At 59.5% G+C, this 57,284-nt stretch carries 51 protein-coding genes (1 of these 51 running past the window's edge); 17 read left to right on the top strand and 34 right to left on the bottom strand.

What is annotated here, in order from left to right:
* Positions 1–981, top strand: partial view of a YHYH protein gene (locus AKU79_RS08365; RefSeq protein WP_197087256.1) — the 3' portion only. It extends 156 nt beyond the left edge of the window; 981 of the gene's 1,137 nt are visible here — the last part of the coding sequence; the start codon falls outside the window, past its left edge; the stop codon is at positions 979–981.
* 16 nt (positions 982–997) lie between these two features.
* Here the strand turns inward: AKU79_RS08365 and AKU79_RS08360 are convergent, their stop codons facing one another.
* Positions 998–4,201: a 4Fe-4S dicluster domain-containing protein gene (locus AKU79_RS08360; protein WP_050523144.1), complete on the bottom strand. Its 3,204-nt coding sequence runs from the start codon at positions 4,199–4,201 to the stop codon at positions 998–1,000.
* A gap of 140 nt (positions 4,202–4,341) precedes the next feature.
* Here AKU79_RS08360 and AKU79_RS08355 point away from each other — a divergent pair, with 140 nt between their 5' ends.
* Positions 4,342–4,794, top strand: coding sequence for a CreA family protein (locus AKU79_RS08355; protein ID WP_050523143.1), 453 nt, complete (start codon positions 4,342–4,344; stop codon positions 4,792–4,794).
* Here the strand turns inward: AKU79_RS08355 and AKU79_RS08350 are convergent, their stop codons facing one another.
* Together AKU79_RS08350 and AKU79_RS08345 are read right to left on the bottom strand one after the other, a co-directional pair.
* Positions 4,795–5,583, bottom strand: coding sequence for an exodeoxyribonuclease III (locus AKU79_RS08350; RefSeq protein WP_050523142.1), 789 nt, complete (start codon positions 5,581–5,583; stop codon positions 4,795–4,797).
* 291 nt (positions 5,584–5,874) lie between these two features.
* Positions 5,875–6,561, bottom strand: coding sequence for a response regulator transcription factor (locus AKU79_RS08345; RefSeq protein ID WP_050523141.1), 687 nt, complete (start codon positions 6,559–6,561; stop codon positions 5,875–5,877).
* 155 nt (positions 6,562–6,716) lie between these two features.
* On the opposite strand from AKU79_RS08345, the gene ribA reads away from it, so the two are divergent.
* Both ribA and AKU79_RS08335 read left to right on the top strand, forming a co-directional pair.
* The gene (ribA, locus tag AKU79_RS08340) at positions 6,717–7,799 is read left to right on the top strand and encodes a GTP cyclohydrolase II (protein ID WP_050523140.1); all 1,083 of its coding nucleotides are present in this window, start codon (positions 6,717–6,719) and stop codon (positions 7,797–7,799) included.
* On the top strand, positions 7,796–8,302 hold the full coding sequence (locus AKU79_RS08335) for a L,D-transpeptidase family protein (protein WP_050523139.1): 507 nt from the start codon (positions 7,796–7,798) through the stop codon (positions 8,300–8,302). Before ribA ends, AKU79_RS08335 begins: the two co-directional genes overlap by 4 nt.
* Here the strand turns inward: AKU79_RS08335 and AKU79_RS08330 are convergent.
* The 3 genes from AKU79_RS08330 to AKU79_RS08320 all read right to left on the bottom strand — a co-directional run bounded on the left by AKU79_RS08330 (position 8,299) and on the right by AKU79_RS08320 (position 10,588).
* The gene (locus AKU79_RS08330; RefSeq protein ID WP_050523138.1) at positions 8,299–8,952 is read right to left on the bottom strand and encodes a YggS family pyridoxal phosphate-dependent enzyme; all 654 of its coding nucleotides are present in this window, start codon (positions 8,950–8,952) and stop codon (positions 8,299–8,301) included. The two genes, AKU79_RS08335 and AKU79_RS08330, sit on opposite strands and share 4 nt — an antisense overlap.
* A gap of 175 nt (positions 8,953–9,127) precedes the next feature.
* Positions 9,128–9,460, bottom strand: a complete 333-nt coding sequence (locus tag AKU79_RS08325; RefSeq protein WP_050523137.1) for a porin — start codon at positions 9,458–9,460, stop codon at positions 9,128–9,130.
* Positions 9,461–9,604: 144 nt separating this feature from the next.
* Positions 9,605–10,588 carry a porin gene (locus tag AKU79_RS08320; RefSeq protein ID WP_050523136.1) on the bottom strand — a complete coding sequence of 328 codons (984 nt, stop codon included), beginning with the start codon at positions 10,586–10,588 and terminating at the stop codon, positions 9,605–9,607.
* A 494-nt stretch (positions 10,589–11,082) separates the two neighbouring features.
* Here AKU79_RS08320 and AKU79_RS08315 point away from each other — a divergent pair, with 494 nt between their 5' ends.
* From AKU79_RS08315 to AKU79_RS08290, 6 genes are all read left to right on the top strand, one after another.
* Entirely contained in the window at positions 11,083–11,631 is a 549-nt protein-coding gene (locus AKU79_RS08315) for a DUF3576 domain-containing protein (RefSeq protein WP_050523135.1), read from the top strand.
* A 108-nt stretch (positions 11,632–11,739) separates the two neighbouring features.
* Positions 11,740–14,292, top strand: a complete 2,553-nt coding sequence (gene leuS, locus AKU79_RS08310) for a leucine--tRNA ligase (RefSeq protein WP_050523134.1) — start codon at positions 11,740–11,742, stop codon at positions 14,290–14,292.
* Positions 14,279–14,767, top strand: a complete 489-nt coding sequence (gene lptE, locus AKU79_RS08305) for an LPS assembly lipoprotein LptE (RefSeq protein ID WP_050523133.1) — start codon at positions 14,279–14,281, stop codon at positions 14,765–14,767. Before leuS ends, lptE begins: the two co-directional genes overlap by 14 nt.
* The gene (holA, locus tag AKU79_RS08300; RefSeq protein WP_050523132.1) at positions 14,764–15,777 is read left to right on the top strand and encodes a DNA polymerase III subunit delta; all 1,014 of its coding nucleotides are present in this window, start codon (positions 14,764–14,766) and stop codon (positions 15,775–15,777) included. The genes lptE and holA overlap by 4 nt, the downstream gene beginning before the upstream one ends.
* Entirely contained in the window at positions 15,774–16,964 is a 1,191-nt protein-coding gene (locus tag AKU79_RS08295; protein ID WP_197087255.1) for an HPP family protein, read from the top strand. Before holA ends, AKU79_RS08295 begins: the two co-directional genes overlap by 4 nt.
* Positions 16,965–16,988: 24 nt before the next feature.
* A complete protein-coding gene (locus tag AKU79_RS08290) occupies positions 16,989–17,429 on the top strand; it encodes a GAF domain-containing protein (RefSeq protein WP_050523130.1) in 441 nt (146 codons plus the stop codon).
* Here the strand turns inward: AKU79_RS08290 and AKU79_RS19240 are convergent.
* Positions 17,426–17,572, bottom strand: coding sequence for a hypothetical protein (locus AKU79_RS19240; protein WP_156209594.1), 147 nt, complete (start codon positions 17,570–17,572; stop codon positions 17,426–17,428). The two genes, AKU79_RS08290 and AKU79_RS19240, sit on opposite strands and share 4 nt — an antisense overlap.
* Before the next feature lies 1 nt (position 17,573).
* On the opposite strand from AKU79_RS19240, the gene AKU79_RS08285 reads away from it, so the two are divergent.
* Together AKU79_RS08285 and AKU79_RS08280 are read left to right on the top strand one after the other, a co-directional pair.
* Complete coding sequence (locus AKU79_RS08285) at positions 17,574–18,890, top strand: mechanosensitive ion channel family protein (protein WP_050523129.1); 1,317 nt, start codon at positions 17,574–17,576, stop codon at positions 18,888–18,890.
* Entirely contained in the window at positions 18,887–20,050 is a 1,164-nt protein-coding gene (locus AKU79_RS08280; protein WP_050523128.1) for a TIGR03862 family flavoprotein, read from the top strand. Before AKU79_RS08285 ends, AKU79_RS08280 begins: the two co-directional genes overlap by 4 nt.
* Here AKU79_RS08280 and AKU79_RS08275 read toward each other — a convergent pair.
* From AKU79_RS08275 to AKU79_RS08235, 10 genes are all read right to left on the bottom strand, one after another.
* Complete coding sequence (locus AKU79_RS08275) at positions 20,036–21,973, bottom strand: sensor histidine kinase (RefSeq protein ID WP_050523127.1); 1,938 nt, start codon at positions 21,971–21,973, stop codon at positions 20,036–20,038. The genes AKU79_RS08280 and AKU79_RS08275 overlap by 15 nt on opposite strands.
* A complete protein-coding gene (locus AKU79_RS08270) occupies positions 21,966–23,327 on the bottom strand; it encodes a sigma-54-dependent transcriptional regulator (protein ID WP_050523126.1) in 1,362 nt (453 codons plus the stop codon). Before AKU79_RS08270 ends, AKU79_RS08275 begins: the two co-directional genes overlap by 8 nt.
* A 3-nt stretch (positions 23,328–23,330) precedes the next feature.
* Positions 23,331–23,459 carry a hypothetical protein gene (locus AKU79_RS19855; protein ID WP_269430760.1) on the bottom strand — a complete coding sequence of 43 codons (129 nt, stop codon included), beginning with the start codon at positions 23,457–23,459 and terminating at the stop codon, positions 23,331–23,333.
* A gap of 55 nt (positions 23,460–23,514) precedes the next feature.
* On the bottom strand, positions 23,515–24,732 hold the full coding sequence (locus AKU79_RS08265; RefSeq protein ID WP_231580127.1) for a formate dehydrogenase subunit gamma: 1,218 nt from the start codon (positions 24,730–24,732) through the stop codon (positions 23,515–23,517).
* Positions 24,733–24,825: 93 nt separating this feature from the next.
* Complete coding sequence (fdh3B, locus tag AKU79_RS08260; protein WP_050523124.1) at positions 24,826–25,425, bottom strand: formate dehydrogenase FDH3 subunit beta; 600 nt, start codon at positions 25,423–25,425, stop codon at positions 24,826–24,828.
* A gap of 12 nt (positions 25,426–25,437) precedes the next feature.
* Entirely contained in the window at positions 25,438–28,356 is a 2,919-nt protein-coding gene (locus AKU79_RS08255) for a formate dehydrogenase subunit alpha (protein ID WP_050523123.1), read from the bottom strand.
* Between the two features lie 60 nt (positions 28,357–28,416).
* Positions 28,417–28,614 carry a twin-arginine translocation signal domain-containing protein gene (locus AKU79_RS08250; protein WP_050523122.1) on the bottom strand — a complete coding sequence of 66 codons (198 nt, stop codon included), beginning with the start codon at positions 28,612–28,614 and terminating at the stop codon, positions 28,417–28,419.
* 57 nt (positions 28,615–28,671) lie between these two features.
* Complete coding sequence (locus AKU79_RS08245) at positions 28,672–29,295, bottom strand: TorD/DmsD family molecular chaperone (protein ID WP_050523121.1); 624 nt, start codon at positions 29,293–29,295, stop codon at positions 28,672–28,674.
* A 10-nt stretch (positions 29,296–29,305) separates the two neighbouring features.
* The gene (locus AKU79_RS08240; protein ID WP_050523120.1) at positions 29,306–29,905 is read right to left on the bottom strand and encodes a DUF3306 domain-containing protein; all 600 of its coding nucleotides are present in this window, start codon (positions 29,903–29,905) and stop codon (positions 29,306–29,308) included.
* On the bottom strand, positions 29,905–30,456 hold the full coding sequence (locus tag AKU79_RS08235) for a DUF3305 domain-containing protein (RefSeq protein ID WP_231580126.1): 552 nt from the start codon (positions 30,454–30,456) through the stop codon (positions 29,905–29,907). The genes AKU79_RS08240 and AKU79_RS08235 overlap by 1 nt, the downstream gene beginning before the upstream one ends.
* A gap of 355 nt (positions 30,457–30,811) precedes the next feature.
* Here AKU79_RS08235 and AKU79_RS08230 point away from each other — a divergent pair, with 355 nt between their 5' ends.
* The 5 genes from AKU79_RS08230 to AKU79_RS08210 are packed head-to-tail and all read left to right on the top strand — an operon-like array spanning position 30,812 to position 35,289.
* Positions 30,812–32,770, top strand: coding sequence for a 4Fe-4S binding protein (locus tag AKU79_RS08230; protein WP_050523119.1), 1,959 nt, complete (start codon positions 30,812–30,814; stop codon positions 32,768–32,770).
* Between the two features lie 30 nt (positions 32,771–32,800).
* The gene (locus AKU79_RS08225; protein WP_050523118.1) at positions 32,801–33,001 is read left to right on the top strand and encodes a DUF6494 family protein; all 201 of its coding nucleotides are present in this window, start codon (positions 32,801–32,803) and stop codon (positions 32,999–33,001) included.
* The gene (locus tag AKU79_RS08220) at positions 32,998–34,083 is read left to right on the top strand and encodes an Mrp/NBP35 family ATP-binding protein (protein WP_050523117.1); all 1,086 of its coding nucleotides are present in this window, start codon (positions 32,998–33,000) and stop codon (positions 34,081–34,083) included. Before AKU79_RS08225 ends, AKU79_RS08220 begins: the two co-directional genes overlap by 4 nt.
* Positions 34,080–34,802 carry a biotin/lipoate--protein ligase family protein gene (locus AKU79_RS08215; RefSeq protein WP_050523116.1) on the top strand — a complete coding sequence of 241 codons (723 nt, stop codon included), beginning with the start codon at positions 34,080–34,082 and terminating at the stop codon, positions 34,800–34,802. Before AKU79_RS08220 ends, AKU79_RS08215 begins: the two co-directional genes overlap by 4 nt.
* Position 34,803: 1 nt before the next feature.
* Positions 34,804–35,289 (top strand): DUF6505 family protein, encoded by a 486-nt coding sequence (locus AKU79_RS08210; protein ID WP_156209592.1) that lies wholly within the window; start codon positions 34,804–34,806, stop codon positions 35,287–35,289.
* Between the two features lie 30 nt (positions 35,290–35,319).
* On the opposite strand, the gene AKU79_RS08205 is transcribed toward AKU79_RS08210, so the two are convergent.
* From AKU79_RS08205 to istB, 17 genes are all read right to left on the bottom strand, one after another.
* Positions 35,320–36,117 (bottom strand): substrate-binding domain-containing protein, encoded by a 798-nt coding sequence (locus AKU79_RS08205; RefSeq protein ID WP_156209605.1) that lies wholly within the window; start codon positions 36,115–36,117, stop codon positions 35,320–35,322.
* Entirely contained in the window at positions 36,117–36,833 is a 717-nt protein-coding gene (locus tag AKU79_RS08200; RefSeq protein ID WP_050523113.1) for an ATP-binding cassette domain-containing protein, read from the bottom strand. Before AKU79_RS08200 ends, AKU79_RS08205 begins: the two co-directional genes overlap by 1 nt.
* Positions 36,827–37,531, bottom strand: coding sequence for an ABC transporter permease (locus AKU79_RS08195; protein WP_050523175.1), 705 nt, complete (start codon positions 37,529–37,531; stop codon positions 36,827–36,829). The genes AKU79_RS08200 and AKU79_RS08195 overlap by 7 nt, the downstream gene beginning before the upstream one ends.
* A 613-nt stretch (positions 37,532–38,144) precedes the next feature.
* Entirely contained in the window at positions 38,145–40,739 is a 2,595-nt protein-coding gene (locus AKU79_RS08190; protein WP_082223975.1) for a nitrate reductase, read from the bottom strand.
* The gene (gene nirD, locus AKU79_RS08185) at positions 40,736–41,071 is read right to left on the bottom strand and encodes a nitrite reductase small subunit NirD (RefSeq protein ID WP_050523112.1); all 336 of its coding nucleotides are present in this window, start codon (positions 41,069–41,071) and stop codon (positions 40,736–40,738) included. The genes AKU79_RS08190 and nirD overlap by 4 nt, the downstream gene beginning before the upstream one ends.
* Positions 41,068–43,500 carry a nitrite reductase large subunit NirB gene (nirB, locus tag AKU79_RS08180; protein ID WP_050523173.1) on the bottom strand — a complete coding sequence of 811 codons (2,433 nt, stop codon included), beginning with the start codon at positions 43,498–43,500 and terminating at the stop codon, positions 41,068–41,070. The genes nirD and nirB overlap by 4 nt, the downstream gene beginning before the upstream one ends.
* Before the next feature lie 5 nt (positions 43,501–43,505).
* Positions 43,506–45,203 (bottom strand): ABC transporter ATP-binding protein, encoded by a 1,698-nt coding sequence (locus AKU79_RS08175; RefSeq protein WP_050523111.1) that lies wholly within the window; start codon positions 45,201–45,203, stop codon positions 43,506–43,508.
* 5 nt (positions 45,204–45,208) lie between these two features.
* Positions 45,209–46,291, bottom strand: a complete 1,083-nt coding sequence (locus AKU79_RS08170) for an ABC transporter permease (protein ID WP_050523110.1) — start codon at positions 46,289–46,291, stop codon at positions 45,209–45,211.
* 72 nt (positions 46,292–46,363) lie between these two features.
* Complete coding sequence (locus tag AKU79_RS08165; protein WP_050523109.1) at positions 46,364–47,734, bottom strand: CmpA/NrtA family ABC transporter substrate-binding protein; 1,371 nt, start codon at positions 47,732–47,734, stop codon at positions 46,364–46,366.
* A 247-nt stretch (positions 47,735–47,981) separates the two neighbouring features.
* Positions 47,982–49,145 carry a CmpA/NrtA family ABC transporter substrate-binding protein gene (locus AKU79_RS08160; RefSeq protein ID WP_050523108.1) on the bottom strand — a complete coding sequence of 388 codons (1,164 nt, stop codon included), beginning with the start codon at positions 49,143–49,145 and terminating at the stop codon, positions 47,982–47,984.
* Positions 49,142–49,726: an ANTAR domain-containing response regulator gene (locus tag AKU79_RS08155; RefSeq protein ID WP_050523107.1), complete on the bottom strand. Its 585-nt coding sequence runs from the start codon at positions 49,724–49,726 to the stop codon at positions 49,142–49,144. Before AKU79_RS08155 ends, AKU79_RS08160 begins: the two co-directional genes overlap by 4 nt.
* A 234-nt stretch (positions 49,727–49,960) precedes the next feature.
* A complete protein-coding gene (locus AKU79_RS08150) occupies positions 49,961–50,698 on the bottom strand; it encodes an amino acid ABC transporter ATP-binding protein (RefSeq protein ID WP_050523172.1) in 738 nt (245 codons plus the stop codon).
* A 25-nt stretch (positions 50,699–50,723) separates the two neighbouring features.
* Positions 50,724–52,640 carry an AMP-binding protein gene (locus AKU79_RS08145; RefSeq protein WP_050523106.1) on the bottom strand — a complete coding sequence of 639 codons (1,917 nt, stop codon included), beginning with the start codon at positions 52,638–52,640 and terminating at the stop codon, positions 50,724–50,726.
* A gap of 8 nt (positions 52,641–52,648) precedes the next feature.
* Positions 52,649–53,401 carry an SDR family NAD(P)-dependent oxidoreductase gene (locus tag AKU79_RS08140; protein ID WP_050523171.1) on the bottom strand — a complete coding sequence of 251 codons (753 nt, stop codon included), beginning with the start codon at positions 53,399–53,401 and terminating at the stop codon, positions 52,649–52,651.
* 10 nt (positions 53,402–53,411) lie between these two features.
* Positions 53,412–55,070, bottom strand: coding sequence for a hydantoinase B/oxoprolinase family protein (locus AKU79_RS08135; RefSeq protein WP_050523105.1), 1,659 nt, complete (start codon positions 55,068–55,070; stop codon positions 53,412–53,414).
* Positions 55,067–56,413, bottom strand: coding sequence for a hydantoinase/oxoprolinase family protein (locus tag AKU79_RS08130; RefSeq protein WP_082223974.1), 1,347 nt, complete (start codon positions 56,411–56,413; stop codon positions 55,067–55,069). The genes AKU79_RS08135 and AKU79_RS08130 overlap by 4 nt, the downstream gene beginning before the upstream one ends.
* Positions 56,414–56,498: 85 nt before the next feature.
* Positions 56,499–57,263, bottom strand: coding sequence for an IS21-like element helper ATPase IstB (istB, locus tag AKU79_RS08125; protein ID WP_269430762.1), 765 nt, complete (start codon positions 57,261–57,263; stop codon positions 56,499–56,501).
* Positions 57,264–57,284: the final 21 nt, after the last annotated feature.

Below are 57,284 nucleotides of genomic sequence, written 5' to 3'. Positions count from 1 at the left end.
ACCAATACGGAATGCTATGAATTTACAGTCGATTACATGCCCAAAGGGCTGAAGATCGGGCCATTTTGCCCTGCGACCGTGAATGACAAAGGCGGGATCTGGAACTGGACGGGCGAGAATGGCAAGCTCTACCGCGTTGATGGTGATTTTCTGCGGATGCTTGACGGGCTTGGCTATCGGTTCTTTGACGACGATGGCACGGTGCATACGGTCGATAATGCGACCCAAAGGCCAGCGGTTGACCATGCCTGTATCAATGTCTCGGTGGATGAAAGCGTAAAGATCACGATGCGCCTGCCGGTTACACCGGTTATGGCGATAACCCCGACCAAGCTGGGTGTGGTGGGCAAGGTGGGCGTGGCGCTGGACGGGGTGCCGATTTTTTCAGACGCGCCGAGCATCCAGCAAACCGGCCATATGCCCGCGCTTGATACCTGCGGCGGGCATGTAGACCCCGGCGGTTGGTACCATTGGCACGCAACCGCGACCGATATCGACACGGTTTTTGCGACCGAGCATGTAGATGCCGGTTGTGCACTGGCCCAAAACAGCGGCGGGCAGTTTGGCTATGCCTTTGACGGGTTTCCGATGTTTGGCAGCACCGAGCCTGATGGCACCGCCCCGACCGAGCTGGACGCCTGCTACGGCCATGTTGGCGAAACGGCCTTGGGGCGGACCTATCATTACCATGCGTCTACGGATTTCCCGAACCTGCCGCCCTGTCTGGTTGGCGTGCAGGCGCAAGGTAACTTTACCACCACAGCCGCGGCGGGCATCGGGGCCAAGCGCGCAGGCCAAGCGGGCGGTTTGCCACCCGGTTTTGACGAGGCCGCAAAAAAGCTGGGCATCACGATCGAAGAGCTATCGCAAGCCTTGGGCACCCCACAAGGCGGCCCCCCCGATCTGGCCGCCGCTGCGGCAAAACTGGGCAAGACTGAAGCCGAGCTGAAAGCCATCTTGCCAGCCCCACCCGGCCAGTAAATCGCTGTGCTGCGGGCTAAAGATCAACCCGCAGCACGCCCCCCGCCGTTTTGGCGCGTGAACAGCACAGAATTACCCGCGTTTCACGCTCGGCGGCAGACAGCACGTAATCGCGATGCTCGATTTCCTCACCAGCGGGGTGGGCAACGGCACAGACGCCGCAGATACCGTCGGAACATTTTGTCGTGACGGGGATGCCCGCCTCGGCCAGCACATCGGTTGCGGATTTATCGGCGGGGATGTGCAGGGATTTGCCTGATTTGGTCAGTTCCAGCGTGAAATCATGGTTCACCCAATCAGGCGGTTCGGGCACGGTGAAATATTCGCGCAGCAAGGCGCTTTCTGGCCAGCCTTTGGCGGTGGCGGCGGCGAAAACCGCGTCCATATAGCGGTTTGACCCGCAGGTATACAGCCGGAACCCGTCGCGATAGGCGGGGATAATCGCCGCCAAATCGGCGCGTTGGCCGCCTTTGGACAGGTGTAAATGCGTGCGATTGCCCCAAGGTTGCGCCGAGAGTTCATCCGCAAATCCGGCGGCCTGTTGATCGGCAGCGGAATAGTGGAGCGCGAAGTCGCGGTTCAGGGTATGCAGGCGGTGGGCCATGGTGATCATCGGTGTCACACCGATGCCGCCAGCCATCAGCAGGCTGAAGGGTGCTGTTTCATCCAGCGGGAAATGGTTGCGCGGCGGGCTGATGAACAGCCGCCGCCCCTGCCGGAAGATGCGGTGCATGAGGGCCGAGCCGCCCCGCCCGTTCGGGTCACGCAGCAGGCCCAGCACATATTTGCTGCGGTCTGTGGGGTCGCCTGCCAGCGAATATTGCCGCTGATATTCAGGGGCAATCACCACATCAATATGCGCGCCTGCGGCAAATGCGGGCAGGTCAGAGCCATCGGCGCGGCGCAGCTCAAACCGTGCGACATCGGGGCCGAGGTCATCGCGTTTGGTGATGATGACGGGGAATACCGGCGGCTCGGTCAGCGCTTGGGGTGCTGGCGCAAGACCGTCGGTTTCGCCGCACGCCAGCCGCGCCTTATACTCCTCCGGCAGCAGCAGCTCGCGGTAGCGTTTGATGCCCTCTTCGCGGTTCAAGGGTTGGATAACCGGATAGGGCTGCGGCATCACATCGGCGGGGTAAACCGCAAGGGTTTGGTCTTTGTATTGCAGGTCAATCTCGGGGCTCAGTTCGCGCGTGTTGGTGGCAGCGGCGCGGATATAGCGGGCGGATTTCGGGTCCAGCTCAATATCCCACCACCATTTTTTCACGGGGTTGATGCGGCCACGGCCCAGTTTATCATCCAGCGCCGCCAGCGCCTTGGCCGTTTGCGGCGCCTTCATCGCGACCCAGCGAAAGGCGCTTTCAGAAAACAGGCCTTCAAGGTTCCACGGGCAGGTTTTCATACAGCGGCCGCACATGCCGCCCGCGCTATTGGTCAACCGGTAGCGCGTGCATTTTTCGGCGTCGGATTTCCAGATTTCATAGCCGTTATACATCAACTTGGGGCCAGCGGTGATCGCGCCTGACGGGCATTCACGTGCGCATTTGTTGCAGGAATTGCAGAATGTTTGCAGGCCAAAGTCGATGGGCAAGTCGTGATCCATCGGCATTGTCGTCGTTACCGTGCCCGATTTCAGGCGCGGACCAAGGTAGGGGTTCAGGATCACCTCGCCAATGCGCGACACCTCGCCAAGCCCCGACAGCAGCAACAAAGGCGGCTGCAGCACCTCGCCATCAATCACCGAATGCACGCGGGCGTCATAGCCCATGCGGCGGATTTGTTCACCGACCACACCGCCGAGCAGCGAAAACCGCAGATAGGCGCGCATGGACTGGGCGACCGAAATCCAGTCATCGCCAGACGCGCCCTCCATCGTGTCATAGCCTTGGTCAAGCAGCAGATTCACTGCATGGGGGTGGCGGGCGTCGATCACATCGCCGTTGGACCCGTGTGAATACCAAGCCCATTGCGGCACACGGCACAGGCCCACAGCATCGGCCGACAGGTAATAGCTGGCGGCTTTCAGGTTTTGGGCATTGCGCCGGGGGTTGGTGCTGCGCGGCGACGGGGCCACACGGGCATCGCCGAATTGCAACAACAACAGCGCCCCCAGCGCACGGCGGGCGCAGGCGCCGATGGGGCTTTTGACAACGTAATAGCCGCCCTTGGCCACCTCTTGCACCGATTTCCCCATATCGCCAAACAGCGCGCGGGCAAAAAATTCAGCCCGTTTTGGGAAACGCGGGATGCGGGGTTCATCCATAAAGGTGGTTGGTTTTTCAACGCGTTTCAGGGTTTCAAACGGGTATGGGCCAAGGTGGAACGGCCGCTTGGCAAAGGGTTGGGCGGTGGCGGCAGAACGGGGCGTGTGGCGGCCCATCTGCCAATCAGGGCCGTGGCTGTGCCAGCCGTTGCGCCCCGCATCGGGGCCAAGCGGTTCGTCCGGCACCAGCGCCATCGTCGTTGTCACCGCCGCCAACGCAAAGCGTTTGTCCACATAAGGCGCGGTGCCTGTGGCATCGACCAGCCCTGCGCTGGCCGCCAAGCGCAGCAAATCCACATCGGATGTACTGGCCGAATGGGCCCGCGCCTCATGCCCCAACAGGCGCAGATAGCTGGAAATCACCACGGCGGTATTATTGGCCAAAAGGGCCGCGCGATGCGCCTGCGACCCGTGCAGCCAATCTGTGCCGGGTTCATCTGTGGCGGGGTCGCGGGTGTATTCGACCAGAAAGACAAGCGCATGGCTGTGGTGCGGCACAGGGCCGTGGGTCAGGCGCGCGGCATCCAGCACATCGGCATAAATCTGGTCAATCCCTGCGGCATGGGTGGCGGGTTGACCCTGTTCCAGTTCCAGCCGCAGCGCATCAATATCGGGGTTGCGGTGTGGCGCGGCAAGGTGGTGATCGGGGCGCAAGGCGGCGATGCCCACCATCGAGGCATCGAAATAGTAGCTGGCGGCCTTGAGGTGTTCGGTCCGTGCCTCGGCGCTGGCGGGGATTTCGGCAGGGCCATGCGACAAGGCACCATCGCGCACGGTATCAAACATACCCATAAACCGCGCCATGGCATTGGTCAGGTTTTCGGGGTCGGGGTGCTGAAAGATCAAAGGCTGCGGCGTGGGCAGCCCTGTCAGATCAACCGAGGTTTGGCGTGCAAGCCTTTCAAGCGGAAACGGCCCGAGGTGGACAGGCCGATCTTTGATCGAAAACACGCGCATAGTTGGTCCTTGCAAGTTGGCTTGGCGCGAGGGTTGTTGAGAGCCGTTGCAATGTCAATTGCCGCAGGCCGCGTTTTTCGTAAAGATGGGAACCTAGACGGACGCCCTAGCGTTATACCTGAACCCAAAGGAATTTGCCCATGCTCCGTACCATCTGCCTACCATTTGCTTTGATGCTGGCCACCACCGCCCATGCCGAAAAGGTGGGTGAGGTGGGCGTCGATTGGTTTGGCAATGACATTATTATCGAAAGCATTAACGACCCGAAGGTGCAGGGCGTCACCTGCCATCTGGCCTATTTCGACCGCGGGATTATCGACCGGCTGCAACAGGGCAACTGGTTCGAAGACCCGTCGAATACCTCGATTTCCTGCACGCAAACCGGCCCGATCACGCTGGGTGATATTGCGCGGGGTAAAGGCGGCGAGCAGGTTTTCAAGGAAAGCCGCTCGATCATTTTCAAATCGATCCGCGTGACGCGGGTGTTTGATGAGGCGAACCAGACCTTGATCTACCTCGCGCATGGCAGCGAGGTTAGCCAAGGGTCGGCCAAAACCTCGATGTCTACGATCCCGCTGTATCAGGCCAAGTGATTACAGATCAAACGTCGCGAAAACCGGCGCGTGGTCGCTGGGCTGCTCCCACCCGCGCACATCGCGCAAGATGCGGCTGGAATGGGCGGATGCCTTTATGTCACCGGTGGCCCAGATATGGTCTAACCGGCGGCCTTTGTCGGCGGCATCCCAGTCTTTGGCGCGGTAAGACCACCAGCTGTACAGCAGCCCCTCGGGGATATCGGCGCGGGTGACATCATGCCAGTCGCCCTCCGCCATCACCTGATTAAAGTGTTCCACCTCAATCGGGGTGTGGCTGACGATTTTTAGCAAGGCCTTATGGCTCCACACGTCGTCTTCGCGCGGGGCGATGTTCAAGTCGCCGACCAAAATGGCGCTTGCGGGCTTTTCCCAGCGGAACCAGTCGCGCATCTCGGTCAGGTAATCCAGCTTTTGGCCGAATTTTTCGTTGACCGCGCGGTCGGGGATATCGCCGCCCGCAGGCACATAGCAGTTATGAATGGTCACGCCGTTTTCCAGCCGCGCCGCCACATGCCGCGCATGGCCGAGGTTGGCAAAATCGCGGTCGCCCACATCCATCAGCGGCAATTTCGACAGGATCGCTACGCCGTTATAGCCCTTTTGCCCGCGCGCGACCATGTGATGGTAGCCAAGCGCCTGAAACTGCTCTAACGGAATTTTATCAACCGGGCTTTTGCATTCCTGCAGGCACAGCACATCCGGCGCCTCATCGCCCAGCAACCGCGTCACCAACCCTTCGCGCAGACGGATCGAGTTGATATTCCAGGTGGCGAGGGTAAATGACATGGGTAGCTCCTGTTCAGGTTTCGCGCCAACCTAGGGCGGGGGCGGGGCAGGCTCAACCCCTTTGCGGCGATGCAGTTCGGGGATTGAAGCCGCTGGTCGCACCTTGCGAATGCTGCAGGTCAATCCCGTTGAGTGGCGGATAAAAAAGACCGGGCACAAAGGCCCGGCCAGGTCCAACAGGGAGGTGCGCGCCATAACCCCGACGCGACAAGGGGAACTCATGCATTCACTATACATCAAAAAACGGCAAATTGTTGACCTCAGATACCGATTTTGATGCCAGTATGGCGATCAGGCAACAAGTCTGTACCCACCGGATTCCGTTACCAACAGGGCCGCGTTCGATGGATCGGCCTCAATCTTCTGGCGCAAACGGTAGATATGGGTTTCCAACGTATGGGTCGTGACCCCTGCATTATAGCCCCACACCTCATGCAGCAACACGTCGCGGGCAACCACCTCGGATGACGCACGGTACAGATATTTAAGAATATTTGTCTCTTTCTCGGTCAGCCGGATCTTTTTATCCTTTTCGTCCACCAGCATTTTTTGCGCCGGCTTGAACGTGTATTGCCCAAGCTGGAAAGTCGCATCTTCGGACTGTTCATGCTGGCGCAACTGCGAGCGGATACGCGCCAGAAGCACCGGAAATTTGAACGGCTTGGTGATGTAATCATTTGCGCCGGCATCAAGGCCCAGAATCGTATCGGCATCTGTATCGTGGCCGGTCAGCATCAGAATCGGGCTTTTCACACCCGCTTTGCGCATACGACGGCAAAGCTCTCGGCCATCGGTGTCGGGCAAACCGACATCCAGAATCACTAGGTCGTACAAGGCCGCTTTGGCCTTTTCCATGCCTTCGACGCCCGTCCCGGCCTCGAACACGTCGAAATCCTCGGTCATAACCAGTTGTTCGCTGAGCGCTTCGCGCAAGTCTTCATCATCATCGACCAACAGGATTTTGCGTAACTGTGCCATTGCCAACTCCTTTTCGTTGATAAACAGATGCGCTTGCGTAACCGTTTCGGCAAGATATGCGTCAAACTTCTCACGCGGACGTGTGTGTTTGGGGCGGTATGTTTCAATTTCCCGGCACAGTGGTTACATGTGGATGGTGAAATAAGGGTGCATTTATGGGGCTGGGCCTTTCGATCGTTGAAAAATTGACCCGTGCGCGGGGCGATATGCGTATGGGCGTGCCGGTTTTGCTGACCGATGGCGCGGCAGCCCTGCTGGTTGTCGCCGTCGAGGCGCTGACTGCTGCGCGGCTGGCCGAGCTGCGCCACTTGGGTGCGCCCGTGCTGGCGCTGACCGTGCGGCGCGCCGAGACGCTGAAAGTGCCGGCCTATGATGGCGATCTTGTGCGGCTTGCCGTGGCTGAGGATGCCGATCTGGGCTGGCTGCGCGCAATGGCCGATCCGGCCGATGACCTGCGCTTTCCGATGAAAGGCCCGTTTCACAGCCTGCGCGATGGCCCTGCCGATTTGCACCGCGCGGCGATTCTGTTGGCAAAATCGGCGCCGCTGTTGCCTGCAGTCGTTGCCGTTTCTGTACCGGTTGATACGCAGGCTTTTGCGGCGCTGACCCGCCTGTCGCTGGCTGCCATTCTGCCCGAGCTGAACCGCAATTCGCCGTTGCACCCTGTGAGCGCCGCCCGCCTGCCGATGGCGGCGGCGGGGGTTGGACGCGTGCATGTGCTGCGCCCCGAAGATGGCGGCCCCGAGCATTATGCGATTGAAGTTGGTCGCCCCGACCGCACAAAGCCTGTCCTCGCCCGCCTGCATTCAGCCTGTTTTACCGGCGATGTCTTGGGCAGCCTGAAATGCGATTGCGGCCCGCAACTGCACGCCGCCCTTACCCAGATGGGGGCCGAAGGTGCGGGCATTCTGCTTTACCTGAATCAAGAGGGCCGCGGCATCGGGCTGGCGAATAAGATGCGGGCCTATTCCTTGCAGGATCAGGGGTTCGATACGGTTGAGGCCAATCATCGGCTGGGTTTTGAAGACGACGAGCGTGATTTCCGGCTTGGGGCTGATATGCTGCGCAGTCTCGGGTTTTCAGCGGTGCGGCTGCTGACCAATAACCCTGCCAAAATCAATATGATGCAGGCGATGGGGATTGACGTCACCGAGCGCGTGCCGCTGCGGGTGGGTAAAACCGATCAGAACGCGGGCTATCTGGCAACCAAAGCTGCAAAATCGGGCCATATTCTATGAGCGTGGATGACCTTGTGCTAACGCCCACTGGTCTGCGTTTTGCCGGCCGCCGTTTTCCCTGCACGATCGGGCGGGGCGGGATTACGGCAAATAAACGCGAAGGTGACGGCGCGACGCCAGTCGGTATTCACCGCATTGCAGGCATGTTTTACCGGCCTGATCGGCTGCGTGGGGCAGCCCTGCCCAACTGGGCGCGGCCTATACGGCTGGGCGATTTATGGTCGGATGATGTGGGCGACCCAATGTACAACCGTTTGGTCCGCGCGCCCCATCCGTTCAGCCATGAGACCATGCGCCGCGCCGACCCGTTGTATGATTTGGTTATGATGACTGATTGGAACTGGCCCGAGGCTGTGCCGGGGCGCGGCTCGGCGATTTTTCTGCATCAATGGCGGCGGATCGGCTATCCGACCGCAGGTTGCGTGGCGTTTGCCCCTGCCGATCTGATGTGGATCGCGGCGCGGGTTCAGTTTGGGGCGCGGCTGATTGTGCGCGACTCCTAGCTATAGCTGCGCTCGCCGAAAATGGCGGACCCAACGCGGATATGGGTGGCACCGGCTGTGATTGCGGCCTCGAAATCGCTGCTCATCCCCATCGAAAGGCCGGTCAGCCCGTTGTTGGCCGCGATTTTGGCAAGGGCTTGAAAATGCGGCGTGCTGTTTTCGGCTTCGGGGGGGATGCACATCAAGCCGGAAATCGGCAGATCGAGCGCGCGGGCCGAGGCGATGAAAGCGTCGGCATCGGCCGGCAAAACGCCTGCCTTTTGCGGCTCGGAGCCGATATTGATCTGGATGAAAAGGTCGGGGCTGATGCCGCGCGATTGGGCGAGGTTGGCAAGTTTGGTGGCCAGAGAAGGCCGGTCGAGGGTGTGGATCGCATCGAAAAGCTCGACCGCCGGCTTGGCTTTGTTGGTTTGGAGTGGGCCGATCATATGGACCTGAACGGGGCCGAATTCGGCGCGCAGGTCGGGCCATTTCGCCTGTGATTCCTGAACGTAATTTTCGCCAAAAACCCTGTGGCCGGCGGATAGAACAGCGCGGACGCGATCTAGGGGCTGAACTTTTGAGACGGCAATCAGGGTTACCGAGGAAGGGTCGCGGCCCGCAGAGTCGCAGGCGGAAATCACGCGGGATTGGATGGCTGAGAGGGTCATTTCGTGGCCTTTTTCGAGTCTTTGGCAGGTTAGACCGAAGGGTGGGCGAAGGGAAGGGGCCAGTGGGCGTGCAGGATGACCGCGCGCGGACAAAGCTGTAAGTCATTGTTTTTAAATGGTATCACAGTTTCTGGTAATCAAATATTAACCTTTGCCGCGGCAGGGCTGTGTGCGGTTAATCAAACAGGCCCTGCACGGCGTTTGGCGTGCCCTTGCCAAGGGTCAGGCTGTGATCGCCGCCGGAAATATAGACCTGCGCGCGGGGGTCATTGCTGTCAAAAACGCTGCCCATGCCGGTTGCGGTTTGATCGAGATCGATGATCGCCCCAAATTCCAAGCCGCCATCGGTGGTGCCGGAAAACTGCGTGGTGACGCGGGTGCCCGCAGCGTAGCTGGTTTTTCCGCTTTCATGGCGCAGGCCCATCTTGGCCTGACCGCTGAACAAAACCTCGGCCGGGGCAAGCGTGGGCAATAGGGCCAAAGCTGCGACGAGGGGGATGATTCTCATGGCATTCACCTGATTGGATGCGCCGGAGCGGGCGCCGCGATTGCGGTCAGGATGGGGTAGGTTGGCGCATTTGGCAAGCGGGGCGCATAAAAAGAAAAGAGCGGGCACAAGGCCCGCTCTTCCCTTCGATCAAATCCGGTTGGATTAGAACGAGAAGCTTACGCCGAAGTCAGCGCGAGTTTCGGTGTCGCTTGCACCAACAACGGTGCTCTGGTTTTCGTCGTTAACCGACTTAACGCGAGCAATACCGCCAGCGAGAGTAGCACCGCCACCCAGGTCGTACGAAGCGCCGATGCCGTATGCGGACTGGTCAGCAATACCGGTTGCAGCGTCAAAGTTTGCTTTCGAAGCGCCGAAGGACAAAGTCAGAGCGTCCATTGTGTACGAAGCGTTCAGGCCGTATGCGTTTGCACCGGTTTTTACGCCAGCAGCGTCTTTGAAGTTAGCATCGGAGTACAGAGCCGAAACTTTGATGTTGTTGACGTTTACGCCACCGAATACCGACAGAACGCGTGCTTTGTCGATTGCTGCAACAGTCGAAGTACCGTTCAAGTCGTGATCGCCATAGCCCAAGCCAACATAGCCAGTGCCGAACGAGTACTTAGCGCCAATTGCAGAGCTGTCTGCCACGGAGCCAGTACCGGAAGTGCCAAGACGAGTCGACAGCGAGAACGACACTGGGCCAGTTGCGTAGGTGTAGTTTACGTTGTGGCCCAACGAAGCGCCAGTCAAGTCGCCCAATTCGTCGCCAACTACAGCTTCTGCAACGTCATCAACGTCCAGACCGTCCCAGCCGATGTCGGACAGGCCAGCTTGCTCGTCAGCTTCTGCAACTGCACCGAAGGACAGCTTGCCGAAAGCGCCCGACATGTAAACAGTTGTGTCGTCGTTGCCAACGCCGCCGTTGTTTTCAACGATGTGGTTGGTGTTGAAACCAAACTGCAGGCCGCCATCGGTTTCACCCGAAGCGTCAAATGCAATGTTTACTTTCGAGAACAACCAAGCCTTTTCAGCTGTCTGGCTGTTGTACTTCAGACCAGCTGCTGCCGAACCAGAAACAGCTACTTCAGCGTGTGCGATGCCAGCGGTCGCTACCAGTGCGGTTGTGGCGATAAGAATGTTTTTCATCGTTTCCCTCGTGTGTTTTTCAAAGGTTCAAAAGTGCGGCCCAACTCAGGGAAATCCGAACTGGGTATGACGCTGTAATCCACCCTTCTGACCGTGATTGCAACGATTGCGACAGATTGGGAAAGGAATGGGGCGGTTTGTGGTGCGTCTTTGTCACAGTGTTGAGGGACGGGGGTGGTTTTACGGGGGTTTTCCGCGCCTTGCGCCATGATTCCTGCAACTGCCGCCCTGCGTGGCCAGCCGGATAACACAGTGGGTTCTGTTGATTTCAGGCAATCACCGCATGACCCGAGGGCCAGCGAATCCATATTGAGTCTATAGGAGGGGCCGGGCGGTGATTGCGCCGGGCCTGCACCAAAGGCAGCGCAAAGCGGGCTGAGTCGCCATGAAAAACCGCGCTATATAGAGAGACTGTCGGTTTAAGGGCATTGAAAGGCCTTGTTCCAAGGGGGGCGCTAAGTTAGACACGGGTTGATAAGAGCTGGGAGACCCCTATGAGCCTGCATCCTGTAATTCGCGCTGCCATGTTTGGGACTGCGATTTTTTCACTGGCCGCCTGTGGTGGCGGAATCGGTCGCATGTTTGGCGGGCCAAGCGATGTCGAGTCGGTGCGCGCAGCTGCGCAGCTGAACAATGACACCGAGGCGCAGATGCGGGCCGATCAGGATGGCAAGGTGTTTTACCGGGCCAAAGAGCGCAAATCGATTTGGGATTTGTTCAAGAACTCGGCCGATCCGAACACCACTGTAGAGGTTAACAAGTATATCTGGGCCGCGAGTCTCGATATTCTTAGCTTTTTGCCGGTGCAATCGGTCGATCCGTTCACAGGGGTTATCGTAACGGGTTACGGCACACCGCCCGGTGGTGGACGTGCGTATCGTGCGACCGTGCTGATTCAGGACCCGGCGCTGGACGCGCGTAGCCTGAAGCTGTCGTTGCAGACACGCGGCGGTGCGTCGGTAAGCCGTGACACGCAGCGCGCCGTTGAAGACGCGATTTTGACGCGGGCACGGCAGTTGCGGATTCAGGACAGCAAGCTTTAAGGCTGTTTTAGGTATTTTTGCCAAGATGAAATGGCGGGCGCTCTGGACCTTCGGGGGGCTTGTGGGTTAACTGCGCAGGTGATTTGACCCCTGCCGGAGAGCCTTGCAATGCCATACGAACCCGCTGTAATTGAGAAGCATTGGCAAGAGGCCTGGAGCGAGGCCGGTGTGTTTACTGCCGTGCGCGATGAGGCCAAGCCCAAGTATTATGTGCTGGAGATGTTTCCCTATCCGTCGGGGCGCATTCATATGGGGCATGTGCGCAACTATACCATGGGCGATGTGGTCGCGCGGTATAAGTTGGCAAGCGGGTTTGCGGTGCTGCATCCGATGGGTTGGGATGCCTTTGGGATGCCTGCCGAAAACGCCGCGATGGACAGCAATGGCCACCCCAAAGACTGGACCTATGGCAATATTGCCGACATGCGCGGGCAGATGCTGCCGTTGGGGTTGAGCATTGACTGGAGCCGCGAGTTTGCGACCTGTGACCCCGAGTATTACGCCCAGCAGCAGGCGATGTTTATCGATATGATGGAAAAGGGTTTGGTTTACCGCAAGAATGCTGTGGTGAACTGGGACCCTGTGGATATGACCGTTCTGGCCAATGAGCAGGTTGAGGATGGCAAGGGCTGGCGGTCTGGTGCTGTGGTGGAACGGCGCGAACTGACGCAGTGGTTTTTCAAGATTTCCGACTATTCAGCCGAATTGCTGGAGGCGCTGGACGGGTTGAAGGATTGGCCGGAAAAGGTGCGCTTGATGCAGGCGAACTGGATCGGCAAATCGCGCGGCTTGCAATTTGCGTTTTCACTGGCCGATGCGCCGGACGGGTTTGACCGGCTAGAGGTGTATACAACGCGGCCCGATACGCTGATGGGGGCCTCTTTTGCCGCCATTTCGCCGGATCATCCGCTGGCCAAGCATCTGGAACGCCATGACCCCGAGGTTGCCGCCTTTGTGGCCGAGTGCCGCAAGATTGGCACATCTGAAGAGGCCTTGGAAAAGGCCGAAAAGCGCGGGATGGATACGGGTGTACGTGTGCGCCATCCGTTTGATACATCTTGGGAATTGCCGGTCTACATCGCCAACTTTGTGCTGATGGAATACGGCACCGGCGCGATTTTCGGCTGCCCGGCGCATGACCAGCGCGATTTTGAATTTGCGACCAAGTATGAATTGCCGATTCCGGCAGTGTTTGTGCCCGAGGGCAGCGAGGAAACCGAACTGACCGAGGCCTTTGTGCCGCTGAAATCCGAAGCTGTCCGCTATATTCGCGGGTTTGCGGGGCCCGAGGTGCAGACCGGTGCGGATGCGGTGGATGCGGCGATTGCCTTTTGCGAATCAAAGGGCGTGGGGCGTGGTGTCACCAACTTCCGCCTGCGTGACTGGGGCGTTTCGCGCCAGCGCTATTGGGGTTGCCCGATTCCGGTTATTCATTGCGAGGCGTGTGGCGTGGTGCCAGAGGCCAAGGAAAACCTGCCGGTTGAGCTGCCCTATGACGTGACATTCGACATTCCCGGCAACCCGCTGGACCGTCATCCGACATGGCGCAACTGTACCTGCCCGAAATGTGGGGCAGCGGCGCGACGTGAAACCGATACGATGGACACGTTTGTTGACAGCTCTTGGTACTATGCCCGCTTTACCGCGCCGCATGCCGATACGCCGACCAATATGGCCGATGCCGACTATTGGATGAATGTTGACCAATATATCGGCGGGGTGGAACATGCGATTCTGCACCTGCTCTACAGCCGTTTCTTTGCCCGTGCGATGCATAAAACCGGCCACCTGCCCGCCAAGGCGATTGAGCCGTTCAACGCGCTGTTCACCCAAGGCATGGTGACGCATGAAACCTATGCCACCAAAGGCGCCGATGGCCGGCCGGTTTGGCAATTGCCCGAAAACGTCGTGAAATCAGAAGGCGGCGCGACCCTGCGCGATGGCACACCGGTAGAGGTGGGGCCGATCATCAAGATGTCGAAGTCCAAGAAAAACGTCGTGGACCCGATGAGCATTATCGCCACTTATGGCGCCGATACTGCGCGTTGGTTCGTGATGTCGGACAGCCCGCCCGAGCGGGACGTGGAATGGACAGCAAGCGGTGCCGAGGCGACTGCGAAATTCCTTGGCCGCGTTTGCACGCTGAGCGAGCGGATTTCCGGCATGGCCGAGGGTGAAGGGATCGGCGACACCGATTTGCTGCGCGCCATGCACCGCGCGATTGAGGATGTGACCCGCGGGATTGAAGGCTTTGCCTTTAACAAGGCGATTGCCAAGCTGTATGAATTCACCAATCTTTTGTCGAAATCCAAAGCAGGGAAACCCGCGATGAATGAGGCAACGCGCACGCTGGCCCAGTTGATGAGCCCGATGGTGCCGCATTTGGCCGAAGAGATTTGGGCGCAGCAAGGTGGCGCAGGCTTGGTTGCTGTGGCGCCTTGGCCCAAGGCCGATCCGGCAATGCTGGTGCAAGATACCATCACCTTGCCGATCCAGATTAACGGCAAGCGGCGCGGAGAAATCAGCGTTCCGGCAGATATGCCCGCATCTGAGGTTGAAAAAATTGTGCTGGCGGATGATGCTGTGGTCAAATTCCTTGCGGGGCAACCTGTCAAGAAACTGATCGTTGTACCGGGGCGGATTGTGAATGTGGTTATCTAAAGCTTTACTGATCTGCACGATGACGCTGGCCGCCTGCGGCTTTACCCCGGCCTATGCGCCGGGGGGCAGTGGTGTGGCGTTGCAAAACACCGTTTTGGCCGCCGAACCGCGCAACAAGCCGGCGTTTGATTTGGTCGAACGGCTAGAGGAGCGCTTGGGGCCATCAGATGCGCCGAAATATGCGTTGGCCTATATGATCTCGCAAAGCCTTGCGAGCATTGGCGTCACCACTGCGAATGCGATCACCCGCTATGAGCTGATCGGGGCGGTGGACTGGACGCTGACAGATGTTGCCACCGGTGCGCAGTTGACGGCGGGCCGGTCCGAGAATTTCACCTCGTATTCTGCGACGGGTTCGACCGTGGCCAGTTTGTCGGCGCGTGAAGATGCCTCGCAGCGGCTGATGCGGATTCTTGCCGACCAGATTGTGACACAGCTTTTGGCAACCTCTGACCAGTGGGCCACGCCGAAATGAACCTGAAAGGGCAGCAGGCGGCCAAATATTGCGCCGCACCTGACCCGAAGAAGGCAGGCTTGTTGATTTTTGGCGCTGATGCGATGCGCGTGGCGCTGAAACGGCAAGAGGCGATTTTGGCGCTGGTTGGCCCGCAAGGCGAGGCCGAGATGCGGCTGACACGCCTGCCCGCTAGTGATTTACGCAAGGACGGTGCGGCGCTGTCGGATGCGATTCGCAGTCAGGGGTTTTTTCCCGGCCCGCGCGTGGCCTTTGTCGAAGAGGCGACCGATGGCATGGCGCCGATGTTGGCCGATGCCCTGCGCGAGTGGCGGCCCGGCGATGCTGTGATCGTGGTAACGGCCGGAAATTTGACTGCGAAATCGGCGCTGAAAAAGGTGTTTGACGATTCAGGGGATGCTGTCTGCATCGGTCTGTATGATGAGCCGCCAAGCCGCGAAGAGATTGAAGCCGAGTTGAAGCGTGCGGGGCTGGCGGCGATTTCGCCCGAGGCGATGACAGATCTGGGTGTGCTGGCGCGGGCTTTGGACCCGGGGGACTTTCGGCAAACGCTGGAAAAGATTGCGCTTTATCACTGGGGGGAATCGGCGCCGCTGTCTTCGGCCGATGTGGCGGCCTGTGCACCCGGTACGATAGAGGCCGAGGTGGATGATGTGATCCATGCCGTGGCTGAACGTGACCAGCGGCAGGTTGGTGCCTTGATGCGGCGGCTTGAGGGGCAAGGCGTGGCCCCTGTGACGCTGTGCATCGGCGCGTTGCGGCATTTCAAGGCGCTGCATGGGGCGGCTACCGATTCTGGCGGGGCGGCGAATGGCATGGTGCGGATGCGTGTGTTCGGGCCGCGCCGCGACCGGATGTTGCGCCAGTTGCAAGGTTGGCGTGTTCCCGTACTGGAATGGGCGCTGGCCGAGCTGTTAGAGACAGACCTGACCTTACGATCAACCAGCCGTGCACCCGCTATGGCGGTGATGGAGCGCACGCTGATCCGGCTGGCGATGGCGCCGACGTGACGCGATTTCGCGCAATCTTGCGGGCGCTTGGCCCTGCTGTTGGCCCCCCGCGCCTGCGAGAAATGCTGCGCGCCTGTATCGGGTCGGGTGTGGGGCTGACGCTTTGCGTCTTTTTGGTGCGGCTGACACAGTTGCCTTTGGCCGCCGAGGGGCCAGACCCGACTTTGTTGCTGATAGCACCTTTGGGGGCGACGACGATGCTGGCTTTTGCTGTGCCGTCCAGCCCTTTGGCGCAGCCGTGGTCGGCGCTTGTGGGCAATACGGTTTCGGCGCTGGTCGGCGTGGCGGTCATCATGACAGTGCATGAGCCGTGGTTGGCGATGGGTCTGTCGGTGACCTGTGCGATGCTGGCCATGATGCTGCTGCGGGCCACGCATCCGCCTGCGGCAGGGGTGTCGCTGGGTGTGGTTTTGACGGCCGAAACGGTGCGGCCCATGGGGTTTTCCTATGCGTTCAGCCCGGTGATGCTGGATACAGCGCTGCTGTTGCTGGTTGCTGTCGGGTATAACCGCTTGACGGGGCGCGTTTATCCCTTCCGCCAACCGATTGAGCATGGCCCCCGCGATGTGGGTGAGGCCGGCTTGCGGCCGATCATGGAAGGCCCGGACCTGACCGAGATTTTGCAGCGCTTGCGGCTGGATGCCAACATTGGTGCGGGCGATCTGGCGCGGTTGATCGAAGCCGCGCATCAACAAGCGGCCGAGCATTTGTTTGACGGGGTGGAAAGCGCGCAGATTATGTCGCGCGATTTGGTAATTGTGCATCCGGCGATGCCGCTTAGCCAGATCGCCGCGCTGTTTCAGCTGCACAAGGTGCGCACGCTTCCCGTTGTCGGGCCTGATGGTATGTTCGAAGGGCTGGTAAGCGAGACAGACTTGGTGCGGACCTTGCAAAAGCCGGATGACAAACCCAATGGCGTGGTTTCGCGTCTGATCCGCGCGGGGCGCGATGTGGCCGAACCCGTGGCCGCCGATGTGATGGCGCGCACAGTGGGCACGGCCAGCGCGGTGACACCGTTGGGCGTGCTGATTGATCTGCTGGCCGAAGGCGGGCAGATGGCGGTGCCGGTACTGGATGAAGGGCGGCTGGTTGGCATTGTCAGCCGCGCCGATCTGATCGCCGCCCTTGCCAAGGCCCACCATTCAGCCATTGAAGCGCCGGCGAACGCCCAAACGGCAAATGACTGATATGGCGCAGCACGGGGGGACGCTATGACAGGCATTTACAACAAGCTTTGGGCAGAGTGTCAGGCGCAAGGCATACGGCTGTTTACGGTGACGCTGCACGACCCAGATGCCGCGCTGGTGCGCCGCGCCTTTAGTTCGGACCCTGATGCCTATCCGGTTTCGGGCACCAAGCCTTTGTCAGATGACGCGTGGTCGCAGCAAGTGATCGGGCGGGGCGAGGCCTTTGTGGCCAATCACGACCGAGACTTTGCAGAGCTGTTTCCCGATCATGCGCAGATCGTGGCGCTTGGATGCCGCTCTTGTGCCAATTTGCCCATTTTGCGCGAGGGGCAAGTTATAGGGACCGCCAATTTGCTGGCCGAGGAAGCCCATTTTACGCCAGAGCGTCTGGCAATTTATCAGGCCATGATGGAACGCTATCACGCGCCCTTGCTTGCGGAAATTGCGCTGCGGCCATTGGGTTAGCCGCGCGCCTGCAATTTTTCGGCAGAAAGTCGTGGCAACGGGTCTTTAACTGCGACTGGGGCTTTCTGCTGATCTGGCTTGCCCTTGAAGAGGGTATGTTTTCTTGGCAAGAACAACGTTAATTCCATAAAAGGGTTATTCACGATGCAAGAACTGCCAGACTTTGCAAAAACCCTGCTGGAAATGATGCGGCCTTTTGCCGAGACTGCGATGCAATGGCTGGCCAGTCCGGCGGCCTGGTCGCAATTTGCCTTGCTTGCGGCGGCGTTTGTTTTGGCGGTTATTCTGACACGGCGCTTGCGACCCGGAATCGCCAAGCTGCTGACCCCGCCGCAGGGCAATGAGGGTATCATCGCCCAAGCGCGGCTGTTTGCCCTTGGCCTGTTACCTTTGCTGATGCCTTTGGTTGCTTATGGGCTAACGGCGATTGGCGAGGAATTTACACGGTCGCTGTTTGGTTCGGGCGCGGTGATTGCCTTTGGCAAACGGGTGTTTTTGTTTATCGCCGTGCGCGCCTTGGCCCGTGATACGCTGACCGACCCGTTCTTGCGCCTGCTGGGCCGCTATGTGCTTATTCCCGTGGCGGCGCTGTACACGATCGGCGCGCTGGACCCGATTATGTTGCGGCTGTCGGAAACGATGATCGAGCTGGGCAACATCCGGTTTTCGGTGTTGTCGCTTATACGCGGGTTGATTGCAGGCAGTTTGCTGTTTTGGCTGGGTGGTTGGTCGAACCGTCAGAGTGCCGAATATATCAAAAAGCAAGAGGTTCTGCGCCCCGCCACGCGGCAACTGGCCGTAAAAGCCGCCGAGATTTTGATCTTTGGCGCGGCGTTTTTGCTGCTGATGTCGATCATGGGGATTGATCTGACGGCGATTGCCGTTTTGGGCGGTGCCTTGGGTGTTGGTATCGGGCTGGGGCTGCAACAGATTGCGGCCAATTTCGTGTCGGGTGTGATCTTGTTGATCGAGGGGCAGACCACGGTTGGCGATTATGTTGAACTGGACGGCGGTGAAACGGGAACGATTGTAAAGATGACCGCCCGCGCCTGCGTTCTGGAAACCTTTGACGGCAAGTGGATTGTCGTGCCGAACGACCATTTCATCACGACGCGGGTTGTAAACTATTCCGATCAGGGCAGCGCCAATCGCTATGATGCCTGCTTTTCGGTCAGCTATGATACCGACATCAACCGCGTGCCTGCGATTATTGAAGCGGCGGTTGCGGCCCTGCCCTTTGTGCTGACCAAACCCGATGCCCCTGATTGCGAGTTGCGCGGGTTTGGCGATAGCGGCATTGATTTTGCGGTTGAATATTGGGTTTCGGGCATCGATGACGGCAAGAACAAGTACCAAAGCAAGGTGCTGTTTGCGATTTGGAATGCGTTGAAAGATGCTGGAATAGAGATACCTTATCCGCATCGCGTGGTGGAAATTAAAGGTGCTGTGCCAAGCCTATGACTGATGCATTGGTCATAGGGGCCGGCCCTGCGGGGTTGATGGCGGCCGAGGCGCTGGCAGCGGCGGGGCGGCGCGTTACTGTGGTTGAGGCCAAGCCGAGCCCTGCGCGCAAGTTTCTGATGGCGGGAAAATCGGGGTTGAACATTACCAATGCGGGGGCGGATTTTATGACCGCCTTTCCCGATTGGATGGCCCCTATCGTGGCGCAGTTTGGCCCCGATGCGGTGCAAGACTGGTGCCGGGGCCTGGGGCAAGAGGTGTTTACCGGCAGCTCGGGGCGGGTGTTTCCGGTGGCGATGAAAGCGTCACCTTTGCTGCGGGCGTGGTTGCGGCGGCTGAAGGATGCGGGCGTAGAGCTGCGGATGCGCTGGCGCTGGCTTGGATTTGAGGCGGAGGGTTTCGCCTTTGACACGCCCGACGGGCGGCAGGTGTTGCGGCCTGCGGTGACGGTTCTGGCACTGGGTGGGGCAAGTTGGGCGCGGCTGGGGTCGGATGCGGCATGGGTGCCTTGGCTGGCGGCACATGGCGTAGAAATCGCGCCGTTTCAGCCAGCGAATATGGGGTTTTGCATCGGTTGGTCGGCATATATGGCCAAGCATTTCGGCCAACCGGTCAAAGGGGCGGCGCTGTGCCTGCCCGATGGTCGGCGCGAACGGGGCGAGTTTATCGTTTCCTCCAAAGGGTTGGAGGGCGGCGGGATTTATGCGGTGAGCCGTGCCTTGCGCGACGGGGCAGCGCTGCATCTGGACCTGTTGCCCGACCTGACTGTTGAAGCCATTGCCGCGCGGCTGTCCAAGGCGCGGCGCGGCGATACGGTCGCGGCACGGCTGCGCAAACTGGGGCTTTCGCCTGTGGCGATTGCGCTGGTGCAGGAATGGGGCCGCCCTTTGCCCGATGATTTGTCACCGCGGCTAAAGGCTTTGCCTGTGCCGCTGCTGGGTCCGCGCCCGATGGATGAGGCGATCTCAACCGCCGGCGGGATTGCGCACGGGGCCCTGACAGGGGGGTTGGCGCTGCGCGGGCTGCCACCTGCGTTCGGGCCGGTTTTTGCCTGCGGCGAAATGCTGGATTGGGAGGCCCCGACGGGCGGCTATTTGCTGACGGGCTGCCTTGCGACAGGGCTGGTTGCGGGGCGGGCGGCGGGCCTAGCCCGAGGTTGAACTGAGCGGCAGGTCGATCACGAATTGGCTGCCCTGACCGGGTTGGCTGGTGGCGCTGATCGTGCCACCCGCGCGCGAAATCAACGTGCGGGTGATTGACAGGCCCAGCCCCGTACCGAGAGAGCGTTTCGTGGTAAAGAACGGGTCAAATACGCGGGACAAGACCTCGGGTGGCATGCCCTGCCCTGTATCGGCTGCTGTGATGCGGATTTTGGTGGGCAGGGTTTCACTGCGCAGACTGAGCGTGCCGCCATCGGGCATTGCCTGAATTGCATTTATCATCAGGTTTACAAGCACTTGCTGCAGCTCGGCTGTACTGATCTGAACCGCGCCCACAGCTTGCAGATCGAGCTGAATGTCGATTTTCGCCTCGCCCAACAGATGTTGGACCAAGGGCAGCGTGTCGCGGATCACGCTGTTGGGGTCTTGGCCCGCGCCGGTTTCGGCGTATTCCTCGGGGCGGGCAAAACCCAAAAGTTTGCTGACAAGGATTAGAATCGCCTGAATTTGATCCTGGATCAGCGAGAATTCAGTACGCAGACTGTCGGCGCGGGGGCCGAGATCATCGCGGATGACATCAATATTGCCTTGGATCACGCCCAGCGGGTTGTTGATTTCATGCGCAACACCGGCGGTGATTTCGCCAATTGCGGCCAGTTTTTCCGATACGATCAACTGCCGCGTGGTCATATCAAGCTGGCGGTTTGCGGCCTCGAGGTCGGCGGTGCGGGCGGCGACGCGTTGTTCCAAAGCATCATTCCAATCGCGCAGACGCTTTTCACGTTCTTGCAACTGATCAAGCAAGGTATCAAGGTCGGTGGCGACGCGGCTGATTTCATCCTCGGGGGCGTCTAGATTGACGCGGGCATCAGGGTTGCCCTGCCCGACTGCGCGCATCACATTGTCCATCCGCTCTAACGGTTTGAAAATCGCCTGTGCCCAGCGCAGTAGAATCGGCGTGGTCAGCAGTACGACGACCAGAAAGGTGATCGCGATCTGATAGAGGGTGTGGCGCTTGGCGGCGCTGTAGTCCGCCTCAAGAAAGCCAACATACAGCATGCCGACGCGGGTGCCGAAACTGTCGAGGATCGGCTCATAGGCCGATACATACCAGTCATTCACCACAAAGGCACTGTCGAGCCAGACCAAGCCCTGATCCAGCACGCTGCGGCGCACCACTGCGGAAACGCGGGTGCCAAGGGCGCGGACATCGGCAAACAGGCGGACATTGGTGCTGATGCGCACATCCTCGAGAAACAGCGTAGCGGTGCCGCCGCTGCCTTTGGTCGCACTGCCGCTGGGGTAAACGAGGTCGTTCATCTCATCAATAAAGCCAAGATTCCGGTTCAGCAGGATGCCCCCGACCAAGGCGCCGCCGGGGGCTGGCGCTGCGGCATGCACCAACATCCCGCGAGTTTCGCGCAAACGGTCACTGGGCAAGGCGGCCGTTGTCGGCACCAGCGAAATCTGCGCGCGGGCGGCCAAAATCGGGGAAATCGCGGTCAGATCTTCGGCCGAGAAAATATCAATCGCGGTGCGGGTCTGACCGGCAAGCGCCGCCTGGACGACCGGCCATTTTTCAGCAGCACTGGTGAAATACAGAAAGTCGAGGCCAAGGGCTTTGCGCTGGCTTTCCAGATAGGCGCTGCGTTGTGCCGCAGGCGTGGCCTGAAACGTGGCCGAGTTGGCAAGCGAGGCGATTGAGGCGCCGCGACTTTGCAACAGCCCATCAAGGTGCTGATGGGCAATGGTAAGTTCGGAATGGACCTTGCTGATCAGCACCTCGTCAAATCGCTTTGACCAACTGCTGACAGCGGTAAGCAGCAGTAGTGGCAGCACGATCAGCAATGGCAAAAGCGCGATCAACAATATCCGCGCACGGACGGACCGGCGTAAAATATTGCGAAACGGCTGGTCAGTCATTCCACTGCGCGCATTTGCGATCAATGGTTTTGCGCGAGATGCCCAGACGGCGGGCGGCCTCGGCGCGGTTGCCGCCGCAAGCCTCAAGTATCGAGAGAATATGCCGACGCTCTACAGCATGAAGCGAGTCTGCGGGCTCGGCCTCGGGGCTGTCGGGGTTGCCGGCAAATTCGGGGGGGAACTCACCCAAAATCAGCGACCGTTCGATCAGATTGCGCAGCTCGCGCACGTTGCCGGGCCAGTCATAGCGCGCGAGGTTCAGCACCACGGATTCAGGGATAGGCAAAGGTTTGCGGCCTTGCTGGCGGGCAAACTTGCCCATGAAATGCTCGGCCAGTTCGGCGATGTCGCCGATGCGTTCGGTCAGTTTCGGCATTTTGACAGCAAGCACATTGATGCGGTGAAACAGATCCTTGCGAAATTTGCCCTGCGTCACAGCCGCGGACAGATCGGCGTTCGACGCAAAGACAAAGCGCAGGTTCAACGGCACCTCGCGCTCGGACCCGCCGGGGCGGATGCGGTTGTCATCAATCACCCGCAGCAAGGTGGCCTGCACGGGCAACGGCAGCTCGCCCACCTCATCCAGAAACAGCGTGCCGCCCGAGGCGTGCAGCAGCAGACCTTCGCGGCCGGTTGACAGATCGCCGAACAGTTCGGCCGTCAGCCGGTCAGGCGAAATGGCGGCGCAGTTGACGGGCACAAAGGGTTTGGCCGCGCGGTCAGACATGGCATGCAGCGCGCGGGCGGCAACCTCTTTGCCGGTACCGCTGTCACCGGTGAACAAAACGGTTGTCGGGGTGCGGGCAACCATTGCCAGCGTTTTGCGCACGGCGGCCATGGCTGGCGCATTGCCAATAAGCCGGCCACGCGCGCCGGGGTTATCAGTGCCAAGCTCATATTTCAGCAAGAAATTTTCGCGGCGCAGGTAGCGTTGGTCGACACAGCGGCTGACGGCATTCAGGATTTGATTTGACCGAAAGGGTTTCAGCACAAAGTCGGCGGCACCGACGCGCAGGGCGTGAATGGCTGTATCAAGATCGGCATAGGCGGTCATCAAAATGGCATCGGCAAACAGGCCAACGCGGCGCTGATCGGACAGCCAGTCAAGGCCGGATTGGCCGGGCATCACGTTATCAAGGATGACCAGATCAAAGTGATAGGCATCGAGCATTTTCGACGCGGCCTCGGCGCTTTCGGCCTCTTCGACGCGTTTGCAGCGCGGCCCCAAGGTGCGCAGCAGAAAGTTGCGCATGCCCGGTTCATCATCGACCACAAGGATAGAGACATTCGCCAGAATGCTGTCGATTTCACTGCTTTTGGCACTGTTTTGGGCTGGCTGATCGGGGTGGAGCATCGGTTATTGGCTTAGGCGCACATTGGAGCTGCTGGTCATGTCTTGCGCGGAAAAGCCGACATAGCCCAGCCCGACACTTGCCAGAACGGCCACAACCCCAATGGCCAGAAAAGCCAGATACATGCTTTTCATCGCTGCATTCCTTTTATTGCGAGGGCCCCCCTTTGGTTTGGTTGGGCCTTTTGGTTTATTCCGTTTTGCTTTGTTTGGCCTTCACCTCGGCCAGCCACAGCCCATGGTGTTCTTTTGCCCATTGTTCGTCAACCTCGCCCGAACCCATCGCGTCAAATGCGCCCTGCATTCCGACCGAGCCGAGGTAGATATGCGCAAGGATGATGGCAATAAACGCAAAGGCGATGATGGCATGCCATATTTGGGCCAGTTGCATTTCGGTTTGGGGCGCCAGTTGGGTTGGCAGTTCGCCCAAGCCCACGGCCTGCGGCAGGCCCCACGCGTTCAGATGTTCAAACGTGGCGGCGAATAATGGCATTTGGAACGGAAACAGCAGTGACAGGCCCGAAACCGAGATTGAGATGCCCAGAACGACAACCGCCCAAAAGATGATCTTTTGACCGGCGTTGAACTTTTTGGCCGGGGGGTGGACGCCTTTGGAAAAGAGGCCTCCCGCGACCGACAACCATTTCAGATCGTGCTTGTTCGGGATGTTGTGCGCGGTCCACAGCACAATGACCATCACCAGACCAATCATGAACGCCCAAGCGACGTTGTTATGCACCCATTTGCCCGCCACCGCCATGGGCGAGAACGCCTCATGCCCGATGAGAGGAATGATGAACAGCCGCCCGAACAGTTGGAACAAACCGGTAAGCCCCAGCAAGATAAACGCGCCGCCAAGCAGCCAGTGGGCAAAACGTTCAACCGATGCAAAGCGCAGGATTTTCCGACCGGTCAGTTCACCATCGACGCGGATTTTACCACGGATTGCATAGAAAACGGCCAGCAAGCCCAGCATGCCGATCAGCGCCCAGCCGCCATAGGTTGCCAGCGGACCCTGGCGGAATTTCAGCCAGGTCATGCCGCTGTCCTGAATTAATACGTCAGAGGCAGGTCCGTGCGACGAAACTGTGACATCGGCCTTGTTATAGCGCAAGGCGCGCCAGTCATCGGCCTGTGACACCCCGCCCAAACTGCCCAGCGGGTTGGTGATTGGCGCGGCATGGGCCGGATCGCCCAAGGCGTCACTGCGATAGCTGTCATCGACCTGCAGGCCCTTTTGACGTTCCAGAATATCCTGAAGCGTGGTGGCCCCGCCGGTGGCAGAACGGTCAGGCGCGACGGTGGTTGCAGCGGTGGTTGCAGCGGTGGTTTGCGCGGTCGCAGCAAGCGGCGCCACTGCCAAAGCCAGCGTTGTCACCAGCATTCGTAGGAAAGGTTTTGCAGTCATCGCCACCACCTGAGTTTTTATCAATAGGGTACAGCGGCCCGCCTTGCCATTGGGCAGGACGGGCCGTGCGTTACCGGATGCCGTTAGGCGGCATTATGGGTTTGGCACCTTCTTTTCATAGGCCGTACCCCAGCCCCAAGCGCCTGCACCAAAGCCGCGCGACACCACACGCTCGCGGTAAATGGTCGAGACGGTATCGCCATCGCCGGCCAGCAGTGCCTTGGTCGAACACATTTCGGCGCAGATCGGCAGTTTGCCTTCGGCGATACGGTTGCGGCCGTATTTCTGGAATTCGACCACCGAGTTGTCTTCCTCGGGGCCGCCCGCGCAGAAGGTGCATTTGTCCATCTTGCCACGGCTGCCAAAATTGCCCGCTTGCGGGTATTGCGGCGCGCCAAAGGGGCAGGCGTAAAAGCAATAGCCGCAACCGATGCACAGATCTTTGGAGTGCAGGACGATGCCGTCTTCGGTTTGGTAGAAACAATCGGTCGGGCAGACGGCCATGCAGGGCGCATCGGAACAATGCATACAAGCGACCGAGATCGAGCGTTCACCCGGCTTGCCGTCATTTATCGTTACCACGCGGCGGCGGTTGATGCCCCACGGTACCTCATGTTCGTTTTTGCAGGCCGTAACGCAGGCATTGCATTCGATGCAGCGTTCGGCATCACACAGAAATTTAGCTCTTGCCATGATGTTCTCTCCTTAGGCTGCTGAGATTTTGCAAAGGGTTGCCTTGGTTTCCTGCATCAGGGTCACCGAGTCATAGCCATAGGTTTGCGCGACGTTTGTGCTTTCGCCCAAGACGACCGGATCGGCGCCTTCGGGGTATTTGCTGCGCAAATCCTGGCCCTGATAATGGCCGCCAAAGTGGAAGGGCATAAAGGCTACGCCTTCGCCCACCCGTTCGGTGACCATTGCCATGACTTTGACGCGGCCGCCCTCTGGCCCTTCGACCCAGACCTGCGCTTTGTCACGCACCCCGAGGTTATTGGCATCACGCGGGTTGATTTCGATGAACATGTCTTGCTGCAATTCGGCAAGCCACGGGTTGGACCGCGTTTCTTCGCCACCACCTTCATATTCCACAAGTCGCCCCGAGGTCAGGATGATCGGGTAATCCTTGCTGAAGTCCTTGGCCTGGATAGAGGCGTAAAGCGTAGGCAAACGATAGAGTTTGCGGTCGCTATAGGTCGGGTAATCGGCCACCAGATCGCGGCGGTTGGTATACAGCGGCTCGCGGTGCAGCGGCACCGGATCGGGGAAGGTCCAGACCACGGTACGGGCCTTGGCGTTACCGAAGGGCGCGCATTCGTGCAAGATTGCCACCCGCTGAATCCCGCCCGAGAGGTCGGTTTTCCAGTTGGCTTTGGGGCCGCCCACGGCGTCGATCGCCTTGCGCTCATCGTCGGTCAGATCTTTGTCCCAGCCCAGATCGATCAGCATTTGCATGGTGAATTCGGGGTAGCCATCCTTGATTTCCGAGCCTGCGGAATAGACGCCCTCGGCCAGCAGGTTTTGGCCATCGCGTTCCACGCCGAAACGCGCACGGAAGGTCAAGCCGCCTTTGGAAACCGGCTTCGACATATCGTAAAGGTTCGGGGTGCCCGGATGCTTCATTTCCGCCGTTCCCCAGCATGGCCATGGCAGGCCATAGTAATCGCCATCGGCAGGGCCGCCAATGGCCTGCAACGTCGTGCGGTCAAAGGTGTGCTGGTTGGCCATGTGCAGCTTGATCCGCTCGGGGCTTTGGCCGGTATAGCCTACCGTCCACATGCCTTTGTTGAACTCGCGCGTGATGTCCTCGACGTTCGGCTCGTTCTCGCTGTCCATGCTGATATTGCGCAGCAAGCGGTCGGCAAAGCCGAACTTTTTGGCGAACAGCGTGATGATCTCATGGTCGGTTTTGCTTTCAAACAGCGGTTCCATGATTTTATCGCGCCATTGCAACGACCGGTTTGACGCCGTGACCGAGCCACGGGTTTCAAACTGCGTGGTCGCGGGCAGCAGATAAACGCCATCTGTACGGTCGCTGAGCACGGCGGAAACGGTTGGGAAGGGGTCAACCACGACCAGCGTGTCCAGCTTTTCCATCGCGGTTTTCATCTCGGTCATGCGGGTTTGCGAGTTGGGCGCGTGGCCCCACAAAACCATGACCTTGATGTTGTCGTTCTGGTCGATATTGGCTTTATCCTCTAGCACGCCATCGATCCAGCGCGACACGGGGATACCGTTCTCGTTCATCAGGCTGCGCTCTTTGCCATCGGCATCGAGTGCGGGTTTGCCGTCGGGGCCGTTCAAAGTGGCAAAACGCCCGCTCAGCCAGTCGAGGTCTTCGCCCCAAACCCGCGCCCAATGCGCCCAGGCACCTGCCGTAAGGCCGTAATAGCCCGGCAAATCATGGCTGAGAACGCCAAGGTCGGTTGCGCCCTGCACGTTGTCATGGCCGCGGAAAATATTGGTGCCGCCACCGGCCACGCCCATGTTGCCCAGCGCAAGCTGCAGGATGCAATAGGCGCGGGTGTTGTTGTTGCCGTTGGTGTGTTGCGTGCCACCCATACACCAGATCAAAGTGCCCGGACGGTTGTTTGCCAAGGTGCGGGCTACGCGTTCCATCTGGCTGCCGGGCACGCCGGTCACACGCTCGGTTTCCGCAGGGTTCCACTTTTTCACTTCGTCGCGGATCTGATCCATGCCCCAAACGCGGGTGCGGATGAATTCCTTATCTTCCCAGCCGTTTTCAAAGATATGCCAGAGCAAGCCCCAGATCACAGCCACATCTGTACCGGGGCGAATGCGCATATATTCATCCGCATGGGCTGCGGTGCGGGTAAAGCGCGGGTCGGCCACGATCAAGGGCGCGTTGTTTTCTTCCTTGGCTTTCAGCATGTGCAGCAAGGACACGGGGTGCGCCTCGGCAGGGTTGCCACCAATCAGGAAAATCGCGCGGGATTTGTGGATGTCATTATAGCTGTTGGTCATGGCGCCGTAGCCCCATGTATTGGCCACGCCGGAAACCGTGGTCGAGTGGCAAATGCGCGCTTGGTGATCGACGTTGTTGCTGCCCCAATAGGCGGCGAATTTGCGGAACAGATAGGCCTGTTCGTTGCTATGCTTGGCCGAGCCGAGCCAGTAAACCGAATCCGGCCCGCTGTCTTGGCGGACTTGCATCATCTTGTCGCCAAGCTCGTTGATCGCCTGCTCCCACGAGATGCGCTTCCACTCGCCGCCCTCTTTTTTCATCGGGTATTTCAGGCGGCGTTCGCCATGGGCGTGTTCACGCACCGAGGCCCCTTTGGCGCAATAGCCGCCAAGGTTGAACGGGCTGTCAAAGCCGGGTTCCTGGCCGATCCAGACGCCGTTATCAACCTCGGCCAGCACGGTACAACCGACCGAGCAATGGGTGCAGACCGATTTGATGGTTTCAACGGCATTTGCCACGGCGGTTTGCGCCTCGGCGCGGGTCACTGTACCGCCTGTGGCGCCCAATGCTGCAAGCCCGCCAATCGCAAGGCCCGAGCCGCGCAGGAAACTGCGCCGGTCAACCGTGGTCTGCGAAATGGACGAAAGCAGCGGGACGCGATGCCCTGTGCGTGCCGCACCGTTTGTCTTTTTTCTTAACATGTCCGTCTCCCTTTTGCGTGGCCGTACTGGCCTTGGGTGCCCCTGCGCGGGGCTTGCGAATTAAAACCGTGCCGTGGCGAGGTAGGCGCGGGTATGGGCTGTATCTTGCAGCCCCGAGGATTTGGGTTCGGCTTTGGCCTGCGCGGCGGTGCCGGTCAGCGTGACTGCCGCAGCGGCAACTGGGGCCGTGCCTGCCAGTTTCAGAAAATTACGGCGGCTGGCATCGGTTTCGGGTTTGGTTTGCGGTGTTTTGGCCATGGTAACGTGCCTTTCTGTTTGCGGGTTGGGTGCTGCGGGCGGCCCGCAGCCGGAATGCTAGGAATGGGCGTTGGGCGCAGCGGTCAGGCGAAACGCCTCGCGCTCAATCTCAATAAAGATGCGGCCGATGCTGCCCACGGGGGCGTAGAAAACCGAGGCTTTGGCCGCCTCAAGATCTGTAAAGAAGTGACCGGCCCAAGGGGCGATGTGGCGGTTGAAAAAGGTCTTTTGCGCGTCAAGGCTGGCAGGGGGGCCAAAGCTGCCCTCAATCAAACCTGCCATCATTTCCAGCAGGCTGGCGATGTTGTCTTCGGGTTCGTACACGTTCGCTGCGCGGGAAATCGATTGCGCGGCCATATCGGCACGCAGCAGGGCCAGCGGCTTTTCGTTCAAAAAGCCGGTCATGTAAAAACTGGCATAGGGCAGCAGTTCGCCCCGTGCGACGCCGATGAACAGCGTGTTAAACTCGCGCTCGACCGAGCCGGGGGTGGCGGCGCGGGCCAGTTTGGCAAGCGTGGTGATTGACTTGCCCAAAGGCGACTCGTCGCCGGTCAGCGCGGCGGTGCGGGTCAGCAAATCGCGGCTGGGCGGGTGGGCCAAAAGCGCCGACATGAACCGGTAAAGATCGGCGCGAAGGGCGTCTTCTTCGGCAATCTGTTGCGTGGGGGCGGTTTGGGTCATGCCTTGGTCCTTAGCTTGCAAATTCGAAACGCATGTGGCGGCGTGCTGGCGGGGGGTCCGGCTGTTCGACGGTCTCGGCCATGGGTTCTGGCGCTTGGTCAGGTATTGGGTCTGGCGCCGCTTCGGCGGTCACTTCTTCTGCCTCTGACGCAATATCTGCGGGCTCTGGCCGGGTTGGTGGCTCTTGTGCGGCCTCGGCCTGTTCGGCCAATGCTAGCACGTGTTGCAACATCCCCTGCCCGACCTGATAGGCGGTTTTCATATCGGGCATGACGGTGGCGGCATCGGTGTAATCCTCGCCATGGTCAACCAAACCATCGAGATTGGCCAAAACGGGGTTGCTGACCCACAGCTTGCGCAGCGCGCGGCGGCGCAGATGCTCGGGCACGGCGCGGGCCATGAAGGCCGAGAAATCATCGCCCTTGGTCAGGCTGTCGGGGTCGGGCAGGCCAAGGCTTTCCAGCAGTTCGGCCTCGGTCATCTCGGCTTGGGTGTCATCTAGCGCTTTGGCTTGCGCCGCCTGTGCGGCAAGCTGTGCGGCCTGTGCCTCGGCGGCGGCTTCGGCCTGAACGGCAGCTTTGCGGCGGGACCAGAATGATGTTGCTGGCATCACGGCACCTCGCTGCTGCGGGGGGCGCGGAACACATCGGAAAGCTGGCGGATGCGGGCATCGCCTTTGCCATCCTCGGTCAGATCGACGCGCTTTTTGTCGCGCTTGCGTTTGATAAAGACTTCCTCGACGTGATGCTCTTGCACGAAATCCATGATCCAGCCGATCATGCCAAGCGGCATTGGCACGGCCTCGATCAGGCCTTCGCCGCTGTCGAGGTAATCTTGCCCTTCGTAAGGAGAGGCGGTGACAATCGCAGGTTCAAACGGAATGTCGGCATCGGGCGCATCGCGCAGCACCACGATGACGCTGGGGGTTTTGGCAGCGAGGCCGGTTAGATACGCCTCGGTATCGCTGGACCACAAATCCAGATTAAGGGTGGCGGCGTGATACTCGACCACGTCGCCCTCGCGCCGCAATTCGCGCCACTTGGCGGGGCCGGCGCCGGGCAAAACCGCCACAACCCGCCAAGACCATTTGGCCCAGCGGGTAACGCCCGGTGTTTTGCGAACGACGATGCCAACCGGCATGGTTGCGCGAGTTAGCGCCATTACGAAATTGTCCCCTCCCAAGGATGCCGATGTTTCATCAGGCTTATGATTCAGTGTGCCGACGATCTTGGTCGGGGCCAAATATTATTTTGCCGAATCATTCGATTGCTGCCCGAGGTCTTGGCGTAGTGGACAAAATGTCCACTTTGACTATCGGTGGCCCATAGGTGGCTGGACGTATTGACCGACCCCAAAAACCCGTCTTTTTCAGTCGGAAATTTTCTTGCGGATTGTGAACGAATCACTTGCCGTTTCGACGGATTGGCCTTTACGCCGACGGCGGTTTCGTGCCTAGCTGCCCATGCCAGCCAGAAACAGAGGCGACGTTTCCGGGCAGCCATCGGGGGAGAGATATATGGCTAAACATCTGATTTTGTGTAATTGTTTGGATAGTCAGCGCATTGATTCAGCGGGCATTTCGGCGGCGACCGGCTTGGCCTGCTCACGCGTTCATAGCGCACTTTGCACAACCGGGCTGGGTGCGGCGGGCGATGCGATTGCCAAGGGCGAGGCGCTGATTGCCTGCCAGCAAGAGGCCCCGCGCTTTGCCGAATTGGCCGCCGAACTGGGCGTGGATGCGCCGGATTTTGTCGATATTCGTGACCGCGCGGGCTGGTCGGATGATGCAGATGCGATGCCCAAAATGGCGGCGCTGATTACCGAAAGCCAGCTGCCCGCGCCGAGTGCCAAGTCGGTTGATGTGGTGTCCGAGGGGATTTGCCTTGTGATCGGGCGTGGCGATGTGGCCCTGCCTGTGGCCGAAAAACTGGCCGACACGCTTGCGGTGACGGTGCTGCTGACTGACGCGGGAGAGCTGCCGATGACCCGCAAGGTTGAGGTGGTGCGCGGGCGGTTGCGGCGGGCTGTGGGGACGCTGGGCAATTTCAGCGTGCAGATGGATGCGCTGCAAATGCTTGAACCCGGCGGGCGCGGTGGCTTTGGCCTTACAGCGCCAAGGGATGGCGCGACGACGGTGTGTGATATTATTCTGGACCTGACAGGCGAGACGAGCCTGTTTCCTGCGCCGCATAAACGCGATGGATACTTGCGCGCTGACCCGCGTGACCCTGTGGCGATTGGCGACGCGATCTTTAAGGCCAGCCAGATGGTCGGGACGTTTGAAAAGCCGTTGCATCTGATGCTGGAGCAGCACCTGTGCGCCCATTCGCGGGCGGGGCAGACCGGCTGCACGCGCTGCCTTGATGTGTGCCCGACCAGCGCCATTCGCCCCGATGGCGACCATATCGAGATTGACCCGATGGTCTGTGCGGGCTGCGGGGCATGTTCGGCGCTTTGCCCTTCGGGGGCCATTCGCTATGACGCGCCGCCGGTTGACCATGTTTTGCGGCGGGTGCGGGTGTTGGCCGAGACCTATCTGGCTGCGGGCGGCAAGGCCCCGCGCCTGTTGGTGCATGACACCGATCATGGCGCGGAAATGATCGCGCTTGCGGCGCGGTTCGGGCGGGGCTTGCCTGCCGATGTTATCCCGCTGTCGGTTGCGGCTTTGGCGGGTTTTGGCCATGCGGAGATGCTGGCGGCGCTGGCCTTTGGCTTTCATGCCGTCGATGTTCTGGCCGCCCCCCGCACCGAGCGCGCCCCGATCAATGCCGAGATAGCGCTGGCCGCCGCGATGGGTGGCGCGGACCGGTTGCGGTTGATTGATGTCGCCGACCCTGATGCGCTGTCGGATATGCTGTTTGCGGGTGGGCCGGTGGCGCCGCCTGTGCAGGCGCCGGTTTTGGCGATGGGCAGCCGCCGCCAGATTGCGCGGCTGGCCGGCAAGGCATTACTGCCGGATGCGGTGGCTGCGGTGGCGCTGCCCTTTGGCGCGCCTTATGGGGCGGTTGTGGTGGATACCGATGCCTGCACGCTGTGCCTGTCTTGTGCGTCGCTTTGCCCGAACGGGGCGTTGATGGATAACCCTGATAAGCCGCAGCTGCGGTTTCAGGAAGATGCCTGCCTGCAATGCGGGATTTGTGAAACCGTTTGCCCCGAAAACGCGATCACGCTGAAACCGCAGTTTGACCCGACCGACGCCGCCTTTGGCCAACGGGTTTTGCATGAGGAAGAGCCGTTTCCTTGCGTCGAATGTGGCAAGTTGTTTGGCGTGAAATCGACGATTGAAAAGATTATGGATAAGCTGGCGGGCAAGCATTCGATGTTTCTGCAAACTGGTGCCGGCAGGTTGATACAGATGTGCGATGATTGCCGCATTCAGTCGCAATATCACAGCGAAAACAACCCTATGGCGGGCGGCGAGCGCCCGCGCGTGCGCACCACTGATGACTATCTGAGCAAGCGCCGCGATCACTGAACACAACCCATAACCGATGAGGGCCCCAAGATGGATGACGATTTCAACATGTCTTTGCGCAAGTTTCTGAAACAGGTCGGCGTGACCTCGCAACAAGCGATTGAGGCGGCGGTGCGCGATGCAGGCCCCGCCGTTGCGGGCAAGGTTTTGAATGCGCGCATGACGCTGACGATTGACGGGGTTGATCTGACGCATGTGGTTGAAGGCAAGATCATGGGGCCAAGTGAATGACTGTGACGCGCGATGATGTTCTGGCGGTGCTAAAGACGGTCATCGACCCCGTTCGTGGCAATGATCTGGTCAGTTCCGGCATGGTGCGGGCGCTGACGGTTGATGGCGGCGCGGTGCGGTTTGTGCTGGAAATTGACCCGGCCCGCGCGAAAAAGATGGAAGAACCCCGCGCCGAGGCCGAAGCGAAAATTCGGGCTTTGGCGGGGGTGGAAACGGTTTCCATCGTGATGACGGCGCATAGTGCGCCCAAGGCGCCGCCAGATCTGAAATCCTCAGGGCATTCGCATAGCCATGCGCCGGCCAAGGCTGCGGGGCCAGAGAAGATTCCCGGTGTGGCGCGGATTCTGGCGATTGCCTCGGGCAAGGGCGGCGTTGGGAAATCGACGGTTTCGGCCAACCTTGCCACGGCTTTGGCGGCCGAGGGGCGCAAGGTCGGGCTGTTGGATGCCGATGTTTACGGCCCCAGCCAGCCGCGCATGCTGGGCGTTTCGGGCCGACCCGCCAGCCCCGATGGCAAGACGATTTTGCCGCTGCGCAACCACGGTGTCACGCTGATGTCGCTGGGCCTGATGACGCAGGAAGATGAGGCCGTGGTCTGGCGTGGCCCGATGTTGATGGGCGCCTTGCAGCAGATGTTGTTTCAGGTGCAATGGGGGGCGCTGGATGTGCTGATCGTTGATTTGCCGCCCGGCACGGGTGATGTGCAAATGACGCTGGCGCAGAAATCACAGCTGGACGGTGCGATCATCGTTTCCACCCCGCAAGATATTGCGCTGCTGGATGCCCGCAAAGGCATTGATATGTTTAAGAAACTCGGCACGCCGATCCTTGGGCTGATCGAAAACATGTCCACGCATATTTGCAGCCAATGCGGCCATGAAGAGCATATTTTCGGCCATGGCGGCGTGGCGCAAGAGGCCAAAAAGCTGGGTGTGCCACTGCTGGCGGAAATTCCGCTGCATCTGGATATTCGCACGGCGGCCGATGGCGGCGCGCCAATTGTGGTTTCGAAACCCAATTCGTCGCAGGCGCAGGCATTCCGCAATTTGGCACGCGATTTGATTGCGAAAGGGCAGGCATGAACGCGGTTCCATCCTTTCCGCCCCTGCTAAAGGGGCTTGCGACTGGCCCTGCCAACCCGTTGGCCGTTGCGGTCAGCGAGGCCGAAAAGGGGGTGGATTCGGGGCTGCTTACGTGGTCGCTATCGCCCGAGCGGTTGCGCGCCGCGATTGTTTTGGCACCCGAGATTCCGCTGGAGCAGGCGATGGCGGCGTTTTGCGCCTGCGGGGTGGCGCTGCAAAACGCGCTTGGCACCTATGCGCCGCCCGAAACTGCGGTGCATCTGGACTGGACGGGCGGCATTCGGCTGAATGGCGGGCATGTCGGCGGTTTGCGGGCGGTGGCCGCAAGCCGCGATCCAATGGCGGTGCCGGATTGGATGGTCGTGGGGATAGAGCTGACGCTGGCCCTGCCTGACAAGCTGGAACCCGGCGAGACGCCCAATTGGACGGCGCTGTCACAAGAAGGTTGCGGCGAGATTGATCCGCATCTGATCCTTGAAGCTTGGTCGCGCCATGCGATGCTGTGGCTGGGCGCGTTGGATGACGCCAAGGGCCGCGCCGGTTTGCACCGCGAATGGCAAGGTCTGGCGTGGAATATCGGCAAAGAAATCAGCCTGCCGATGGATGGTGTGCGGCAAAGCGGGGTTTTCCTTGGTGTCGATGAAAACTTTGGTATGCTGTTGAAATATGGTGAGAAAACCCACCTTATTGCGCTGTCCAAACTGTTAGAGGATCTTTGATATGCCCCGCCTTCTGGCACGTGCCATCCATTTTGACGAAAGCGACCGCAATGTGTTTCACAACCCTGCCCGCACCGGCGAATGGGCGGTTTCGGGCGGGTTCGAGTTTTCGAACTGGGCGCAGGGTGATTTGGTCGGCAAGGCGCGGCAGGCCTTTGCCAATGGCTGGCTGGGGGTAGAAACCTTTGGTCGCGTGACCTTTGTGGCCACCGCGCAAATCGAACAGGTCGAATTTGACGCGCTGCTGCGCCAGCTTGCGCAGCATTTTGTCGATGTCTACGGCGCGCCTAACCTTGAGGCGGCCTTGCCCGTGGCGCTGGAGGAATTAGAGCATATGGCCGAGCTGTGCGCCGACCATGCCCCCAATACGGTGCTGACTGTGCTGCGCGAATTGACCGAGGCCGGCGTGCGCGAGCAGTTTCGCTATATCGAGGCGAATGACGCGGGGCTGGACCAGTTCGCGATTCATTCGGTACCAGACGAGTAAGCGGCGCCCGTTACAGGCGCCGCTGCCCGTTTATTCAGGCTGGGCGTTGAACACGAAAAGCTGTTGGCCCGCGATTTTATAGCCTTCAATCAAGCCTTTGGCTTTATCGCTGACCAGCCAATCCTCTAGCTTTTCAACCAGTTCAGCTTTCACATGCGGGTACTTTTCGGGGTTCACCGGCAGATAGGCGTATTGGTTGAACAACGCGGGGTCGCCTTGGAAATCAATCGCCAGATCAGCCTTGTTGCCAAAATTCAGCCAGCTTGCGCGGTCGGCAAGGATATAGGCGTTCATGCCGGCAGCGGTGTTCAGCGCCGCCCCCATGCCCTGCCCAACCGAGCGGTACCAATCGCCCACGGGTTCAATGCCTGCGGTTTTCCACAGCGCTTGTTCCATCTTATGGGTGCCGCTGTCATCGCCACGGCTGACAAAGGGGGCCTGAGCGGCGGCGATGGCCTTGAACGCGTCGGTCGCATTGGTAGCAGTTTTGGTACCTGCGGGGTCTGTCGACGGGCCGACAATCACGAAATCATTATACATAATCTCGCGGCGGTGGGTGCCGTTACCTTCGGCCAGCCATTTATCCTCGGCGGCACGGGAATGGACAAGAACGGCGTCAACATCGCCCGCGGCGCCCAAAGTCAGCGCCTGACCGGTGCCGACGACCAGCAACTGCACGGTGATACCGGTGTCTTTTTCGATTTCGGGCAACAGCACCTCGGCAAGGCCAGAGTTGGCAAAAGATGTTGTCACGGCCATCTTCATCTCTTCGGCCGAGGCTGCGGTGCCCAGGGCCATTGCCGCAAGCAAAGCAAGTGATTTCAACATCATGGTAGTAGGTCTCCTTTGATGAAAGCCGTCATTTCGGGGGTTGCTGGGGTTTGAAGAACACGGGATGCGGGGCCGAACTCGACAAGTTGGCCGACATAGAGAAACAACACGTCATCCGCCAAGCGGCGCGCCTGACCGAGGTTATGGGTGGACATAACGATGCGCGTACCGGCATCGCGGGCGGCCAGCAGGATCTTTTCAATATCACTGGTCGAGCGGCCGTCGAGGTTGGCGCAGGGTTCATCGAGAAACAGCAATTCGGGGCCACGCACCAAGGCCCGTGCCAAGGCCAGCTTTTGCTTTTCGCCGCCTGAAAGCAATTGCGCGGGTTGGTCAAGCATGGCGGCTAGCCCGACCTGCGTCGCTGCCTCGGCCGCGCGATCACGGGCAATGCGGCGCGACACGCCATCCAGCAGCAGCGGATAGGCGATGCAATCCACAACCGAGCGGCGCATCAGAATGGGGGTTTGAAAGACGAAGCTTTGCCGTGCGCGGGTTTGGTCAATCGGGGCAGACCAGTGCAGGCGGCCGTCAGAAATGCGTTCCAGCCCGTGCATTGCGCGCAAAAACGAGGTTTTACCCGAACCGTTTGGCCCCATCAGCACGGTAATGCCTGTGCCGCCCAATTGCCAGGAAATCGGGCCAAGGATGCGGCGCCCGCGCCTGCGCAGCGCAATGTTTTCAACCGTCAGCGGCAGGATAGTGCTTACCATCGGCTGCCCCTTTCTGTGCGCGACAGGAAATGCACCGTCAGGTTTACGAGCACCGCCAGCGCGATCAGCACAAAGCCAAGCGCAAGCGCCATGCCGAACTCTCCCTTGCCGGTTTCCAGCGCGATGGCGGTGGTCAGGACGCGGGTGGCGTGGTCGATATTGCCGCCGACGATCATGATTGCGCCGACCTCGCCAATCGCGCGGCCAAATCCTGCCAGCGATGCCGTCATCAGCGCGCGCCGCCCATCCCACAGCAGCGCCTTGATGCGCTGGGTGCGGCTGGCGTTCAGCGAGATCAGCAGGTCGTGGTAATCGGCCCAAAGGTCACGGATGGCTTGATGCGAGATAGAGGCGACGATGGGGGTGATGATGATGACCTGGGCAATGACCATCGCAGTTGGCGTAAACAACAGCCCGAGCACCCCAAACGGGCCAGAGCGCGAAAACAGCACATAGACAAACAGGCCGACGACCACAGGCGGCAGGCCCATCAGCGCGTTCATCGTCGCGATGACCACACGCCGCACACGAAAGCGGTTAATCGCAAGCCACGCGCCAAGCGGCAGCCCGATCAGGGATGCAACCAGCGTTGCCCCAAGGCTGACCTGAAGCGACAGCGTAGCGATTTCGATCAAATCGGCATCGCGGGCCACAATAAGCCGTGCCGCTTGGGCCAGGCCTTGCCAAATATCATTCATGCCAAGGCATATCCATTCCGTTTCGTCCGGCGTCTCGGGGTTGCTTAGCACCCCGAACCGATTGCCAAAACGGACAAAATGGGGGTCGGCCGAAAATCTTTAGGACAAAATGTCCAGTTTGGTGCAAGCGCGCCCTGCCGCAGGGCAACACCGGCGCGCAAGCCGCAGGCTGATGCCCGCACCTGTTGAGCGCAAAGCCACAAACAAAGGATGGAATAGGAAAATGGTGTCCGCGGCGGGATTCGAACCCACGGCCCCAGGATTCATACCACTTCGGCTTTCACCGCCGCCCTTGCGGGCGTTCGTGGTCTGGACTGTCCCTTCACCTTTGGCTTGTGGCCTTTAGGTGCTGCCCTACCAGTCTCTACACCTTCCCCTTTCGGGGCTTGGCTCGGGATTGGCAAGGTGCATGTGCACCGTAGCGTTCCCCGAATTTGAGCAGATCCGTTGTGCCGTTTCCAAACACAACGCCCAATTTTGAACTAGGAATCCTGTGCTCTATCCAGCTGAGCTACGCAGACCTATTTTCCTGCACGCTTCTTACACGTGTCCTTGACCTACGGCAACCGCTTGTCGTGTGGTGGCGCGGCGGGTGCCTTTGGCGGCCAAGGTGTTACTCGGCGGCCATTTTCGGCAAGTGTGCCGCCAAAAGGGCGGTGATCTCGGGTCGGCAAGAGCCGCAATTGGTGCCCGCACAGGTGCGCGCGCCGATCTCGGCAAGGCTGTTCGCGCCGCCTGCAATCGCTTGTTGGATTGTGTTGACCCCGACAGAAAAGCACGAGCAGAGAATCGCGCCTTCGTCCGGGCCGCTGCCTGCCGGACGGCCGGCCAAGGCCCCGATGGAAGGTTGCGATTGCCCGATGGTCTGGGTGACGGTACGGCGCTGCAATGCAACCGGTTCGCGCCCGACAAAAAGCAGTGCCGTGATAACGCCGTCATGTGTCAGGGCAATGCGGGTTTGTCCGGTCTTTGCATCGACATAAGCGCTGGCCGCATCGGCCCCCTGCCCCGTCAGCGATGCCAGAAACACCGTCCAATCGTCTGGTGTAGCGGTACCGGCCAGCTCGGCGGTCCATCCGGTCGTGCTGCGCGCAATGGCGCAATAGTCCGCGGTGGGTTGTATCGGCGTTTGGCTGGCGACAAAGCCGTACCAATTGGCGGCAAAGGGCTGCATGGCGACCATACTACCCTTTGAGGCGGGTTGACCCGAGATTTGGTCGATCACGGCGGCGACAAGCGTATTGGTGTGGCTGTTGGCGCTGTTCTGGCGGGTCCAATGCATGGGGGCGAACACTTGGCCCGGCTGCACGCGATCGGTCAGCAAGGCGCGGAAAATGCCACGGCCCTGCGGGCTGCTGACGGCGACCAATGTGGCGGGGGCAATACCGTTTGCCTGTGCATCATCAGGATGGATTTCCACAAACGGTTCGGCCAGATGCGCACCCAGTTTCGGGGATTTGCCAGTGCGGGTCATCGTGTGCCATTGGTCACGCACCCGGCCGGTGTTTAGGCGCAGACCTGTCGCCTGAACAGGCGCAGCAATCGGCAGCATCCACGCGCGGCCGTCAGGGTGGTAAAACCTGCCCTTGGCAAAGAAGCGCCCGCCGGCTGGCCCCTTTGCTGGCACGGGCCATTGCACGGGGGCCATTGCGTCGTAGGTGCTGGCGTTTATGTCGGCAAGGCCGGTCAGGTCGAGATCGCGGTCAAAGCGGATCGCCGTTTCGCTGAGCGCGGCATATTCGCGGAAAATCTGATCGGGCGCGGTATAGGCAAAGGCATCGGCCCAGCCCATGCGTGCCGCAACCTGGCAGAGCACTTGCCAATCTGGACGTGCGGCGCCGGGCGCGGGCAAAAACGGGCGCTGACGCGAGATCACGCGTTCGGAATTGGTGACTGTGCCGGATTTCTCGCCCCATCCGGTGGCGGGCAACAACACATCAGCCAGATCACCGGTATCGGTGCGGGCCATGATATCGGATACAACGGTGAAAGGCACAGCCTTGATCGCTGCGGCCACGTGGTTGGCATCGGGAAGGCTGACCGCCGGATTGGTGGACATGATCCAGAGTGCCTTGATCTGGCCCCGCGCGCAGGCGTCAAACAATTCGACCGCTTTCAAGCCCGGCTTGGTGCTGATTGTAGGGCTGTTCCAAAAATTCTGGACAGCCCCGCGGTGATCGGGGTTTTCAATATCCAGATGGTTGGCCAGCATATTGGCAAGGCCGCCCACCTCGCGCCCGCCCATCGCATTAGGTTGGCCAGTAACGGAAAACGGCCCCATTCCGGGCTGCCCGATGCGGCCCGTGGCAAGGTGGCAATTGATAATCGCGTTAACCTTGTCGGTGCCGCAGGCCGATTGGTTGACGCCTTGGGAATAGACTGTGACCACCTTTTTCGTGCCGGCCCAAAGCTGGTAAAACGCGGCAAGATCGGCGTCGTTAACACCGCTATTTTTGGGGTCGCTGGCGCGTGCGGCGGCTAATGCAGCGTCAAACCCGTTAACGTGGTCCGCGACATAGGTGTGGTCCACCGCGCCTGTATCGGCCAGGTGGCACAAAAGCCCGTTGAACACAGCGATGTCACCATCCGGGGCCACGGATAAATGCAGATCGGCCAGCCCGCTGGTCGCGGTTTTGCGCGGGTCGATATTGACGACGCGCATTTCCGGCCGTGCCGATTTTGCAGCGACGATGCGCTGAAACAGCACCGGATGGCACCAGGCAAGGTTGGACCCGACAAGCACGACCAGATCGGCCTGCTCCAGATCTTCATACGTGCCGGGGACGGTATCGGTGCCAAAGGCGCGCTTGTGGCCGGCCACGCTCGACGCCATGCAAAGCCGTGAGTTCGTGTCGATATTGGCTGATCCGATATAGCCCTTCATCAACTTGTTGGCGATGTAGTAATCCTCGGTCAACAATTGGCCAGAGACGTAAAACGCCACGCTATCGGGGCCATGTTCGCGGATTGCCGCGCTGAATTTGTCAGCAACCAGATCCAGCGCTGTATCCCATTCCGCCGCCTGCCCGTTGATTTGCGGGGCCAGAAGTCGCCCCTCAAGACCAATGGTTTCACCCAAAGCCGACCCTTTGGAACAGAGCCGCCCGAAATTGGCGGGGTGATCGGGGTCGCCTTTTATCGAACCATCGACCGCCACAAGCACGCCGCAGCCGACACCGCAATAGGGGCAGGTGGTTTTGATGCTCATGCCGCCGCCCGCGCCCGCAAAGTGGTGGCGTCAAGCAAGATCCGCCCATTTTCGACCCGCGTGGGAAAGGTGGCGACCGCGCCTACATCCGGCCCTTGTACCAAGCCGGTTTCCAAGCTGATAACCCAGTTGTGCAACGGGCAAGTGACCGAGTTGCCATGCACGATGCCTTCGGACAGAGGCCCCTTTTTATGCGGGCAGGTGTTGTCAATCGCGAACACCTCATCCGTGGCGGTGCGGAATACGGCGACACAGCCCAGCGCGGTTTTCACCACGCGCGCGCCGCGCAAGGCGATGTCATCAAGGGCGGCAATATCGATCCAGTCACTCATTCTGCGGCCTCCAATGTAAGGTCTGCTAGGGGCTGATAGGTTTCGGCATTTTTGGCGATGTGATCGGCCCAAGGGTCTGTGCGGTAGATGGATTGCGACAGTTCAAACCGGTCAACAAGTGCGGTGCGGGTTTCAAGGTCGCTGACTTGCGCCGTGATCCAATCAAGGCCGACCTTGGCCATCCATTTGTAAATCCGGTCCAGATATTTGGCGTTTTCGCGGTAAAGCTGGGTAACAGCCTTGATCACGGCAATCGCCTCTTCCTCGGTTGGAACCTGAATAAGCAACTCGGTTTCGCGCACATCCATGCCCGCCGCACCACCGATGCTGATCTGATAGCCGCTGTCGACGCAGACAATCCCGATGTCTTTGCAGGTTGCCTCGGCACAGTTGCGCGGGCAACCCGACACGCCCAGCTTTAGCTTATGCGGCGTCCATGACCCCCAAAGGGTTTTTTCCAGCTTGATGCCAAGGCCGGTGCTGTCTTGGGTGCCAAAGCGGCAATGGTCGGTGCCCACACAGGTTTTCACCGTGCGCAAGCCTTTGGAATAGGCGTGGCCGGAAACCATGCCGGCGGCATTCAGATCGGCCCAGATGCTCGGCAAATCCTCACCTTTGACGCCCAGCAAATCGATGCGCTGGCCGCCAGTTACCTTAACCGTTGGCACCATGTATTTTTCGGCTGCATCGGCGATGGCGCGCAATTCCGCAGGGGTGGTGATGCCGCCCCACATCCGCGGCACCACGCTAAATGTGCCGTCTTTTTGAATGTTCGCGTGTTTGCGCTCGTTGATGAACCGGCTTTGCGGATCATCGGCGTATTCCAGCGGCCAATCGGCCAACAGGTAAAAGTTCAGTGCCGGGCGGCAGCTGTGGCAACCATCTGGCGTTGTCCAGTTACACGCCTGCCTGACGGCGGGCATGGATTTCAGCTCTTGGCTTTTGATCATGCGGCGCACGTCTTCATGCGTCATATCGGTGCATTTGCACATTGGCTGGCTGGTGGGCAGCACGAAATCATCGCCCAGCGTCACCGCCAAAACCTGTTCGACCAAACCTGTGCATGTGCCACAAGAGCCCGAGGCCTTGGTCACTGCCCGCACGGCGCCCAGATCGGTGGCGCCTGCGTTGATCGCATCGACAATCGTCCCTTTGCAAACGCCGTTGCAGCCACAGATTTCCGCATCACGCGGTAAGGCTGCAACGGCCGCTAACGGGTCCAGGGGGGTCCCTCCTTGATAGGCGGGGCCAAAGATCAGGGTTTCGCGCATTTCCGAGATTTCGGTCTTGTCCTTGATCAGGCCAAAGAACCAGTTGCTGTCGGATGTGTCGCCATACATCACGGCACCGATCAGCGCGTCATCCTCGATCACCAAGCGGCGATAGACACCGCGCGCAGGGTCGCGGAACACGATATCCTCGCGGCCTTCGCCCTCGGCAAAGTCACCGGCGCTGAACAGGTCGCAACCTGTGACCTTTAGCTTGGTCGCCAGTTCCTTGACCACAAAGGCATCTTTCTGGCCCAGCAGCGAATTGGCGACTACTTTGGCCTGATCATAGAGCGGGGCGACGAGGCCAAAGAGGTAATTGTTGAACTCGACACATTCGCCCACGGCGTAAATATCGGGGTCTGAGGTTTGCAACTGTGCATTCACCTCTATCCCGCGCGCCACGGTCAGGCCTGCATCGTTAGCCAGCCGTGTTTCGGGGCGGATACCGACGGCCATGACCACCAGATCAGCGCCCAACACGGTTTTATCCTCAAGCAACACCGCCTCGACATGGGTTTCGCCCAAGATGGCGGCCGTTGAGGCGCGGCAGATCACCTTGACGCCCTTTTTCTCTAGATCGCGGCGCAGCAGGAAGCCCGCGCTTTCATCTAGCTGACGTTCCATCAAATGGCCCATCAGGTGCAATACGGTTACGTCCATGCCGCGCTCGGCCAGCCCTGCTGCGGCCTCTAGGCCCAGCAGGCCGCCGCCGATCACAACGGCTTTGCCACCTTTGGCGGCGGCGGCGATCATGGCGTTGGTATCATCGAGATCACGGTAGGTGATGACGCCGGGCAAATCCTTGCCCTGTACCGGAATGATAAACGGGGCCGAGCCTGTGGCGATCAGCAGTTTGTCATATGACACGGTGCCATTTTTGCCGGTAACCTTTTTGGCTGCGCGGTCGATGGCGACGACATGTTCGCCAAAGCGGCAGGTGATACCATTGGCGGCATACCAATCGTCATCATGGGTTACGATGTCGGCATAGGTTTTGTCACCCGACAACACAGGCGACAGCATGATGCGGTTATAGTTTCCGCGCGCCTCGCCATTGAACAAGGTGATATCATAGGCTTGCGGGTCGGCGTCGAGCAGGTGTTCCAGCACCCGCCCCGAGGCCATGCCGGCGCCGATAACGACAAGTTTCTGTTTCATAGCCATTACTCCGCTGCGATTGCTTTGGGTTTCGGTTTGGTGCCAGAGGCGGGCGATTTGGGCGCATTGCCATGTTCGTATTCCTGTAGGAAATCGAGCACTTCCTGGCGGTAGGAATAGTAATCGGGATGCGCGAGCAGCGCCTTGCGGGTGCGCGGGCGCGGCAGGTTTACATCGGTGATCTTGCCAATGGTTGCCTGCGGGCCGTTGGTCATCATCACCACGCGGTCGGCCAACAAAATCGCCTCGTCCACGTCATGGGTCACGCAAATCGCAGTGACTTTGGTGCGCGACCATACTTCCATCAGCACCTCTTGCAGCTCCCACCGGGTCAGGCTGTCGAGCATGCCAAAGGGTTCATCCAGCAGCAGCAGTTTCGGCGAAAGCGCAAAGGCGCGGGCGATGCCGACACGCTGCTTCATGCCGTTCGACATGCTGGCAGCACCGCGGTTCATCGCATCGCCAAGGCCCACGCGTTCAAGGTAATATTCCACCACATCCTGACGTTCGGCCTTGGACGCGCGGGGGTAGACCTTATCGACCCCGATCGCCACGTTTTCCTTGGCGGTCAGCCATGGGAACAGGTTGGGCGATTGGAACACCACGGCGCGCTCGGGGTCGGCGCCTTCGACGTTCCAGCCATCCAAGCGGATCGCGCCTTTGGAGATCGCGTTCAACCCTGCGGCCATCGTCAGAACCGTAGACTTGCCGCAACCGGAATGGCCGATCAGGCTGATAAACTCGCCCTTGTTGATTTTCAGGTCAAAGTTTTCGACCACCGTCAGCGGGCCCTTGGGGGTCGGGTAAATCTTATGCAGTTGCGAGAAGTTCAGATAGCGTTCTTCCAGCCCGCCTGCTTGGGCCTCGGCCACCACGGCTGGCAGGGAATGGATTGGCGTAACGTTCGGCAAGGCCCGCGTATCGGCGGTCTTGGCGGCGATGCCGACATCCATCAGATGCTGTGTAACCTTGGCGCGCAGGGCCTTGAACGTTGCATCATTGTTCATGGCACTGCGTGCGCGGGGGCGGGCAATGCCAACCTTGATCGGGTCGGCCAGCGTGCCATCCGGATTCAGCAATACGATGCGGTCGGCAAGCAAAATTGCCTCATCCACGTCATTGGTGATCAGGATGCAGGTCTTTTTATCCTGCTCCCAAATCTCCAAAATCTCATCTGCCAGATTGGCGCGGGTCAGCGCGTCCAGCGCCGAAAGCGGTTCATCGAGCAACAGCATTTCCGGATCCATCGCCAAAGCGCGGGCGACAGATACCCGTTGGCGCATACCACCCGACAGTTCGGCCGGGCGGCGGTGGGCGGCGTGGCCAAGGCCAACCATCTGGATATAATGGTCAATCTTGGCTTTGCGGTCGGCGGCAGACAGTTTCGGAAACACGGCATCGACAGCCAGCCCGACATTGCCGGCAACCGTCAGCCACGGCATCAGGGAATAGCTTTGAAACACCAAGCCGCGTTCTGGCCCCGGCCCTGCGATCGGCTTGCCCTTAAAGGTCAGGCTGCCGCTATCGGGCATTTCCAACCCGGCAATCAGGTTCATCAAGGTGGATTTACCGGTGCCGGAAAACCCGAGGATCGCCACAAACTCGCCGTTGGCCACCTCTAGGGAAATGTTCTTCAGAACTTCGGCCCGGTTGCCTGCGGGGCCAAAGCCTTTGGACATGTTTTTGATGCTAAGAATGCTCATACCGCTCACCGATTTGATGTGAAGGTAAAGGCCGATTGCAAGGCGTACATCACACGGTCAAGCAAGAAGCCGATGATCCCGATGGTCAGCACCGCGACCATGATTTTCGCAAGCGACTGGCTGGAACCGTTCTGGAATTCATCCCAGACGAATTTGCCAAGACCGGGGTTTTGCGCCAGCATTTCGGCGGCGATCAGCACCATCCAGCCCACACCAAGGCTAAGGCGCAAACCGGTGAAGATAAGCGGCAGGGCCGAAGGCAGAACCAGTTTGGTGATTTTGGTATAGGTGTTCATTTTCAACACTTTGGAAACGCTAACCAGATCTTTGTCGATGCTGGCCACGCCCAGCGCGGTGTTGATCAGGGTCGGCCAAAGCGAACACAGCGTGACGGTGATGGCCGAGACCAGAAAGGATTTGGCAAAGTACCCGTCCGAGGCGTAGGTGGCCGAAACGATCATCGTCACAATCGGCAGCCATGCCAGCGGCGACACGGGTTTGAAAATCTGGATCATCGGGTTGATGGCGGCATTGGCGATCGGCGACAGACCCGCTGCGATGCCCAAGGGAATTGCAATCACAGACGCAATCAGAAAGCCGAAAAACACGGTTTTGATCGAGGTCCAGATTTGCGCGTAATAGGTGGCGCGGCCGGTATAGGGGCGGATTTTCACATCATCCGCGCGGCCTGCGGCAACCAACTCGGCGTTGCGGGCATCCTGGCGTTCGTAAAACGAGGATTCCTTAACATATTCGCGCAAGGCGTCTTGATGCAGGTTAACTGCTTGTTCCCACACCTGGGCCGGGCCGGGAATGGCCCCGAGCGAGGTTTGAACCTTGGGTGCCAATGCCCCCCATGCGGCCAGAAACAGCAAAATCGCCAAAAGCGGTACACCAAGCAAGCGCCACACCTCGGCCGCCTGCGCCTTGGGGCTGTCGCCTGCTGCCGCCTTAAGGATCGGTGTCAGCCATGGCAGACCAAGTGCCTTGAGCCAGACATCGGCTTTGTTGATGCGGGCAAAGAGACGGGCGCGGCGCGCGTCTTTGGTTGCGGTATTGCCAAGGGTATCTGGGTCAATTGCGGTCATGCTTTTGGTCCTGCGTGTCAGATGGGCGTCTGGGGGGCTGCCCCGCCACAAACCGGCGGGGCAGCAAGCGGTTTAGCCTTGGATATTATTGCCAACGACGGTTTGGTTGCCTTTCAGGCCAATCGGCAAGCTGTCGATATAGGCGTTGGGGGTGTGGCCATCGTAGGGGATGCCATCGATGATATCGGCCGCCGGCGTGGGTGCTTTGAACCCGTCGCTTTCCCAAGGGAAGTCGGCCTCGTTTGCCAAACCTTCATCCACAAGCATACGGGCCGCTTGCAGGTAAAGGTCTGGGCGGTAAACAGATTTTGCCTGTTCGATAAACCATTCATCGGTTTGCGGTTCGGCAATCTGGCCCCAGCGGCGCATCTGGGTAAGGTACCAGATCGCATCGGAATAGAAGGGGTAAGTGGCGTTGTGGCGGAAGAACACGTTGAAATCGGGTACATCGCGCTTGTCGCCCTTTTCATATTCAAAGGTGCCAGTCATCGAGTTGGCGATAACCTCACGGTCGGCGCCGACATATTCGGGGCGCGACAGGATTTCGACCGCCTCGGCGCGGTTGGCGTTGTTATTCTCATCCAGCCAGATCGCGGCGCGGATCAGGGCCTTGGTGATGGCAATCGTCGTATTCGGGTTTTCTGCGGCAAACTCGGCACTGACGCCAAACACCTTTTCAGGGTTGTTTTTCCACAGCTCATAATCGGTGATAACCGGAACACCGATACCTTTGAACACGGCCTGCTGGTTCCATGGCTCGCCCACCGAGTAGCCGAAAATTGTGCCAGCTTCCATCGTCGCGGGCATTTGCGGCGGCGGGGTTACAGACAGCAATACATCCGCGCCAATCTTGCCCGAAACATCCTCGGGGGAATAATAGCCGGGCTGCAAACCACCTGCGGCAAGCCAATAGCGCAGTTCGTAGTTATGCGTGGATACGGGGAAAACCATGCCCATGTTGAAGGGCTTGCCCTGATCTTTGTAAGATTTGACCACGGGGGCAAGGGTGCTGGCGCTGATCGGGTGCTGCGGTTTGCCATCGGCACCCATTGGCACGTTTGGTTTCATTTGCTCCCAAATATCATTGGAAACGGTGATCGCGTTGCCGTTCAGATCCATTGAGAACGGGGTAATGATATGCGCCTTGGTGCCGTAACCGATGGTTGCGGCCAGTGGCTGGCCTGCCAACATATGTGCGCCATCAAGCTGGCCATCGATCACACCATCCAGCAACACCTTCCAGTTTGCTTGCGCTTCAAGCGTTACATAAAGACCTTCATCCTCAAAGAAATGCTGCTCATAGGCCACAGCAAGTGGGGCCATGTCTGTTAGCTTAATGAAACCGAATTTCAGCTCGTCTTTTTCCAGTTTCAGCATTTCGGCCATCGCCGGCGTGGTCGCCAAGGCGGAAAGCAGTGCAAGATGCGCAAGTTTATACTTCATAGATCTGTCCCTTGTGAGGTCGCGAAAATGAAAAAACCGCTTGATGATCCAATGCGCGGGAGGAGGAGGGCACATCAGGTCTATCAAGCGGCGCTGCTTGTCTTATCGGCTGTCTTCGTTGAAAGCCTTTGGAAGCCACTGTGCTTCCTTAACCCTAAGATGCGGGCTTGCTTGCTGCAGCGCAAATAAAACGCGCCCTAGGTGCCGGATTTATGCTGCAATGCAGAAAGTGCGCAAAAAATGTGCATCAGGCGGGGGGTAATTCACAGATTTTGCCATCAAAAAAAGCATCTGGCCCAAGAATCAATTGCCCGCGTTGCGAAGCGATTGCGCCGTGATCTGTCATAGACCCCTCGGGTTTTGACGATGTCATTGGAAGATCGACGCCAAGCGGGGCAATATGGGCGCGAAAAAGGTCGGGGCGAAAGCATGTGGCCGCCGAACGCGCGATTTCTGACGGGGAGAGGCCGTGCAAAGCTGCAATCTGCGCGCCGATCCAGCCCGCCTGGCTGCGCCACGGGAAATTTGCAGCCCCGATATTGAAGCGCAAAAAATTGGGCACTTTGACAGGCGCGGCGCCCAGCACGGGCAGTATTTCACCGGTCAGCGCCCGGTCTATGGCGTCGTCGGGCAAATCAAGATGGTCTGAGCGGGACAGGATTTCGGCTGCCAGACCGTGGTTTTCCGGACGATCCAGCCAATAGGCCGCCCGATAAATCGCCCGCATAAGCGCGCCGGTTGTCTCGGGGTGCTCGCTTGCCCAGCTGCGGCGCACGCCTAGCACCTTTTCAGGTGCAAACTGCCAGATCGCTGCGCCGGGCAAGATCAGTTCGGCCGTGCCACTGTTCACGGCAACCGACCCCCAAGGCTCGCCAACGCAAAACACATCCAGATCACCCGCAGCGACGGCATCGGCCATCAGATGCGGCGGCATTGTGACCAGCTTGAACCGTGCGGCCGCATCGCCCATCCAATAGGAAAACAGCAAACGGTGCATGGAATAGGGAAACGGCACGCCCACGCGCACAGGCTTGTCACTGACCGAAATCAGCGCGGCACGCGTGCCTATTGGATCCTGAAAGCCGCCTTTCCACCCTGCCCCGCGCATTTTGTCAGCCAGTGCTGCAGAGGTGCCGATGACGGTGCCGTTTATGGAAAGCACCATCAAGGCATCGGTTTGCACGTGCTGGCCACTTAGCCCCAATGACATTGCAACAGGCATTGGCGCCAACATATGTGCGGCATCCAGATGGCCCATCGCCAAAAGATCGCGCAGTGCGGCCCAGGAAGGCTGGCGCAACAGGTTCAGCGCAATCCCCTCCTCCTCGGCGAAACCCAGCGTCTTGGCGATGACCAAGGGCGCACAATCGACCAGCGACACATATCCGCAATTCAGCAAACGACAGTTCATCTCAACAAATCCGTCGCTGTTATCAAGGCCTCGGCCACATCAATGACCTTGCGCTTTTGGTCCATGGCGGTGCTGCGCAGCAAGGCATAGGCCTGATCTTCGGAAATGCCTTTGGCGCGCATCAGCAGACCTTTGGCACGGTCAATAATCTTGCGATCAGCCAAGGCTTTCTTGGCGACTTCCAGTTCAAGCCGCATCTGGCTCATCATCTGAAAACGCGCAATGGCGGTTTGCAGAACCGGCTTGATACGTTCGGGTACCAGATCACCGACGACATAGGCGCTTAGGCCTGCGGCCACTGCGGCGCTGGTCATGTTATCATCGGATTGGTCTACAAACATCGCAACTGGCCTGCCTTTTGCATCAGACGCGGCGCTGACCTGTTCCAGCACATCCCGGCTGGGGTTCGTCAGGTCTATCAAGACGATATCGGGATTGATTTCGGTAAGGCGGCGCGCAAGGCCGACCATTTCGGGCAGAACCGTGACATCAGACCAACCCCCGGCTGTCAGCGCATCCTTGATGGCTGTGGCGCGGTTGGGATCGGGTTCGAGGACAAGAATTCGCAACGGGTTTGGCATTTTTCAATCGGTATATTTGAGGGCACATCCTGACAAGAATGCCTGCACGATTGCACCGACAAAGCCTGATAAAGCCCAAAACTGCCTATAATATACGCATAAAGACCAATATTGCGTCACTTTATTGGCAAAGCTTGCGGCTGCCTCCAAAGGGGTCCGGTGTGCGGACGCTGCCAATTAAGCCGCGGCATCCAACGGGCCGCGGCACGAAAGAGATCGCTATGCCACATGCCGCTAGTGGCTTAGCACCTGATCCAGAAAGGCCTTGGTTCGCGGGTTTTGCGGGGCGGTAAAAAAGGCCTCAGGGTTGTTTTCTTCAACAATCAGCCCGGCATCCATAAAGATAACCCGATCAGCCACGCGTCGGGCAAACCCCATTTCATGTGTGACGCAAATCATCGTCATGCCTTCTTGGGCCAGTGTTGTCATAACATCCAACACTTCGCCAATCATTTCGGGATCCAGCGCCGAAGTCGGCTCATCAAACAGCAAGACCTGCGGCTTCATGCACAGGGCACGGGCGATGGCGACGCGTTGCTGCTGCCCGCCCGAAAGCTGCCCGGGATATTTTTTGGCCTGATTGGCAATCTGAACTTTCTCAAGAAAGGCCATCGCAGTTTTTTCGGCTTCGGCCTGCGGCGTTTTTCGCGCCAGCATCGGGGCGAGCGTGCAGTTTTCCAGAATGGTCAGATGTGGGAACAGGTTGAAATGCTGAAAGCACATACCGATCTCGCGGCGCATGGCCTCGATGTTTGGTGCATCGGCGCTAATGGGCTGGCCGTTGATCAAGATGTCACCGGCTTGGTGTTCCTCAAGCTGGTTGATGGTGCGGATCAACGTCGATTTGCCAGAGCCGGACGGCCCGCAGATGACCACCTTTTCACCTTTGGAGACAGCCAGATTGATACCAACAAGCGCGTGGAACGTGCCGTAGTATTTTTGAACATCGCGCATTTCTACGGCTGGGGTCATGATGAACTCTTTCTGTTGCAAACGGTCATTGCGGGGCGGCAATCAGGTTGCGCGCGGTCAGGGCGGCCCGGATTTCATCCAGGATCAAAGGGTCGTCGATGGCGGCAGGCATCTTGAAATCCTGTGCTTCGGCGATTTTCTGGATCGTTGCGCGCAGCACTTTGCCTGACCGTGTTTTTGGCAGGCGGGCCACACAGACTGCGGTTTTGAAGGCTGCCACCGCACCGATCTTTGCGCGCATGAGTTTGACCAGTTCGGCCTCCAACGCGCTTGCCTCGCGGTTCGATCCATTGTTTTGCACATACAGACCCAAGGGCATTTGCCCTTTGACGGCATCCGCCACACCGATCACCGCGCATTCCGCAATGTCTGGATGGCCGCCAATAACCTCTTCCATCGCACCGGTAGATAGCCGGTGCCCCGCTACGTTGATGATGTCATCAGTCCGCGACAGGATGAAAACATAGCCGTCATCATCAATGATGCCGGAATCCGATGTGGCGTAATAGCCCGGAAATTCATCGAGATAAGAGGTCTTGAACCGTGCATGCGCATTCCAGAGCGTGGGAAAGCTGGAGGGTGGCAGCGGCAGTTTGCACACGATATTGCCCAAGGTTCCCACCGGTACAGGTTGGCCGGCATCATCCAGAACCCGGATGTCATAGCCCGGCATTGCCTTGCCCGGAGAGCCGAGTTTGACCGCGAAAGCACCCAAACCGACAGGATTGCCCGACATTGGCCAGCCGGTTTCGGTTTGCCACCAATGGTCAATCACAGGGCGCTGCAGCTTGGCTTGCGCCCATTCTACGGTTGCGGAATCGGATCGTTCCCCCGCCAAAAACAATGTGCGGAAATGTGACAGGTCATAATCGGCAATTCGGGCGCCCGTCGGGTCTTCTTTCTTGATCGCCCGAAATGCGGTTGGGGCTGTGAACAAGGCGGTAACCTTGTGATCTTGAATAACCCGCCAAAACGCCCCCGCATCGGGCGTGCCGACGGGTTTGCCTTCGTAAAGCACCGTTGCGCAGCCGTGCAGCAACGGACCATAGCAAATATAGCTGTGGCCCACGACCCAGCCCACATCTGACGCCGCCCAGAACACCTGACCGGGTTTGACGCCGTAGTGATGCGCCATCGACCATTTCAACGCGACCATATGGCCGCCATTGTCGCGCACGACGCCCTTGGGCTGGCCGGTGGTTCCAGATGTATACAGGATGTAAAGCGGATCCGTTGCCGCGACTGGAACGCATCGTACCTGTGTGGCTGCGGCCTTCTCGACAGCGACGGCCGCCGCATAATCGACATCACGCGGGGCTGCCAGATCGCAGGCCAAAGTGTCACGCTGCAATATCAGACAATGCGCAGGCGTATGGGCCGAGAGTGCAATCGCTTCGTCGAGCAATGGTTTATAGGCGATGACCCGTGCTGTCTCGATGCCGCATGAGGCGGAGATCACAAGTTTTGGCGTGGCGTCGTCAATCCGTGTTGCCAGCTCTTGTGCCGCAAAACCGCCGAAAACCACGGAATGCACTGCGCCAAGGCGCGCACAGGCCAGCATCGCAAATACCGCCTGCGGCACCATCGGCATGTAGATCACCACACGGTCGTCGCGTGCCACACCCAGCCCGCGCATTACCGCGGCAAGCGCGACGACCTCGGCCTGCAGTTCGGCAAAACTGTAACGCGTCACAGTATTGGTGACCGGGCTGTCATAGATCAGGGCTTGGGTTTCGCCCCGTCCTGCGGCAACGTGCCGATCAACAGCATTCCAACAGGTGTTGCACAAGGCGCCGTCAAACCAACGGCCGTAGGCCCCGCTGTCAGGATTAAAGACCTGATCGGCGGGTTTTATCCAATCTATCTCTTTTGCGGCTTCTGCCCAGAAAGCAACCGGATCGGCCTGCCACGCGGCATAGACCTCATTGTAGCGTGATGTCATGTCAAACCTCAGCAGGTGTAGTTCATGCCAAGACGACCGCCATCGACATAGATGGTTTCGCCGGTGATATATTTCGCGCGTTTGCTGGCCAGAAAGGCCACCGCATCGCCAATGTCGCGCGGCTCGCCAATCCGTTTCAAAGGCGTGCGCGACATAACCATTTTCATGGCTTCGGGGTTGGCATTCACGCCGGCCATCATCTCGGTATCTATTGACCCCGGGCCAACGGCATTGACGCGGATGTTATGCGGGGCAAGCGCCAATGAGGCGGCTTTGGTCAGCTGCATCACGCCCCCTTTTGACGCGCAATAGGCGGCAATCGACGGGATCGCCACAACGGCATTGACCGAAGACATATTGACGATTGCGCCCTCGATCTGTTTGGCGACCATGGTTTTTGCCGCGCGTTGTATTGCCAGAAACGTGCCTGTCAGGTTCACTTGGATCACCTTTTGGAAATCCTCTAATGAGGTTTCCAAAAACGGCCCCGGCTTGGCGATGCCCGCGTTGTTGACCAGAATTTCAACGGCGCCATGCTCGTCCTCTATCCGGTCAAAAAGGGCCAGAATCTGGGCAGGGTCGCCCATGTCGCAGGCCATGCCGACAGCACCGCGCCCCAGTTTGGTCGCAGCAGCGGCAACGCCTGCCGCGTTGATATCGGCAAGGATCACCAAGGCGCCATCTTCGGCCAAGGCCTTAGCGCAGGCGTATCCGATACCTTGCGCAGCACCGGTGACGAGGGCAATAGGTTGAGCGGTCATGTTATTATCCTTATGTGTCAAATCCATAGTCCGACTTTGCCTGTTCATCCGTGATAAAGCCTGCCGCAAGGTCTTCGGCAACTTGCGCCTTTGATCGCGCGGCAGGTGGGCCAAAGCCACCACCGCCCGGCAGACTGAGCCGCAAGCGCTGGCCTTGGCGGATCAACTGTCGGCCTTTGCTGCGCAATTCGGTGCCATCGGTCAGCTCGACCTTGCCCAGCGCACCCGGTTTGCCACCATCGCGACCGCGGGCCGGGTTTTGAACACGGTCAAACATTGCGTTGAAGTAAAAGTCATACCCCTCGCGCGGCTCTATCTCGATCACCTGCCCCAAGCCCCCGCGCTGCGTACCGGCGCCGCCAGACCCTGCACGCAAATCCTTGCGCCAGACGGTAATCGGGCCGACATGCTCGGTCGCTTCGACGCTCATGGTTGATACGCCGGAAGGGAATGCCGTGGCCGACAGCCCGTCAAACGCAGGCCGCGCGCCTGTGCCGCCCGAGTTGAACATCAGCACCTCGGCATTGGGCAGGCCGGACGCAGGGTCGCTCGCCCGCGCGGCGATCTGAATGTTCCATAGCGCCGACGCCCCTTCGGCTGGCACCGTGTTGGGCATGGCCTGATGCAAAGCCCCCAGCACCACATCCGGAACGAGATGGCCGAGAACATGGCGCACCGATACCGGCGCGGGGCGTTTGGCCGCCAGAATGCAGCCCTCGGGTGCGGAAATTTCAAACGGCTCAAGCGAGCCTGTGTTATTCGGCACTTCGGGTGCAATCGCACATTTGAGGCCATAGCAAGCATAGGCGCGGGTATAGACTTCTGGCACATTCACGCCAAAACGGCTCATCCCCGAAGTGCCTGCAAAATCGGCCTTTAGTGTCTCGCCTTTGATTGTCAGGCTTACCACCATCTGAACCGGCGCGTCATAGCCATCGACCTGCATCTGATGCGAGAACATACCGTCCGGCACCTGAGCGATGGCGGCCAACGTGGCGGCGCGGCTGGTCTGCATGATGAAATCCGACAGGCCATCCAGATCGGCAATGCCAAACTCGCCCATCATCGCCTGCAAGCGCCGGTCGCCTGCCTCATTGCAGGCCGCCAAGGAATAGAGATCGCCCACCACCTGATCAGGGGCGCGGACGTTGGCGCGCACGATACGAACCAGATCTTGCGATACCGCACCCGCCGCCGCAAATTTCATGATCGGGATAAGCAGGCCTTCTTCATAAACCTCATTCGCATCGGGGCCAAAGCCGCGACCGCCAATATCGACCACATGTGCCGTGCAGGCGAAAAACCCGATATGCACGCCGCCGCGAAAGCTGGGCGAAACCATCGTAATATCGTGCAAATGCCCGGTGCCAAGCCAAGGGTCATTGGTAATGAAAACATCGCCTTCATGGATGTTTTGCAGCCCGATTTCGCGCACAAAATGGGTGACACTTTCTGCCATGGCGTTTACATGGCCCGGCGTTCCGGTAACGGCTTGCGCCATCATCCGCCCCTGCCGGTCAAACAGACCTGCCGACAGATCGCCCGCCTCGCGCACGGATGTGGAAAAGGCTGTGCGGATCAGCGTTGTCGCCTGTTCTTCGACCACTGCGATCAGGCGGTTCCACATAATCTGGAAATCAATGGCGGTGGGGGCATTATGACGGGTCATTTTGCGGCTCCTTTACGGCACAACAGCAGGCTGCCGTCACTTTGCCCGATGGCCTGATAGGCCGAGGTTACGATTGTGCTGGTTTCGTCTTCGACGATCACGGCAGGGCCTTGAACCACCTTGCCTGCGGTCATGTCGGCGCGGGAAACCTCTTGCGCTTTGACCATCTGGCGCACGGCGGCATCGTAGAAGTGGCGCGGGCGCGGGCTGACAGCCTCGGTGCCTTCGTAAAGGCGCGTGACCGGTACTGCCGAGGGCAAAACAGTCGCCACCATTAACGACCAATTGGTGATTTCAATCGCAAGACCATCAATCGTGCGCCCGAAAAGCTGTCGGTAAACCGTCTCAAACGCCGCTTGGATTTCATTCAGATCGGTAGCTTTAAAAAGCCGATAGGGCAAAGCGACGGGGATTTCCCAGCCTTGGCCCGAATAGCGCATAAAAGCCGTCAGTTTTTCCACTGTGGGCGCATCGCTGGCCCCCGCCCGCACAAAGGCACGGGCCTCGGCCTCCATATCGGTCAATGCGGCATTCACCGCAGCCGCGTCAAAGCTGGCAAGTTTCTGGAACAACCCGCGCGTCGCCTCATAGCTGAAAGGCGCTTTCAAGAACCCGATGGCCGAGCCAACGCCGGCGCCGGGCGGGATAAGCAACTCGGCAATTCCCAATTTTTCGCACAGACGGCACGCATGCAGCGGCGCACCGCCCCCAAAGGCGATCATGGTGAAATGTTCAATATCGCGGCCATTTTCGACCGTATGCACGCGCGCCGCATTGGCCATGTTTTCGTCAACCATTTCGGTCACGCCAAAGGCCGCTTCGTCGGTCACTACGCCCAATGGCCCAGCCAACACCCGTGCAATCGCCGCATTGGCATCGGCAGCCGACAGGGGGATGGCGCCGCCTGCAAAGTTATCAGGATCAAGCCGCCCCAGCGCCAGATTGGCATCGGTCACAGTCGGGTTCACCCCACCGCGTTGATAGCATGCAGGGCCCGGCTCGGACCCGGCCGAACGCGGGCCAACCTGAACACGGCCAAGACTGTCGATCGTGGCGAGCGACCCGCCGCCCGCGCCAATTTCGACCATCTCGACCACGGGGGTCGATACCGTCATGCCTGACCCCTTTTTGAACCGATAGGTGCGGGCAACCTCAAAGCTGTTGGCGGTTTTCGGGGTGCCATCCTCAATCAGGCAAATCTTGGCTGTGGTTCCGCCCATATCGAATGACAACACCCGATCCAAGCCATGCGCGCGGGCATAATCGGCCGCAAAGATCGCGCCGCCTGCCGGGCCGGATTCGAGCAGACGGACGGGTTGTTCTGCGGCGGTTTCGACCGAAATAAGGCCCCCACCTGTTGATTGTCATTGAGAACTGACCCGGCATTTTCATCGAGATCTGACCCACCCAGCCGTTATGATCTGCTGGTTATGATGGCGTCAATGCTGTTGCCTCCTTTCGCTTTTTCTTCGCTGTTTCGGAGCTGGCCTTGAAGCGGTAGCTGTCATTGCCGGTCTCGAGGATGTGGCAGCGATGTGTGAGACGATCGAGCAGTGCTGTGGTCATTTTGGCATCGCCAAAGACGCTGGCCCATTCACTGAAGCTCAGGTTGGTGGTGATGATGACGCTGGTGCGTTCATACAGCTTGCTCAGAAGATGGAAGAGCAACGCGCCGCCGGAGGCGCTGAACGGCAGATATCCCAGCTCATCCAGGATCACCAAGTCGGTTTTGACCAGCGCCTCAGCGATCTTCCCGGCCTTGCCTTGGGCCTTTTCCTGCTCCAGTGCGTTGACCAGTTCAACCGTCGAGAAGAAGCGGACGCGCTTACGGTGATGCTCGATGGCCTGAATGCCAAGGGCGGTTGCAACATGCGATTTCCCTGTTCCCGGACCTCCGATCAGCACCACATTCTCGGCCGCGTCCATGAACTCACAACGATGGAGTTGTCTGACTAAGGCTTCACGGATCTCGCTGGCGGCAAAGTCGCAGCCGGAAAGGTCCTTGTAAGCCGGAAAGCGGGCCGCCTTCATGTGATAGGCGATAGAGCGCACCTCGCGCTCGGCCATCTCCGCCTTGAGCAGTTGCGACAGGATCGGCATGGCGGCTTCAAATGCGGGCGATCCTTGCTCATGCAGATCCTGCACAGCCTGCGCCATGCCTGGCATCTTCAGGCTGCGCAGCATGATGACGATGGCATCTCCAGCGGGATCATG

The sequence above is a fragment of the Pseudorhodobacter wandonensis genome (genome assembly GCF_001202035.1).
Classification (GTDB): Bacteria; Pseudomonadota; Alphaproteobacteria; order Rhodobacterales; family Rhodobacteraceae; genus Pseudorhodobacter; species Pseudorhodobacter wandonensis.
Note: the sequence above shows the minus strand (reverse complement) of the source record. Positions and strands in the feature narration are given on the sequence as shown.

Excerpts from the sequence above, each read along its gene's own strand:
- AKU79_RS08360 (WP_050523144.1), bottom strand. The coding sequence starts at position 4,201 with ATGCGCGTGTTTTCGATCAAAGATCGGCCTGTCCACCTCGGGCCGTTT.
- AKU79_RS08255 (WP_050523123.1), bottom strand. The coding sequence starts at position 28,356 with ATGTTAAGAAAAAAGACAAACGGTGCGGCACGCACAGGGCATCGCGTC.
- AKU79_RS08150 (WP_050523172.1), bottom strand. The coding sequence starts at position 50,698 with ATGACCCCAGCCGTAGAAATGCGCGATGTTCAAAAATACTACGGCACG.
- AKU79_RS08235 (WP_231580126.1), bottom strand. The coding sequence starts at position 30,456 with ATGGCGCTAACTCGCGCAACCATGCCGGTTGGCATCGTCGTTCGCAAA.
- AKU79_RS08280 (WP_050523128.1), top strand. The coding sequence starts at position 18,887 with ATGACTGATGCATTGGTCATAGGGGCCGGCCCTGCGGGGTTGATGGCG.
- AKU79_RS08145 (WP_050523106.1), bottom strand. The coding sequence starts at position 52,640 with ATGACATCACGCTACAATGAGGTCTATGCCGCGTGGCAGGCCGATCCG.
- AKU79_RS08350 (WP_050523142.1), bottom strand. The coding sequence starts at position 5,583 with ATGTCATTTACCCTCGCCACCTGGAATATCAACTCGATCCGTCTGCGC.
- AKU79_RS08355 (WP_050523143.1), top strand. The coding sequence starts at position 4,342 with ATGCTCCGTACCATCTGCCTACCATTTGCTTTGATGCTGGCCACCACC.
- lptE (WP_050523133.1), top strand. The coding sequence starts at position 14,279 with ATGTGGTTATCTAAAGCTTTACTGATCTGCACGATGACGCTGGCCGCC.
- AKU79_RS08215 (WP_050523116.1), top strand. The coding sequence starts at position 34,080 with ATGAACGCGGTTCCATCCTTTCCGCCCCTGCTAAAGGGGCTTGCGACT.
- ribA (WP_050523140.1), top strand. The coding sequence starts at position 6,717 with ATGGGGCTGGGCCTTTCGATCGTTGAAAAATTGACCCGTGCGCGGGGC.
- nirB (WP_050523173.1), bottom strand. The coding sequence starts at position 43,500 with ATGAAACAGAAACTTGTCGTTATCGGCGCCGGCATGGCCTCGGGGCGG.
- fdh3B (WP_050523124.1), bottom strand. The coding sequence starts at position 25,425 with ATGGCAAGAGCTAAATTTCTGTGTGATGCCGAACGCTGCATCGAATGC.
- AKU79_RS08195 (WP_050523175.1), bottom strand. The coding sequence starts at position 37,531 with ATGAATGATATTTGGCAAGGCCTGGCCCAAGCGGCACGGCTTATTGTG.
- AKU79_RS08170 (WP_050523110.1), bottom strand. The coding sequence starts at position 46,291 with ATGACCGCAATTGACCCAGATACCCTTGGCAATACCGCAACCAAAGAC.
- AKU79_RS08165 (WP_050523109.1), bottom strand. The coding sequence starts at position 47,734 with ATGAAGTATAAACTTGCGCATCTTGCACTGCTTTCCGCCTTGGCGACC.
- AKU79_RS08245 (WP_050523121.1), bottom strand. The coding sequence starts at position 29,295 with ATGACCCAAACCGCCCCCACGCAACAGATTGCCGAAGAAGACGCCCTT.
- AKU79_RS08210 (WP_156209592.1), top strand. The coding sequence starts at position 34,804 with ATGCCCCGCCTTCTGGCACGTGCCATCCATTTTGACGAAAGCGACCGC.
- leuS (WP_050523134.1), top strand. The coding sequence starts at position 11,740 with ATGCCATACGAACCCGCTGTAATTGAGAAGCATTGGCAAGAGGCCTGG.
- AKU79_RS08270 (WP_050523126.1), bottom strand. The coding sequence starts at position 23,327 with ATGCTCCACCCCGATCAGCCAGCCCAAAACAGTGCCAAAAGCAGTGAA.
- AKU79_RS08205 (WP_156209605.1), bottom strand. The coding sequence starts at position 36,117 with ATGTTGAAATCACTTGCTTTGCTTGCGGCAATGGCCCTGGGCACCGCA.
- AKU79_RS08290 (WP_050523130.1), top strand. The coding sequence starts at position 16,989 with ATGACAGGCATTTACAACAAGCTTTGGGCAGAGTGTCAGGCGCAAGGC.
- AKU79_RS08285 (WP_050523129.1), top strand. The coding sequence starts at position 17,574 with ATGCAAGAACTGCCAGACTTTGCAAAAACCCTGCTGGAAATGATGCGG.
- nirD (WP_050523112.1), bottom strand. The coding sequence starts at position 41,071 with ATGAGTGACTGGATCGATATTGCCGCCCTTGATGACATCGCCTTGCGC.
- AKU79_RS08140 (WP_050523171.1), bottom strand. The coding sequence starts at position 53,401 with ATGACCGCTCAACCTATTGCCCTCGTCACCGGTGCTGCGCAAGGTATC.
- AKU79_RS08220 (WP_050523117.1), top strand. The coding sequence starts at position 32,998 with ATGACTGTGACGCGCGATGATGTTCTGGCGGTGCTAAAGACGGTCATC.
- AKU79_RS08160 (WP_050523108.1), bottom strand. The coding sequence starts at position 49,145 with ATGAACTGTCGTTTGCTGAATTGCGGATATGTGTCGCTGGTCGATTGT.
- AKU79_RS08250 (WP_050523122.1), bottom strand. The coding sequence starts at position 28,614 with ATGGCCAAAACACCGCAAACCAAACCCGAAACCGATGCCAGCCGCCGT.
- AKU79_RS19855 (WP_269430760.1), bottom strand. The coding sequence starts at position 23,459 with ATGAAAAGCATGTATCTGGCTTTTCTGGCCATTGGGGTTGTGGCCGTT.
- AKU79_RS08135 (WP_050523105.1), bottom strand. The coding sequence starts at position 55,070 with ATGACCCGTCATAATGCCCCCACCGCCATTGATTTCCAGATTATGTGG.
- AKU79_RS08330 (WP_050523138.1), bottom strand. The coding sequence starts at position 8,952 with ATGACCCTCTCAGCCATCCAATCCCGCGTGATTTCCGCCTGCGACTCT.
- AKU79_RS08315 (WP_050523135.1), top strand. The coding sequence starts at position 11,083 with ATGAGCCTGCATCCTGTAATTCGCGCTGCCATGTTTGGGACTGCGATT.
- AKU79_RS08175 (WP_050523111.1), bottom strand. The coding sequence starts at position 45,203 with ATGAGCATTCTTAGCATCAAAAACATGTCCAAAGGCTTTGGCCCCGCA.
- AKU79_RS08200 (WP_050523113.1), bottom strand. The coding sequence starts at position 36,833 with ATGGTAAGCACTATCCTGCCGCTGACGGTTGAAAACATTGCGCTGCGC.
- holA (WP_050523132.1), top strand. The coding sequence starts at position 14,764 with ATGAACCTGAAAGGGCAGCAGGCGGCCAAATATTGCGCCGCACCTGAC.
- AKU79_RS08345 (WP_050523141.1), bottom strand. The coding sequence starts at position 6,561 with ATGGCACAGTTACGCAAAATCCTGTTGGTCGATGATGATGAAGACTTG.
- AKU79_RS08230 (WP_050523119.1), top strand. The coding sequence starts at position 30,812 with ATGGCTAAACATCTGATTTTGTGTAATTGTTTGGATAGTCAGCGCATT.
- AKU79_RS08190 (WP_082223975.1), bottom strand. The coding sequence starts at position 40,739 with ATGAGCATCAAAACCACCTGCCCCTATTGCGGTGTCGGCTGCGGCGTG.
- AKU79_RS08275 (WP_050523127.1), bottom strand. The coding sequence starts at position 21,973 with ATGACTGACCAGCCGTTTCGCAATATTTTACGCCGGTCCGTCCGTGCG.
- AKU79_RS08265 (WP_231580127.1), bottom strand. The coding sequence starts at position 24,732 with ATGACTGCAAAACCTTTCCTACGAATGCTGGTGACAACGCTGGCTTTG.
- AKU79_RS08325 (WP_050523137.1), bottom strand. The coding sequence starts at position 9,460 with ATGAGAATCATCCCCCTCGTCGCAGCTTTGGCCCTATTGCCCACGCTT.
- AKU79_RS08335 (WP_050523139.1), top strand. The coding sequence starts at position 7,796 with ATGAGCGTGGATGACCTTGTGCTAACGCCCACTGGTCTGCGTTTTGCC.
- AKU79_RS08240 (WP_050523120.1), bottom strand. The coding sequence starts at position 29,905 with ATGCCAGCAACATCATTCTGGTCCCGCCGCAAAGCTGCCGTTCAGGCC.
- AKU79_RS08320 (WP_050523136.1), bottom strand. The coding sequence starts at position 10,588 with ATGAAAAACATTCTTATCGCCACAACCGCACTGGTAGCGACCGCTGGC.
- AKU79_RS08155 (WP_050523107.1), bottom strand. The coding sequence starts at position 49,726 with ATGCCAAACCCGTTGCGAATTCTTGTCCTCGAACCCGATCCCAACCGC.
- AKU79_RS08225 (WP_050523118.1), top strand. The coding sequence starts at position 32,801 with ATGGATGACGATTTCAACATGTCTTTGCGCAAGTTTCTGAAACAGGTC.